Annotated in this window: 44 protein-coding genes; 27 read left to right on the top strand and 17 right to left on the bottom strand. The window is 69.8% G+C overall.

The window, feature by feature from the left end; genetic code table 11:
* The 8 genes from BKH32_RS05015 to BKH32_RS04980 all read left to right on the top strand — a co-directional run.
* On the top strand, positions 1–208 hold a 208-nt coding region (locus BKH32_RS05015; protein ID WP_256690931.1), incomplete at its 5' end, for an LGFP repeat-containing protein.
* A gap of 110 nt (positions 209–318) precedes the next feature.
* Positions 319–2,379, top strand: a complete 2,061-nt coding sequence (locus BKH32_RS05010; RefSeq protein WP_075248921.1) for a rhamnan synthesis F family protein — start codon at positions 319–321, stop codon at positions 2,377–2,379.
* 64 nt (positions 2,380–2,443) lie between these two features.
* A complete protein-coding gene (locus BKH32_RS05005) occupies positions 2,444–3,286 on the top strand; it encodes an NAD-dependent epimerase/dehydratase family protein (protein ID WP_075248920.1) in 843 nt (280 codons plus the stop codon).
* Between the two features lie 81 nt (positions 3,287–3,367).
* The gene (locus BKH32_RS05000; protein ID WP_075248919.1) at positions 3,368–5,251 is read left to right on the top strand and encodes a rhamnan synthesis F family protein; all 1,884 of its coding nucleotides are present in this window, start codon (positions 3,368–3,370) and stop codon (positions 5,249–5,251) included.
* An 18-nt stretch (positions 5,252–5,269) separates the two neighbouring features.
* Positions 5,270–6,364, top strand: a complete 1,095-nt coding sequence (locus BKH32_RS04995) for an acyltransferase family protein (RefSeq protein WP_075248918.1) — start codon at positions 5,270–5,272, stop codon at positions 6,362–6,364.
* A gap of 145 nt (positions 6,365–6,509) precedes the next feature.
* Positions 6,510–7,604 carry an NAD-dependent epimerase/dehydratase family protein gene (locus tag BKH32_RS04990; RefSeq protein ID WP_075248917.1) on the top strand — a complete coding sequence of 365 codons (1,095 nt, stop codon included), beginning with the start codon at positions 6,510–6,512 and terminating at the stop codon, positions 7,602–7,604.
* A gap of 4 nt (positions 7,605–7,608) precedes the next feature.
* A complete protein-coding gene (locus BKH32_RS04985; RefSeq protein ID WP_075248916.1) occupies positions 7,609–8,475 on the top strand; it encodes an ABC transporter permease in 867 nt (288 codons plus the stop codon).
* Positions 8,476–8,483: 8 nt separating this feature from the next.
* Positions 8,484–9,737 (top strand): ABC transporter ATP-binding protein, encoded by a 1,254-nt coding sequence (locus tag BKH32_RS04980; protein WP_075248915.1) that lies wholly within the window; start codon positions 8,484–8,486, stop codon positions 9,735–9,737.
* Between the two features lie 21 nt (positions 9,738–9,758).
* Here BKH32_RS04980 and BKH32_RS04975 read toward each other — a convergent pair whose 3' ends face one another.
* The 3 genes from BKH32_RS04975 to BKH32_RS04965 form a co-directional block, all read right to left on the bottom strand.
* Positions 9,759–10,814, bottom strand: a complete 1,056-nt coding sequence (locus BKH32_RS04975; protein WP_075248914.1) for a glycosyltransferase family 2 protein — start codon at positions 10,812–10,814, stop codon at positions 9,759–9,761.
* A 138-nt stretch (positions 10,815–10,952) separates the two neighbouring features.
* Positions 10,953–11,963, bottom strand: coding sequence for a glycosyltransferase family 2 protein (locus tag BKH32_RS04970; protein ID WP_075248913.1), 1,011 nt, complete (start codon positions 11,961–11,963; stop codon positions 10,953–10,955).
* Positions 11,960–13,072: a glycosyltransferase family 4 protein gene (locus BKH32_RS04965; RefSeq protein WP_075248912.1), complete on the bottom strand. Its 1,113-nt coding sequence runs from the start codon at positions 13,070–13,072 to the stop codon at positions 11,960–11,962. The genes BKH32_RS04970 and BKH32_RS04965 overlap by 4 nt, the downstream gene beginning before the upstream one ends.
* Before the next feature lie 167 nt (positions 13,073–13,239).
* Between BKH32_RS04965 and BKH32_RS04960 the strand changes: the two genes are divergently transcribed.
* The 3 genes from BKH32_RS04960 to BKH32_RS04950 all read left to right on the top strand — a co-directional run bounded on the left by BKH32_RS04960 (position 13,240) and on the right by BKH32_RS04950 (position 17,205).
* Complete coding sequence (locus tag BKH32_RS04960) at positions 13,240–14,361, top strand: glycosyltransferase family 4 protein (RefSeq protein WP_075248911.1); 1,122 nt, start codon at positions 13,240–13,242, stop codon at positions 14,359–14,361.
* A gap of 123 nt (positions 14,362–14,484) precedes the next feature.
* Entirely contained in the window at positions 14,485–15,414 is a 930-nt protein-coding gene (locus BKH32_RS04955) for an SDR family oxidoreductase (RefSeq protein ID WP_075248910.1), read from the top strand.
* Between the two features lie 54 nt (positions 15,415–15,468).
* Positions 15,469–17,205: a DUF2142 domain-containing protein gene (locus tag BKH32_RS04950; RefSeq protein WP_430383786.1), complete on the top strand. Its 1,737-nt coding sequence runs from the start codon at positions 15,469–15,471 to the stop codon at positions 17,203–17,205.
* Positions 17,206–17,344: 139 nt separating this feature from the next.
* Here BKH32_RS04950 and rfbA read toward each other — a convergent pair whose 3' ends face one another.
* Positions 17,345–18,217 (bottom strand): glucose-1-phosphate thymidylyltransferase RfbA, encoded by an 873-nt coding sequence (rfbA, locus tag BKH32_RS04945; RefSeq protein ID WP_075248908.1) that lies wholly within the window; start codon positions 18,215–18,217, stop codon positions 17,345–17,347.
* Between the two features lie 204 nt (positions 18,218–18,421).
* Here rfbA and BKH32_RS04940 point away from each other — a divergent pair, with 204 nt between their 5' ends.
* The 3 genes from BKH32_RS04940 (at position 18,422) to manA (ending at position 21,848) form a co-directional block, all read left to right on the top strand.
* Positions 18,422–19,003: a dTDP-4-dehydrorhamnose 3,5-epimerase family protein gene (locus BKH32_RS04940; protein ID WP_075248907.1), complete on the top strand. Its 582-nt coding sequence runs from the start codon at positions 18,422–18,424 to the stop codon at positions 19,001–19,003.
* Positions 19,004–19,336: 333 nt separating this feature from the next.
* Entirely contained in the window at positions 19,337–20,671 is a 1,335-nt protein-coding gene (locus tag BKH32_RS04935) for a glycosyltransferase 87 family protein (protein ID WP_075248906.1), read from the top strand.
* Complete coding sequence (manA, locus tag BKH32_RS04930) at positions 20,658–21,848, top strand: mannose-6-phosphate isomerase, class I (protein WP_075248905.1); 1,191 nt, start codon at positions 20,658–20,660, stop codon at positions 21,846–21,848. The genes BKH32_RS04935 and manA overlap by 14 nt, the downstream gene beginning before the upstream one ends.
* 33 nt (positions 21,849–21,881) lie before the next feature.
* Here the strand turns inward: manA and BKH32_RS04925 are convergent, their stop codons facing one another.
* Entirely contained in the window at positions 21,882–22,673 is a 792-nt protein-coding gene (locus BKH32_RS04925) for a TIGR03089 family protein (protein ID WP_075248904.1), read from the bottom strand.
* A 327-nt stretch (positions 22,674–23,000) separates the two neighbouring features.
* Here BKH32_RS04925 and BKH32_RS04920 point away from each other — a divergent pair, with 327 nt between their 5' ends.
* The 3 genes from BKH32_RS04920 to BKH32_RS04910 are packed head-to-tail and all read left to right on the top strand — an operon-like array spanning position 23,001 to position 28,989.
* Positions 23,001–23,321 carry a WhiB family transcriptional regulator gene (locus BKH32_RS04920; RefSeq protein WP_003787027.1) on the top strand — a complete coding sequence of 107 codons (321 nt, stop codon included), beginning with the start codon at positions 23,001–23,003 and terminating at the stop codon, positions 23,319–23,321.
* Positions 23,318–27,289 carry a glycosyltransferase gene (locus BKH32_RS04915; protein ID WP_075248903.1) on the top strand — a complete coding sequence of 1,324 codons (3,972 nt, stop codon included), beginning with the start codon at positions 23,318–23,320 and terminating at the stop codon, positions 27,287–27,289. The genes BKH32_RS04920 and BKH32_RS04915 overlap by 4 nt, the downstream gene beginning before the upstream one ends.
* On the top strand, positions 27,286–28,989 hold the full coding sequence (locus BKH32_RS04910; protein WP_075248902.1) for a DUF5719 family protein: 1,704 nt from the start codon (positions 27,286–27,288) through the stop codon (positions 28,987–28,989). The genes BKH32_RS04915 and BKH32_RS04910 overlap by 4 nt, the downstream gene beginning before the upstream one ends.
* Before the next feature lie 112 nt (positions 28,990–29,101).
* On the opposite strand, the gene BKH32_RS14315 is transcribed toward BKH32_RS04910, so the two are convergent.
* Positions 29,102–29,578: a metallopeptidase family protein gene (locus tag BKH32_RS14315; RefSeq protein WP_081376697.1), complete on the bottom strand. Its 477-nt coding sequence runs from the start codon at positions 29,576–29,578 to the stop codon at positions 29,102–29,104.
* A gap of 60 nt (positions 29,579–29,638) precedes the next feature.
* On the opposite strand from BKH32_RS14315, the gene BKH32_RS04900 reads away from it, so the two are divergent.
* Together BKH32_RS04900 and BKH32_RS04895 are read left to right on the top strand one after the other, a co-directional pair.
* Positions 29,639–30,073 carry a DUF3499 domain-containing protein gene (locus tag BKH32_RS04900; RefSeq protein ID WP_075248901.1) on the top strand — a complete coding sequence of 145 codons (435 nt, stop codon included), beginning with the start codon at positions 29,639–29,641 and terminating at the stop codon, positions 30,071–30,073.
* The gene (locus BKH32_RS04895; RefSeq protein WP_075248900.1) at positions 30,070–30,306 is read left to right on the top strand and encodes a Trm112 family protein; all 237 of its coding nucleotides are present in this window, start codon (positions 30,070–30,072) and stop codon (positions 30,304–30,306) included. The genes BKH32_RS04900 and BKH32_RS04895 overlap by 4 nt, the downstream gene beginning before the upstream one ends.
* A 58-nt stretch (positions 30,307–30,364) precedes the next feature.
* Here BKH32_RS04895 and BKH32_RS04890 read toward each other — a convergent pair whose 3' ends face one another.
* Complete coding sequence (locus BKH32_RS04890) at positions 30,365–31,246, bottom strand: RDD family protein (protein WP_075248899.1); 882 nt, start codon at positions 31,244–31,246, stop codon at positions 30,365–30,367.
* Positions 31,247–31,260: 14 nt separating this feature from the next.
* On the opposite strand from BKH32_RS04890, the gene BKH32_RS04885 reads away from it, so the two are divergent.
* Entirely contained in the window at positions 31,261–32,256 is a 996-nt protein-coding gene (locus BKH32_RS04885) for a stage II sporulation protein M (protein WP_075248898.1), read from the top strand.
* A gap of 23 nt (positions 32,257–32,279) precedes the next feature.
* On the opposite strand, the gene BKH32_RS04880 is transcribed toward BKH32_RS04885, so the two are convergent.
* The 5 genes from BKH32_RS04880 to BKH32_RS04860 form a co-directional block, all read right to left on the bottom strand.
* Positions 32,280–33,572 carry a DUF58 domain-containing protein gene (locus tag BKH32_RS04880; RefSeq protein WP_075248897.1) on the bottom strand — a complete coding sequence of 431 codons (1,293 nt, stop codon included), beginning with the start codon at positions 33,570–33,572 and terminating at the stop codon, positions 32,280–32,282.
* Between the two features lie 65 nt (positions 33,573–33,637).
* Positions 33,638–34,741: an AAA family ATPase gene (locus BKH32_RS04875; RefSeq protein ID WP_143222711.1), complete on the bottom strand. Its 1,104-nt coding sequence runs from the start codon at positions 34,739–34,741 to the stop codon at positions 33,638–33,640.
* Positions 34,738–35,949, bottom strand: a complete 1,212-nt coding sequence (locus BKH32_RS04870; RefSeq protein WP_075248896.1) for a DUF4350 domain-containing protein — start codon at positions 35,947–35,949, stop codon at positions 34,738–34,740. The genes BKH32_RS04875 and BKH32_RS04870 overlap by 4 nt, the downstream gene beginning before the upstream one ends.
* Positions 35,946–36,632 (bottom strand): DUF4129 domain-containing protein, encoded by a 687-nt coding sequence (locus BKH32_RS04865; RefSeq protein WP_075248895.1) that lies wholly within the window; start codon positions 36,630–36,632, stop codon positions 35,946–35,948. Before BKH32_RS04865 ends, BKH32_RS04870 begins: the two co-directional genes overlap by 4 nt.
* A gap of 7 nt (positions 36,633–36,639) precedes the next feature.
* Complete coding sequence (locus BKH32_RS04860) at positions 36,640–37,950, bottom strand: hypothetical protein (protein WP_075248894.1); 1,311 nt, start codon at positions 37,948–37,950, stop codon at positions 36,640–36,642.
* A 270-nt stretch (positions 37,951–38,220) separates the two neighbouring features.
* On the opposite strand from BKH32_RS04860, the gene mtrA reads away from it, so the two are divergent.
* The 3 genes from mtrA to BKH32_RS04845 are packed head-to-tail and all read left to right on the top strand — an operon-like array spanning position 38,221 to position 42,603.
* Positions 38,221–38,901 carry an MtrAB system response regulator MtrA gene (gene mtrA / locus BKH32_RS04855; protein ID WP_003786992.1) on the top strand — a complete coding sequence of 227 codons (681 nt, stop codon included), beginning with the start codon at positions 38,221–38,223 and terminating at the stop codon, positions 38,899–38,901.
* Positions 38,902–38,935: 34 nt separating this feature from the next.
* On the top strand, positions 38,936–40,819 hold the full coding sequence (mtrB, locus tag BKH32_RS04850) for an MtrAB system histidine kinase MtrB (protein WP_075248893.1): 1,884 nt from the start codon (positions 38,936–38,938) through the stop codon (positions 40,817–40,819).
* Entirely contained in the window at positions 40,816–42,603 is a 1,788-nt protein-coding gene (locus BKH32_RS04845) for a GerMN domain-containing protein (protein ID WP_075248922.1), read from the top strand. The genes mtrB and BKH32_RS04845 overlap by 4 nt, the downstream gene beginning before the upstream one ends.
* A 113-nt stretch (positions 42,604–42,716) precedes the next feature.
* Here BKH32_RS04845 and hpf read toward each other — a convergent pair whose 3' ends face one another.
* Both hpf and BKH32_RS04835 read right to left on the bottom strand, forming a co-directional pair.
* Positions 42,717–43,367, bottom strand: coding sequence for a ribosome hibernation-promoting factor, HPF/YfiA family (gene hpf / locus BKH32_RS04840; protein WP_075248892.1), 651 nt, complete (start codon positions 43,365–43,367; stop codon positions 42,717–42,719).
* 215 nt (positions 43,368–43,582) lie between these two features.
* Positions 43,583–44,506: a ComF family protein gene (locus BKH32_RS04835; protein WP_075248891.1), complete on the bottom strand. Its 924-nt coding sequence runs from the start codon at positions 44,504–44,506 to the stop codon at positions 43,583–43,585.
* 308 nt (positions 44,507–44,814) lie between these two features.
* Here BKH32_RS04835 and secA point away from each other — a divergent pair, with 308 nt between their 5' ends.
* A complete protein-coding gene (gene secA, locus BKH32_RS04830; RefSeq protein WP_075248890.1) occupies positions 44,815–47,649 on the top strand; it encodes a preprotein translocase subunit SecA in 2,835 nt (944 codons plus the stop codon).
* 71 nt (positions 47,650–47,720) lie between these two features.
* Here secA and BKH32_RS04825 read toward each other — a convergent pair whose 3' ends face one another.
* Together BKH32_RS04825 and BKH32_RS04820 are read right to left on the bottom strand one after the other, a co-directional pair.
* Positions 47,721–48,236 carry an Rv3235 family protein gene (locus BKH32_RS04825; RefSeq protein ID WP_075248889.1) on the bottom strand — a complete coding sequence of 172 codons (516 nt, stop codon included), beginning with the start codon at positions 48,234–48,236 and terminating at the stop codon, positions 47,721–47,723.
* A 109-nt stretch (positions 48,237–48,345) separates the two neighbouring features.
* A complete protein-coding gene (locus BKH32_RS04820) occupies positions 48,346–49,191 on the bottom strand; it encodes a LysM peptidoglycan-binding domain-containing protein (protein ID WP_075248888.1) in 846 nt (281 codons plus the stop codon).
* 180 nt (positions 49,192–49,371) lie between these two features.
* On the opposite strand from BKH32_RS04820, the gene BKH32_RS04815 reads away from it, so the two are divergent.
* Entirely contained in the window at positions 49,372–49,920 is a 549-nt protein-coding gene (locus BKH32_RS04815; protein WP_075248887.1) for a Fis family transcriptional regulator, read from the top strand.
* A 20-nt stretch (positions 49,921–49,940) separates the two neighbouring features.
* Here BKH32_RS04815 and BKH32_RS04810 read toward each other — a convergent pair whose 3' ends face one another.
* Complete coding sequence (locus tag BKH32_RS04810) at positions 49,941–50,165, bottom strand: helix-turn-helix domain-containing protein (protein ID WP_075248886.1); 225 nt, start codon at positions 50,163–50,165, stop codon at positions 49,941–49,943.
* Between the two features lie 203 nt (positions 50,166–50,368).
* Here BKH32_RS04810 and BKH32_RS04805 point away from each other — a divergent pair, with 203 nt between their 5' ends.
* Both BKH32_RS04805 and BKH32_RS04800 read left to right on the top strand, forming a co-directional pair.
* Positions 50,369–51,049, top strand: coding sequence for a hypothetical protein (locus BKH32_RS04805; protein WP_075248885.1), 681 nt, complete (start codon positions 50,369–50,371; stop codon positions 51,047–51,049).
* Positions 51,046–52,950: AAA family ATPase (locus tag BKH32_RS04800; protein WP_075248884.1), on the top strand; the 1,905-nt coding region annotated here is incomplete at its 3' end. The genes BKH32_RS04805 and BKH32_RS04800, both read left to right, overlap by 4 nt.

The raw sequence follows: 52,950 nt of genomic DNA, 5'->3' as shown, positions 1-52,950 counted from the left end.
GGGAGGTGTTGCCTACTGGCATTCCGGGGGCAAGGCCAGCTTCCTGCGTGGTGCGATTCTGACGGCGTGGACCGCTGCCGGTGGGGAGCGCTCCAAGGCCGGGCTGCCCGTCGGTTATGAGAGCCGTCAAGCAGATGGAACCGTGACCCAGGCCTTCGAGAAGGGACGGATATCCGTATCTCCCACAGGCAGGGTGACGGTTCGCTGAGACCGGATCGAGGAGCGCGGCGGGGCGATCAGGACTGCATGAGACACTGGCCGCCTCGCTGCTTCTCATCAACCGCCTTCGTCGACCAGCCTGCCGGGAAGGGACGCCACATGAACCGAGGAATCGTCTACTTCCACTTCGATTCCCATCAACGGGTCCGTGACTACGTCGTCCACGCCCTGGCCTCCCTGCGCCCCCATGCGGCGCACATCCTGGTGGTCTCCAACTCTCCCATCGATGATGCCGACCGGGCTCGGCTGGAGGCATCCTGCGACGAGATCCTTGAGCGCCCCAACGAGGGACTCGACGTCGGCGCCTACCGGGCCGGGCTGGAGCACCTCGGCTGGGACCGGCTCGCCGACGTCGACGAGCTCATCCTGACCAACCACACCTACTACGCGCCGCTATGCCCCTGGGCGGAGGTCCTCACCCGCGCCGAGGGCTGGGGCGACATCTCGTTCTGGGGCATGACTGAGCACGGCGTCATGCGCCCCCACCCCTTCCTCGCCAGGCGCGAGCTGCCCCGCCACCTCCAGTCCCACTGGATCGCGGTGCGCCGTCGGCTCCTGGAGGACCCGGCCTTCCGGGAGTACTGGGAGCAGATGCCGCCGGTCTCCTCCTACCGCGACTCCATCCAGTGGCACGAGTCGCGCTTCACCGACCACTTCACCGGGATCGGCCACACCTGGCGGGTCGCCTTCCCCGTGGACCGCTACCACTCGGACAACCCGGCCATCGAGGAGGCCCCGGCGCTGCTGGCCGACGGCTGCCCCCTGCTCAAGCGCCGGGCGTTCTTCCACGATCCCCTTCACCAGGACCGGCAGGCCGTTGTCGGCGGGGATCTGCTGGAGGCCGCAGCGCAGGCGGGCTACAGCGAGGACCTCATTCTGTCCGACGTCGTCCATACCGCGGCCGCCCGTGACCTCATCGTCAACGCAGGGCTCACCGAGGTCGTGACCGAGTCCACCCCCCGGTCCGCGGAACCCGGCCCCGATACGAGCTCTCCCGCGCAACAGCCCGCGGGCTGCGCCATCGTCCACGTCCCGGCAGCGGGGGAGGGCATCGAGCGCGCCGAGGCCGATGGGCTTGCTTCGCGCCTGGCGAGCCTGCCGGCGCACTGGCGGGTGGTGGTCACCTCGCCCGAACCGCTGGATGCCGCTGACCTGGAGCGCATCACCGGTCGTCGCCCAGCGGGTGAGGACGGGGCAGCGGGGGAGGCGGCTGTCTCCTTCCGCGTGGTGCGTGGCCTCGACCCGCGCGGAACCATCGCCTTCCTCACCGAGTGCGACGACCTCTGGGATCCCGGGCGCCCCGCAGGCTCGGACGGCGACGGCGTCCGCGACGGCAGTGGTGGCGCAGTGGACCTCGTCCTGAGAATCACGGCGGGGCCCCTGAACGGTCCCGCCCCGGGGGCTGACGACATCGCCCGCCGCCAGGTCCTCGACTGCCTGCTGGACTCGCCGGGACACGTGGCCGGCCTCATCGACCTCTTCGAGTCTCACCCCAGCCTCGGGCTGGCCATGCCCGCCGCCTGTCACATCGGCCAGCCGCACGACGGGCCCCAGTGGGACGGCCTGGCCGGAGCGGCCCAGGCCCTGTCCAGGCGGCTCGGCCTGACGGCGGCCCTGGACCCGATCGCTCCGGCAACACCGGTCGGCGGCATGTTCCTGGCCCGCCCCGAGGCGCTGCGCACACTGAGCGAAGGCGCCAAGGAGCTCGTGCGGCTGACCGAGCAGGCAGCGGCAGGTCCCGAGCAGTCGGCCGAGCGCCTCAAGCGCGCCCGCGCCGCCGAGGTGCTCGAGCTGCTGACCGTCTACGCGGCCATGTCCAGTGGCTTCCACCCCCGCGAGGTGCTCACCCCCACGTGGGCCGGGCGGCTCTACGGCACCCTGGCCTACAAGCAGCGGGCCCTCACCGCGGACCTGCCGGCCTACACCGATGAGCAGGTCAGGTTCCTGCAGGCCCGGTTCGGGCCCCGAGCCGGGCTGGGGCCGCGGGTGCGCTCCTACGTCGATGCCCATCACCCTGAGATGGCAGGAGCCCTCAAACCCGCGTACCGTTACGTCACCGGCGGGGCGAAGGGTGTCACCGACGGCGTCAAGGGAGCGGTGAGATCCCTCGGCGGGCGTCTGCGCCCCCGGCGATCCACCCGGCCCATCTCCGACACGTGACGGGAACTGGCCCTTCCACCCCTCCGTCTCATCGCGAGATCTCCACCTGTTAGGATTCCGGTCTATGGCACAGACAGTTCTCGTCACTGGAGCCGGCGGCTACATCGGCCGCCACGTCGTCACCGCACTGCTGGAGCGGGGCCTGACTGTCAAGGCCCTGGACCTGCGGCTCGACGACGTCGACGAGCGGGCCCAGAAGGTTCGCCTGGATCTCTTCTCCGGGGACACGGACATCTACGATCAGATGGGGCGCCCCGACGTCGTCCTGCACATGGCCTGGCGCGACGGTTTCAAGCACGCCTCCCACGCCCACCTGGACGACCTGGCCAAGCACTTCCACCTGATCGAGAACCTCTACGCCGGTGGCCTGCCCCAGCTCGCCGTCATGGGCACCATGCACGAGGTCGGCTACTGGGAGGGAGCCATCGATGAGAACTCGCCCTGCGCTCCCGCCTCGCTGTACGGCATCGCCAAGAACGCCCTGCGCGAGGCCACCTTCCTGTCCGCCCGGGCCCATGGCGCCGTCGCTCAGTGGATCCGTGCCTACTACATCGTCGGAGACGACAAGTTCGGCAGCTCGATCTTCTCCAAGCTCCTGGCCGCCGCCGAGGAGGGACGCACCACCTTCCCCTTCACCACCGGCAAGAACCGCTACGACTTCATCTCCGTGGACGACCTGGGTGAACAGATCGCCGCGATCGTGGACCAGACCGAGGTCGACGGCATCATCAACGCCTGCACCGGCGAACCCGTGACCCTGGCCGAGCGCGTCGAGGCCTACATCCGGGACAACGACCTGGCCATCACCCTGGAGTACGGGGCGTTCCCGGATCGGCCCTACGACTCGCCCGGTGTATGGGGCGATCCGACGAAGATCCGCCGTATCCTCGCATCAAGCGCACGCTGACGCGTTCGGGTGGATCCGTATCATCCCGTTCTATCCTCTGCCGCAGTGAGCGGCTCTGAACCACTGTCTAGAAGGGACACCATGGCAACGCTTGGCGAGGACCCGAAGCGACTCGGGATCTTCTTCTTCTTCGACGCCCAGGGCGTCGTGGACTCCTACGTGGAGACTCTGCTCGCCGATATGGTGAAGAACCTCTCCGAGCTGACCGTCGTCGTCAACGGCGAGCTGACCGCCAAGAGCTACGCCAAGCTCGGTGCCTTCACGGACAACATCATCCTGCGGGAGAACGAGGGCCTGGACGTCTGGGCCTACAAGACGGCGATGGAGAGCCACGGCTGGGACAGGCTCGCCGAGTTCGATGAGGTCGTGCTGTTCAACGCCACCATCATGGGGCCGGTCTACCCCTTCGAGGAGATGTTCACCGAGATGGCCCGTCGGAACATCGACTTCTGGGGCATCACCTGGTTCCACGAGGTCCCCTTCGACCCCTTCGGCTACGCCGAAGAGGGGTATCTTCCCCGCCACCTTCAGTCCCACTTCCACGCCTACCGCCGCTCCCTGGTCACCTCCAAGGCCTTTCAGGACTACTGGGACGAGATGCCCGAGATCAACGGCTACGAGCAGTCGGTGGGCATGCACGAGGTCCCCTTCACCCAGCGCTTCGAGCGCCTCGGTTTCACCTCCGACGTCTACGTCAACACCGAGGACATGGAGGGCTTCAACTTCAGCCCCATTCTCTTCGCCCCGGTCGAGGTCATCCGGGACAAGCGCTGCCCGATCTTCAAGCGCCGCTCCTTCTTCCGCCCCTACGACGACGTCCTGCGCCAGTCCGTGGGCCAGCCCAGCGCCGAGCTCTACGCCTACCTGCGTGACCACACGGACTTCGATGTGAACCTCATCTGGGACAACGCCCTGCGCTCCATGAACATGGCGGACCTGGTGAAGAACCTCCAGCTCACCTATGTCCTGCCCACGCAGACCGTCACCCGCGAGCCCAAGCAGCAGAGGGTCGCTCTCATCGCGCACCTGTACTACATGGATCTGGTTGAGCCGACGCTGGAGTACATCCGCAACATGCCCGAGGGCATCGACATCTTCCTGAGCACCTCGAGCCCGGAGAAGGTCGAGCAGGTCAAGGCCGCCTGCCAGGGGCTTCCCTTCAACATCGAGGTGCGCCTCGTGGAGAACCGGGGACGCGACGTCGGCCCCTTCCTGGTGGGGTGGAAGGACGTCGTCCAGAACTACGACGTCGTGTGCTACACCCACGACAAGAAGGTCACCCAGCTCTCCCCGTACTCGGTGGGTGACGGCTTCGCCTACAAGTGCTTCGAGAACCTGCTGCCGACGCGAGACTTCGTCAAGAACGTCATCGCCACCTTCGAGGCCGAGCCGCGCCTGGGCCTGCTGACTCCCACGCCGCCCAACCACGCCGACTACTTCCCGGTCTACACCTTGGGCTGGGGCCCGAACTTCGACCGTACCAAGGCGCTCCTGCACGAGCTGGGGATCCAGGTCCCCCTCGACCCTGACAAGGAACCCGTCGCGCCGCTGGGCTCCATGTTCTGGTTCCGTCCCAAGGCCCTCAAGCCGCTGTTCGACCACGACTGGCAGTGGGAGGAGTTCCCGCCCGAGCCCTGCGGCATCGACGGCACCATCATGCACGCCATCGAGCGCGCTCACGGCTACGTGGCCCAGGGGGCCGGTTACTACTGCGGCTGGCTCTTCTCCGACTCCTTCGCCCGCATTGAGCTGACGAACCTGTCCTTCTACGTGCGTGACCTCACCTCCGCCATCGCTGACCGCTGGGGCAGGGCCACGGAGACACAGATGGTGGAGATGATCCAGTCCCCGCCGACGACCCGGCAATGGCTCAAGGGACGGCTGAATCGATGGGTTCCGGCGTCCGTCCAACCGGTCCTCAAGGGGCCGGCCAGACGCGCCTACCATAAACTGCGAGGAGCCTAGTATCCGGGTGGTGCTGCGATGCCGGACATGACCACGAAACCGGCACAACATACGAGGACAAGGACCAGGGTCTTCTACCTGGACCTCACCAGGGCGGTGGCCGCTGCGCTCATCGTCCTCACCCACTTCAACTTTCATCTCAAGGACCAGGGAGGTGGGTACGTCCTGACCTACCAGCCCTTCGGCATCTATGTGGGCGCCCTGGGCGTCTCCCTGTTCCTCATCATCTCCGGGGCGGCCCTGACCCTCACCTACCGGCGGCCGATCAATCTCAAGCGTTTCTACTGGAAGCGCTTCCGCAGCATCTACCCGATGTTCTGGACCGCCTGGGTCCTGGTAGCGCTCGCCTTCTTCCTCACCACCAACGGCAGCCTGCCCAACGCAGCGCCGGCGAAGTCCGTCATCCTCACGGTGCTGGGTATCGACGGGCTCGCCCAGGCCTTCTACTTCCGCACGATGTATCTGCTGGGTGAGTGGTTCCTCGGCTTCATTCTCGTGTACTACCTCGTCTTCCCGCTGCTGCTGTGGGCCATTGACCGCTTTCCGGTCATCACCGGAGCCGTGCTCCTCGTGGTCTATGCCGCCTCCGTGGTGATCATGCACCGCTACTTCCCGACCTACCCCTCCGCCGCGGTGCTGACCACGCGACTTCCCGAGCTGGCCTTCGGCAGCTATGTCGTCCTCTACGTCCGCAAGGTCCCCGGGGCCGCCGTCATTCCGGCAGCAGCGGTCCTGGCCGTCTCGGCCATGTTTCCCGAGGAGATCCCCGAAGACGTGGGTACCACCATCGTGGGGATCTCGGCCTTCCTCATCCTCGTGGTGGTCGGCCGCTACGTGGCGATTCAGCCGGTGCGGGCCCTTGTCAGCCTCATCGCCACCTACTCCTACCCGATCTTCCTCGTCCACCACGTGGTGATCGAACAGGTCCTGAGGACGATCGACGTCGCCGGCTTCAACCCCATTCAGCGCTACATGCTGCTGGCGGCCGAGTGCGTCATCATCTTCGCCCTGTCGGTGGGGCTGGTGAAGGTCACCGGTGCCGTCATCGACTTCTTCACCAAGGCGTTCCAAGGCATGACCTGGCGGCCCGAGGTCTCCGGGGCTGAGCGTTGAGAGTGGCGTGCGACCCCTCGGCGTGTCGAAGGCAACGGCACCGGCCGGCATCATCCAGCCTGGCAGCGCCGAGAATAGTGGCGAGGCCGTGACGTGCCCCGTCAGCGCCCCACCGGCCCGACTCGACTACCCAAGGGAGACCCTCGTGACCCGTACCTGCCTTGTGACAGGTGGTGCCGGATTCATCGGCTGCGCGATCTCGCGTGACCTGGCGGACGCCTTCGACCGCGTCGTGGCCCTGGACAACATGCACCCGCAGATCCACCCGTCCCAAGCGCGTCCCGCTGAGCTCGATGAGCGAGTGGAATTGCGCCGCCTGGACGTGTCCGTCGCTGAGGACTGGGACTCGATCCTGGCCACGACCGCTCCCGATGTCATCGTCCACCTGGCGGCGGAGACCGGGACCGGTCAGTCCCTCACCGAGGCCTCCCGCCACGCGAACGTCAACGTCGTCGGCACCACCCGGATGCTCGACGCCCTCGTGCGCCACGGGATCCGCCCCGACAAGATCGTCCTGGCCTCCTCCCGGGCCGTCTACGGTGAGGGGCAGTGGGTCGACGCCGAGGGACGGACCGCCTACCCCGGCCAGCGCACCCACGCGATGCTCGAGGCCGGGCAGTGGGACTTCACCGGCCTGACCCCCTCGATCCAGTCCTCCACCGCCGTCAAGGCGTCCCCGGCCAATGTCTACGCCGCCACCAAGTTCTGCCAGGAGAACCTCGTGACCTCCTGGTGCGGCTCCTTCGGAGTCACCCCGGTGCTCTACCGGCTCCAGAACGTCTACGGTCCCGGCCAGTCCCTCATCAACCCCTACACCGGCATCGTCTCCCTCTTCGCCCGCCTGGCCAAGCAGGGACAGTCCATCCCGGTCTACGAGGACGGTCAGATCGTGCGGGACTTCGTCTTCATCGACGACGTCGCCTCCGCCGTCGTGGCCGGCGTCCTGCGCTCACCCGCAACAGCCCTGCCCTACGACATCGGCCTGGGGGAGCGGACCACCATCATGCAGGTCGCTCAGGCCATCGCCGAGCACTACGGGGCGCCCGCCCCGCACGTCACCGGCCAGTTCCGCGACGGTGACGTGCGTGCCGCCTGGGCGGACACCGCCCGCGCCCGCCAGGCACTGGACTGGGAGCCCCGGGTCGGTGTCACTGAAGGCATCAACCGGCTGTGCGACTGGATCGATGCTCAGACAGAGGCTTCTTCCAACTCGTCCACTGGCACTGCGACGGAGGTGTGAATCCATGCGGCTCTCTCGGCTGCTTCGCTCGGAGGAGGCCCGACAGACGCTGGACCTCACCCTGCGTCTGACCCAGCGCTCGGTCTCCTCGGAGTTCAAGGGAACGGCGCTGGGACGCCTGTGGTCCTTCATCAACCCCCTGGCCACGATCGCCATCTTCGCCCTCATCTTCGGCGTCGTCTTCCGCGGAGGCGTGGAACCGGGTCGCAACTCCGGGATCGACTCCTTCGCGCTGTGGATCGGCATCGGGGTGCTCAGCTGGACCTTCTTCTCCAGCGGCATCATGACGTCCATGAACGCCCTCGTGAACAACGCGGGGCTGCTCACGAAGGTCTACTTCCCCCGCCAGGTCCTCATCTACTCCGCGGTGCTGTCACTGGCCGTGGACTTCGCCTTCGAGCTGCTGGTGCTCATCCTCATCGCCATGATGATGGGCGGCCCCGGGGTCCTGCTCATGATTCCGGCGCTGCTCGTCGTCACCCTGTTGGCGGGCATGTTCGCCGTCGGGCTGGGGCTCATCCTGTCCATCGCCACCGTCTACTTCCGGGATCTGGGTCACCTGTGGCAGATCTTCAACCAGATCTGGATGTACGCCTCCGGCGTCGTCTTCCCCTTGACCATGCTCAACGGGGTTCAGAACCGCCTGTTCGACGCCGGTTGGCAGATCAACGGAGCACCGATCCCCATCGCGACGATCGCTCGGCTCAACCCCGCCGAGACCTACCTCGAGGCCTTCCGATCCTGCCTGTACGACTTCGCCCTGCCATCACTGCCCGTCTCCCTGGCCTGTCTGGGGTGGGCGGTCATCATGCTCACGATGGGCCTGACCTTCTTCCGCCGGCACTCGGCAAGCATCGTTGAGGAGCTCTGATACGTCAGATGGCTGCATCACAAGGAACCTCCGCATCGCCCGCCGTGCGCATCGAGGACGTCTCCAAGCGCTTCAGGATCTACCACCACCGCAACCAGTCCCTCAAGGGCGCCATTCTGCAGCGGGGCCGTGGGGTCTACGAGGACTTCTGGGCGCTCAAGGACATCACCTTCGACATCCCCGAGGGCAAGACCTTCGGGCTCATGGGGCACAACGGCTCGGGCAAGTCCACCCTGCTCAAGTGCGTCGCCAAGATCCTGGCTCCGAACTCCGGATCCATCACCGCACGCGGACGCATGGCCGCCATGCTGGAGGTCGGATCCGGCTTCCACCCCGAGCTCTCCGGAAGGGAGAACATCTTCCTCAACGGCGCCATCCTGGGGATGAGCCGCAAGGAGATCGAGTCCAAGTTCGACAACATCGTCGACTTCTCCGGGGTCGGGGAGTTCATCGACCAGCCGGTGAAGAACTACTCCTCGGGCATGTACGTGCGCCTGGGCTTCTCCGTGTCCATCCACGTCGAGCCGGAGATCCTCCTGGTTGACGAGGTCCTGGCCGTCGGTGACATGGAGTTCCAGGAGCGGTGCATGGACAAGTTCGCAGAGTTCCGCGGGGACGGCCGCACCGTCGTCGTCGTCTCCCACGGCCTGGCCCAGATGCGCACCTTCTGCGACGAGGTCGCCTGGCTCGACCACGGTCGGCTCAAGGAGGTCGGGCCGGCCCCCGAGGTCATCGACAAGTACTCCGATATCACCCACGGAGCCAAGAAGGTCAAGGACGGGCAAGGCACCCGCTTCGGCAGCGGCGAGGCCCAGATCACGCGGATCGAGCTGCTCGACCGCAGGGGGCGTCCGGTGGGCTCCATGCGCACCGGGGACGAGGCCACCATCCGGCTGCACTACCGCTGCGAGGAGACGCTCGAGAAGCCCGTCTTCGGCTGCTCCATCGACACCCGTGAGGGCACCTTCGTCTGGGGCCTGCACGGCCTCGACGACGGCTTCCAGCCCGAGACGATCGAGCCGGGAGAAGGGGCCGTGGACGTCTCCATTCCCGCGATGATGCTGCGGCCGGGCGCCTACCTCATCTCCGGGTCCATCCAGCCCTGGCAGCTCTCCAGCGTCATCGACGCCTACCAGAAGGCCACCTCCTTCGACATCGTCCCCGGACCGCGCATGGAGTCCGGGGGCCTGGTGGCCCTGGGCGCTCACTACGAACGGATCTCCCCGCCGCGCCCCATGGTCACGGTCGCCAAGAAGGACTGAGGGCGCCGACGGGGCTGCCGCTCAGCGTCGCCCGATCCTCTTGACGTGCTGCGCCACGGTGCGGAAGAAGGGCTTGACCGTGGCCTCCAGGTGGTCGATCCTCGCCCTGGTGTCGCGGAGCTGGAGCAGGCCCTGCCGCACCGAGAGATGCAGGTCGTACATGGCCTCATGAAGTTTCGCGATCTGGGCGTCCTGCTGCTTCAGCTGCTGCTCGAGCCGGTGGTAGTACTCCGCTGAGACCAGCATGAGGCCCAAGCCGGCCGGTTCAGTCGGACCGTCCTTCGGGGAGGGGCCTGCGGCTCCGTCGCTCTCCAGGGACAGGCGCGCGTAGCGGTCCCGGATCGCGAGGTTGTCGATGCGGTGGTGGATGGCGTCGACGACGACGGAGTTGCCCATCGTCTCGTCGGTGGAGTCGCGGTGGTGCCAGTGCGCCAGGGGCTCCCCGTCGATGAAGCCCACCGGGGAGGTGGCCAGCAGCCGCAGGTTGAAGTCCCAGTCGGCCTGGGTCAGCAGGTTGCCGTCCCAGTGACCGATGCGGTCGGCCACCTCGCGGCGGATGAGCTGGGAGATCGGCGGCACGTAGTTGGCCACCATCGTGTCGATGAGGGTCCAGCTCTCCTTACCCGGGGCCAGTGCCTCTCGCTTGCGCTCAGTCAGGGCGTCGTCGGTGACGGTCTCGAAAACCAGGTCGCAGCTCACCGCCACGGCGCCGTGGCCGGGGTTCTCATCGAGATGGGCCACGCAGGCCGCCAGGAAGCCGGGTTCCCAGGAGTCGTCGTCGTCATGGATCGCGAAGAACTCGCAGGAGGAGACGGCCAGACCGTCCTCCAGGGCGGCCTCGCGGCCACGGGAGGTCTCGTTGGTGACCACCCGGGTGCGCTCCTTGAGCCACTCGGGTGCGCTCGCCAGGGCCTGGTCCACCGCTTCACTCTCGCCGGCGTCATTGACGATGACGAGCTCGAGGTCCTGGAAGGTCTGCGCTCCAACCGACTGAACCGCTCTGGTGAGCATCAGAGGACGATTCCGAGTCCGGGTCACCACGGTGACTCGCGGGGATCGTGCGGCTTGTCCAGCCATCTTCGGGGGTCCTCCTTGATCCGATGAGGGGGCACGCGGCGTGTATGGCGATACTGCCGAAGGGCTCGGGGCGTCTGACGACGTCCCGGTTACGCAACTGTAGTCGTTGGGCGCGGCCGGCGTAGTCGGTTGCCGCAATCAGCGCTTTCTCGACGGGCGTCTCGCGCGGCCCCTCGTACGTCGACGCAGCTCGCGTGGCAGGCGGGCGACCGCCTGGGCGAGTCCTGTCATCACCGGACCGCGCTGCGGTCCCCGCAGGGAGCGCACCAGCGTGCGGGCCAGTGCCCGCATCACCACCGGGGCCGGGCTGTGGGCGGCCGCCGTCACGATCCGGTTGCGGACGTTGACCCGGATGAACAACGGTGAGCCGGTGCCCGAGGAGGAGGCGTGCTCGTGGCGCGCCACCGCCTCGCGCACGTAGAGGACTCCCCAGCCGCGCTCACGCAGGCGCCAGGACAGGTCCGTGTCCTCGTAGTACATGAACAGATCCTCGCGGAAGCCGCCCAGGGCCTGCCACGCCTCACGCCGGATCGCGCAGGCGCCCCCGCACAGGCCGAAGACCTCGCTGGGGGAGTGCTCCCGCTCGGCGGGCACCAGCCAGTCCCGGTCATAGCCGTTGCCGGAGGCGTCCACCAGGTTGCCCGTGGAGTTGACCAGGACCTCCCCCTCGCCGCGGGCGGCGGCCTCGTCACCGACGCGCGTCCACCTCCCGGTACGCGGGGAGACGAGTGCGTCCTGCTGGCCGGGGGAGGCGGGCTTCCAACGGCCGGCCAGGAGGATCCGCGCCGTTGCCGCGGCCGGAGCCGTTGCGGATGGCGGAACGCTCAGGGGAGCCAGGAGCGCCTCGAGGAAGCCGGGCTCGGCCACCGCGTCATTGTTGAGCAGGACGAGGACGTCCTCCACCATGCCCCGGGCCCCGAGGTTGACGCCGGCGCCGAAGCCCCGGTTCTCGCTCGACTCGACCACCGTGAGTCCCTCTCGGCGAAGTCGCTCCGCCGAGCCGTCGCCGGAGGCGTTGTCCACGACGACGAGCCCGTCCCCGTCTCCCAGCTGCTCACGGACGGAGCGGGCCGCCCGGATCGTCAGCTCGGCCTGGCGCCAGTTGACGATGACGACGCGAGCTGAGGGACGCCTGACGGGCTGCGTCACACCGCACCCCCGATGAGGGCGTGATAGACCTCCGTGTGCGCGGCGGCGCAGGCCTCCCAGGTGAAGGTCCGGGCGCGCTCGCGGCCGGCCTCGGCCAGCTCGTCGTGCTCCGCTCCGATGGCCCGGGCGAGCAGGCCGGCGATCTCACGCGGCGAGGCGGGGTCGGCCAGCAGGCCGGCCTCCCCGCACACCTCGGCCATGCAGGTCCCGGCGCTGGTGACCACCGGGGTCCCGTAGGCCATGGCCTCCAGGACCGGCAGGCCGAAGCCCTCCCAGATGGAGGGGAAGCAGAAGGCACGGGCGCCGCTGTAGGCGGCCGCCAGCTCGTCGTCGTCGAGCCTGCCGGTGACGTGGACCCGATCACTCAGCCGGGTCAGCAGCTCGCGCTCGGCGGCGTCGTCGCCCCACCCGGCCGGACCGACGAGGACCAGGTCGAGGCCGCCGGCGTCGTCGTGCTCCTCGATGAGGAGGGCGAAGGCCCGCAGCAGCCCCAGCAGGTTCTTGCGGGGCTCGCGCGTGCCCGTCCACAGGATGTAGTCGCGCGTGAGGCCCCGGGTGGCCCGGAATCCCCCGATCTGCTCGTCGGTGACGGGGCGGGTGCGCACCCCGTGGGGGATGACGTAGAGGCGGGCGGCGTCGATGCCCGCCGCGATGCAGTCATCGGCGGTGGCCTGGGAGGGGACGACGATGGCGCTGGCCTCAGCGATGACGCGCTCCAGGGAACGGCTGAAGTAGGCGTTGCCGCGCGCGGTGAAGTGCTCGGGCGCCCGCAGGAAGGCCAGGTCGTGCACGGTGACGACCAGCGGCAGCGAGGTGGGGGGCAGCGCCCAGGTCGTGGCGTGGATGAGCTGGGCGCCGGGCAGGATGGACTCGGCCCGCGGCAGCCCCAGACGGTTCCAGGACTCGTACAGAGCGGTGCGCGGCAGGTGGGAGGAGCGCATCGGCATCGGCGGCAGACCGACCTCCCGGGGCGAGGCGGCTCCCTGGTGATGGGCGGCGATCCCGGCCACGGGCACCCGCCGGGCGCGCAGGGCCTGGGCGAGCTCGACGATGTAGGTGCCCGAGCCCCCGGGGACGGGCTGCCACAGCTGCTCCACCACCATGCCCACCCGTGGGCCGCGGGGGCGAGCCGGTGGGCGGGGGCCCTTGGTGGTGGAGGCCGCGGTGCGGGAGGCGGGGGAGGGGGAAGGGGCCGGGGAGTGCGCCGGGCGGGAAGGATCTGCGCTCATGGGCTCAGAGTACGGGGTGCCCACGCGCGGCGCGGTAGCCTGCCGTCATGAAGGTTCTTCTTGATGCGACGGCGATCCCGGCTGATCTCGGAGGCGTGGGGCGCTATGTCGACGACCTCGTGCCCGAGCTCATCGCCTCCGGCGTCAACCTGGCCATGGCCGTCCAGCAGCGGGACGTGGCGCACTTCTCCACCAAGGTGCCCCGCGCCCACCTCTTCCCGGTCTCGCAGTCCATGGAGTCGCGCGGCGCCCGGATGGCCTGGGAGCAGACGGGGCTGCCGGCCCTCATCCGCCGCATCCGCCCCGATGTGCTGCACTCGCCCCACTACACCTTCCCGGCCCTGCACCAGGTGCCCGTGGTCGTCACCCTCCACGACGCCACGTTCTTCTCCCACCCGCAGGCGCACTCGCCCTTCAAGCAGAAGTTCTTCACCAACGCCATCCGCCGGGCCGTGCACAGGGCCGACGCGCTCGTCGTGCCCTCCCAGGCCACTCGCGACGAGACCATCAAGTACGTCGGCGGCAGTCCCGAGCGCTTCCACGTCGCCTACCACGGCGTGGACACCTCCGTGTTCCACCCGGTCGACGACGCCGAGCGGGCCCACGTGGCCGCCTCCCTCGGCCTGGAGGGCAAGCGCTACATCGGTTTCCTGGGGACCCTTGAGCCCCGCAAGAACGTTCCCAACCTGGTGCGCGCCTGGAAGTCGGTCTTCCATGACTCCGACGACGCCCCGGCCCTGGTCCTGGCCGGAGGACCCGGCTGGGACGCGGACATTGAGCCCGCCCTGGCCGAGGTCCCCCCGAACCTGAACGTTCTGCGGCCCGGCTACCTGCCCCTGGAGGATCTGCCCGGGTTCCTGTCCGGATGCGAGATCCTGGCCTACCCCTCCATCGGCGAGGGCTTCGGTCTGCCGGTGCTCGAGGCCATGGCCTGCGGGGCCGCCGTCCTGACCACCCGCGAGCTGAGCCTGCCGGAGGTCGGTGGCGATGCCGTGGCCTACTGCGGATCGGATGCTCAGGCCATTGCCCGGGCTCTCGTGGTCCTGGACGCCCAGCCCGAGCGGCGTCGGGCCCTGGGGGCCGCGGCCCTCAAGCGGGCCGCCGAGTTCACCTGGAAGGCCTCCGCCCAGGCTCACGTCGAGGCCTACCGCGCCGCCATGGCACGCTGACGCCTGTCGCCCTCCGATCGACGGGCTCATTCACTGCAGCGTGCTCGTGTAGGCTTCACTGGTAGGTCACTCCTATGTAGGACTTCGGCGAGACGACGCCAGGTGGGAAGGAAAAGACGACCAGTGAACGAGACCATGCCTCTGCAGACCGAGGGGACCTCCCTCCCATGTGCCGGGCGCGACGAAGGGCAGACACGCGCTCGTGTTCTCGTCACCGGCGCCAACGGACAGCTGGGGCGTGCACTCATGGCGCTCCTGCCGCAGGCGGGGTTCGAGCCCACCGGCGTCGACCTGCCGGAGGTGGACATCTCTGACAAGGTCGCCATGACCGCCTGGGACTGGTCCAGCTACGACGTCATCATTAATGCCGCCGCCTGGACCAACGTGGACGGGGCGGAGACCCCTGAGGGCCGCCGTCTGTCCTGGCGAGCCAATACGGTGGGACCGATCAACCTGGCCCGGGCGGCCACTCAGCACGGCCTGACCCTGGTGCACATCTCCACCGAGTACACCTTCGACGGCGCCACGCCGGTTCACACCGAGGAGGAGACCCCCTCGCCGCTGGGCGTCTATGGGCAGTCCAAGGCCGCCGGGGACGCCGCCGTCAGCGTCTGCCCCCGCCACTACCTGGTGCGCACCTCCTGGGTGGTGGGCGATGGGAAGAACTTCGTCAAGACGATGCTCTCCCTGGCCGAGCGCGGCATCGCGCCGAGTGTCGTGTCCGATCAGACCGGCCGCCTCACCTTCGCCTCCGACCTGGCCGCGGGGATCCTCCATCTCATTTCCGCGAGTGCCGATTACGGCACCTACAACCTCTCCGGAGAGGGCCCGATCGTCTCTTGGGCCGATATCGCCAAGCGGGTCTACGAGCGTGCTGGACACAGCCCCGACGAGGTCACGCCCGTCACCACCGAGGAGTACTACGCCGGTCAGGAGGGGATCGCTCCGCGGCCGCTGAGCTCCGCCCTGGATCTTTCCAAGATCAAGGCCACGGGCTTCACCCCGGCTGACTCCTCGGAGCGCCTGGAGGCTTATCTTCGGGAGCTCCTGTAGGTTGAATCCGACCGGATGGCAATCCCTCGTCCCTGTTTCCCGTCGGAGATCAGCATGAGACGTGAGCTCGCAAAATACTTTCGACTGCCGACTGCAAACAACTCTGCGACCGGAGCGGCATCGCCTCGGCGACCGGCGCTGATCGGTGGGCTTCTCATATTCCTCATGCTGCTCACCGGGCTCGGGTGGGCGGTGTCCTCGCCAGTGCAGGGGTCTCCCGACGAGGACTATCACCTGGGCAGCATTTGGTGCCCGCGTCCAGCGGGCGGGTCATGCGCGATGGATACGGTCAATGGTAAGCCGGTGGTCCGTGTCCCCATCGCGGTGGCCGACGGGGTGGCGGGATGTTATATCTTCAAATCGACTCTTTCTGCGGGATGTGTTCCCGGTTATGATGACTCTGAGATGGGGTGGTCGGCGCGTTTTGACAATGATGCCTACCCGTTTGGGTACTACCACTTTCATCACCTCTTCATCGGTCAGGATGTGCAGACCTCGGTGCTGGTCATGCGCGGGGTTAATGTGCTCATCGCTGTCGCTCTCCTGGGGACAGTCGGCTTCTGTGCTCCCCAAAGACTGAAACGGCCGCTGATCGGGGCGGTCGCAGCCTCGTGGATCCCCATGGGGGTCTATTTCATCTCCTCCGTCAATCCCAGTTCATGGGCCATCTCGGGGCTGTTGGTGTACACCTCGGCACTGTACCTGGCAACCCGGCAGGAAGGGCGTTCCCGCGGCGTGCTGATGCTCTGTGCCGTGATCGGTGCCGTCATGTGCCTGACATCTCGATATGATGCGGCCTTCTTCCTTCTTGTTGTTGGCATCGCCCTGCTCTTCGGCGTGCGATGGACCCGTAGGAGATGGCCGGAGCTGTGCGTTCTTGTCGGGGCGGCTGTCGTTGGATCCGTCGTCTTCACGTCGTCGTCCCAGACGTCTAAGGTCGCTTACTTCTCCCGTGTTGCGAATTTGATGGATTCGGTCATCGGGAAATCCTTGCTGGTTCTTCTTGTTGTTGGCCTCGCCCTGATTTTCGCTGTGCGACGGGCTCGACGATGGTGGCGAGAGCTGTGTGTCGCTGCCGGAGTCATTGTCTTCGTGTTCTTCACCTTCATGTCGTCGTTGCAGGTGTCCAGAGTCTCTATCTTCTCCCGACTTCAGGAGCCGGCTCATTCCGCTGATGAGCAGTCTTTTGTTGAGAAGCTGATTATTGGGATAGAGACTGCGCCGAAGTATCTTGGTGGGTTCTGGGGGCATGCGTGGAGTCCGGGCTGGTATGATGTCCCTTTGCAGATTCGCAGCCCCCATATGTTGGCCATTATGGCTGCCGGAGCGTTTGTGGCAGTGTCTCTTCGCCGTGGCGGGTGGCGCAAGTGGGTTGCTCTGGCGGTCCTCGTGATGACGATGATTGGGCTCCCGGCGGTGTTCTACGCGAACGGCGCCATGAACCCCATCGAGGAATACCAGGCTCGGTATATCTTCCCGATGCTGGCGCCTACCTTCTTCCTCATGCTGGCCATCGATCAGGATGAAAAGGAATGGTTCACGGTCCCGCAGGCCGTCTGGGTCTTCATCTGCGGGGCTGTTTGCCAGGCGATCAGCCTGCATACGCTGCTCATGCGATATGTTCACGGGAACAGGGAGCCCTGGGAGCTCAATCTCAACAAGGGGATCGAGTGGTGGTGGAACGCACCTGTGCCACCGATGACGATCTGGTTCCTCACGACATGCGTTGCCACCGCGGCACTGGGGATCGCCGCGGCGATGCTGGTGCGTACAGCCGATAAGCAGGAGTAGCCGGCTCGCCGTCGTCCTCGTCAGGAACGAGATCGCGTTGTTGAGCCGGCGCTGAACGCTGCGGGCGGGAGACACCAGCCGGTGTCTCCCGCCCGCACGCGTTGCTGCTGCAAGGAGCCGAATGCTCCCGGTGGCCGGCTCAGGCCTGCTGGTTCTCCAGCAGGCCCAGGAGGTAGGCGCCGTAGCCGGACTTCACCAGGGGCTCGGCGCGCCGGCGCAGACCCTCGTCGTCGATGAAGCCCATGCGCCAGGCGACCTCCTCGGGGGCGCCGATGTTGAGGCCCTGACGGTGCTGGACGGTGCGGATGAAGCTGGTGGCGTCGGCCAGGGAGTCGAAGGTGCCGGTGTCGAGCCAGGCGGTGCCGCGGGGCAGGACCTCCACGGAGAGCCTGCCGGCTTCCAGGTAGGTGCGGTTGACGTCGGTGATCTCGTACTCGCCGCGGGCGGAGGGCTTGAGGTCCCTCGCGATCTCGACGACGTCGTTGTCATAGAAGTACAGGCCGGGAACGGCGTAGTTGGAGCGGGGCTGGGCCGGCTTCTCCTCGATGGAGATGGCCTTGAAGTTCTCATCGAACTCGACCACGCCGTAGGCGGTGGGGTCGGCGACCTGGTAGGCGTAGACGACGCCGCCGTCGGGGCTGGTGTGACGGCGCAGCTGGGTTCCCATGCCGGGGCCGTAGAAGATGTTGTCGCCCAGGACCAGGGCGGCGCTGTCGGAGCCGATGAAGTCGGCCCCCAGGACGAAGGCCTGGGCCAGGCCGTTGGGCTCCTGCTGAACCGTGTAGGACAGGTTGACGCCCAGCTGGGAGCCGTCGCCCAGGAGGCGGTGGAAGGAGGGGGCGTCGTGGGGGGTGGTGATGACCAGGACGTCCTGGATCCCGGCGAGCATGAGGGTGCTCAGCGGGTAGTAGATCATCGGCTTGTCGTAGACGGGGACCAGCTGCTTGGAGGTTCCCAGGGTGATCGGGTTGAGTCGCGTGCCGGAGCCTCCGGCCAGAATGATTCCTCGCATACCCCAAGCATGACCCATTCCGGCCCCGAACGGCGCCAGGATCGGGCGGATCGGGAGCTCTTCTCCGTGGTCCCCGGCACGTTCCGTCCCTGATGGCTCGGTCTGAGGGGTGTCGAACAGACCGCGCCGATAGACTCGCACGGTGGCGCCTCACTGACTCGGTGGCGCCGAGACCAAGACCTGTGCGCACAGAAGGGGCCATCAATGGGGCAGATCGAGCTGGGCAAGCCGCTCGCCATCGAGGAGACGTCGATTCCGGGATTCCTGCGGATCGACCTGACTGTTCACGGGGACAACCGCGGCTGGTTCAAGGAGAACTGGCAGAGGGAGAAGATGCTGGCCCTGGGGCTGCCGGACTTCGGGCCGGTTCAGAACAACATCTCCTTCAACAACGAGGTCGGGGTCACCCGGGGCATCCACGCCGAGCCCTGGGACAAGTTCGTCTCGGTGGCCACCGGCCGCGTCTTCGGCGCCTGGGCGGACCTGCGCGAGGGGCCCTCCTTCGGGGCCGTCTACACCTGTGAGATCGACCCGTCGGTGGCGGTGTTCGTGCCTCGGGGCGTGGGCAACGCCTATCAGACGCTGGAGCCCAATACCGCCTACACCTACCTGGTCAACGACCACTGGTCGGCCGACGCCCGGTACACCTTCCTCAACCTGGCCGATGAGACGGTGAACGTGCCCTGGCCGATCGAGCTGAGTGAGGCCATCCTCTCCGACAAGGACAAGGCGCACCCCCGTCTGGCCGACGTCACCCCCTTCCCGGCTCCGGAGACGGACGGCTAGGAGGACCTGCGTGAGGCCGGCTTGCCTTCGACGTCACCCTCACCGGTGCTCCCGCGGTCACCAGAGAGGGGGGTGCGAGCTTTTCCCGGGGCAGGTGCGCAGCAGCGAACACTGTGATGAAGAACAGAGTCACGAATTGAGGTCGGTGCGCCGCTGAGGTGGATGGGGGCGTCGATCAGTGGAATACTCCCGGTCGGCAGGGTTGGGCTCAGGGTTCTCTGGGACGTTTTCCGGAGACTGTTCAGGTTCTGCTCCGGTGTGCGGTGACCCTCAACGAGTCCTCTCTCGTCACCCGCCCCGGGTCCTTCCCGTCGGCTGGAAAGAGAACCTCATATGGATACTGCGCTACCGCGCTGGGGCACGACCAGGGCAGCCCACGCCCTCATTGTCCTGTGGTCGCTGGTGACAGTTGTCGGTGCCCTCCTCGACGCCGCTCTTCAGCCGGAGCTGCACATTGACTTCCTCGTCTATCGGGTGGGGGCGCAGCATCTCCTCCACGGTCAGCCCCTCTATGCCGAGCCGCTCGACACCGGGGTGCCCGGCTTCCTCATGTACTTCACCTACCCGCCCTTCGGGGCCGCCCTGCTCACAGGCACGGCGCTCGGCGGCCCGGTACGAGCGGCGGCCGCCCACACCGTGGCCTGCCTGGCGGCGCTCGTCATCCTCTCCTGGATCGTTATCCGCCGCTGCGGCGGTGGAGCCTGGACCGCGCTGGCCGCCGCCAACGCCCTGGCTCTGCTCATGCCTGTGGTCTCGCACCTGACATGGGGACAGGTCGGGCTCTTCCTCATCACCCTGCTGGCCGCCGACTGGCTCCCCCGCCGGACTCCCTGGCCGCGTGGCCTGCTCACCGGCATCGCCATCGCTGTCAAGCTGACCCCCGCCGTCTTCCTCCTGCTGCCGCTGTTCAGACGTGACTGGCGGGCGCTGCTCGTCTCACTGGGCAGTGCTGCCACCTGCACCGGTATCGGATTCCTCATCGCCCCCGGGGAGTCCCTGACCTTCTGGGGGTCGGCCGTATGGGACTCCACCCGAGTCGCCTCCACCTGGTGGGACACCGAGAACCAGTCGCTGCGTGGACTGCTCTCCAGAGTTCTCCCGGCTCCCTTGTCATCTGCTGTCTGGATGGTGCTGGCCATCGCCGTCGTGTATGTCATCGCTCGGCAGTCCGCGCGCCTGACTGGCCACGGCGATGACCTGCTCGCCTTCGGCATCGTCGGTCTCATCGCCCCGATGGTCTCGCCCGTGGCCTGGGTGCACCACTGGGTCTTCGCCCTTCCCCTCGTCATGACCCTTGTGTGGCGGGCCGTCGTCGGGCTCGCCTCAGGCGCGCGCAGAACCGGGTGGGATCTCGAGTGCCTGGCGGCGGTGGGCAGCGGCGTCGTCATGCTGATCGCCCCCACCCACTTCCCCGAACACCTCGTGCGCTACGGCTCCCCCCAGTGGAACCTGCTCGCGGTCCTGGCCTCCGGCGTCTACGTCTACTGGGCCACCGCCATTCTGGTCATCGTGCCCCGCCTGCCCGCCCCCGCCGCCTCCCAATCCACCCGGGCGCCACTTCCTCACATGTGGCGTCGAGTCTCATGGGGGAGAAGTATCCGAAGGACTCCCTCACGAGCTCAGCTGGGATCCGGTGCCGGTACGGTGAGGCACTATGAGACGACTTGAGCCTGCCCGACAGCAGTACTCCTGGGGGTCGACCTCCGCCATCCCCGCCCTCCTGGGCAGGGCCGACGACGGCTCCCCCTGGGCCGAGGCCTGGTACGGATCCCACCCGGCCGGTCCCGCCCAGGTCGCCGAGGGCGGCGTTCTGTCCGAGCTCATCGACGCCGAGCCCGAGCGCCTCCTGGGTGAGGACATCATCTGGCGCTTCGGGCGCCGACTGCCCTTCCTCCTCAAGCTCATCGCGCCCGAGCAGCCCCTGTCCCTCCAGGTCCACCCCAGTCAGGCCCAGGCCGCCGAGGGCTACGCCCTGGAGGACGAGGCGGGTATCGCCCTGGACCACCCCTGCCGCAACTACAAGGACACGAACCACAAGCCGGAGATGGTCCTGGCCCTCACCCGCTTCCAGGCCGTTGCCGGTTTCCGGGCCCCGCGCCGCGCCGTCGAGGTCCTCTCCGGCCTGGACAGCCCCCTGGCCCGCAGGATGCGCCGCACCCTGCGCCTCAACCCCACCCGCTACGGCATCCGGCAGGTCTTCTCCGACGTCGTCTCGGCCGCCACCCGTCCAAGCCCCCAGGAGATCGACGCCCTCGTCACCGAGATCTCCGCCAGGTTCGAGGCCGGCACGTCCCCGTCGCCGCGGGTGGACTCCAACGTCGTGAAGATGGCGGACACCTTCCCCGGGGACCCCGGCATCGCCGCCGCGCTCCTGCTCAACCCCGTCACCCTGCAGCCCGGTGAGGCGCTGTTCGTGCCCGCGGGAAGCGTGCACGCCTACATCTCCGGTCTGGGCGTGGAGGTCATGGCCTCCTCGGACAACGTGCTGCGCGCCGGACTGACCGCCAAGCACATCGACGTCCCCGAGATGCTGGCCTGCGTCGACTATGTGGCGGCGCCGCCGGTACGCCCCGCCCCCGAGTACCTCTCTCGCGCCACCCGCGCCTACTACGCGCCGGTGGATGACTTCGAGCTCATGGTCACCACCGTGGTGGCCGCCGACGGGCGCCTGCCGGTCCCCGGACGGGGACCGCGCATCCTCCTGGCCGTCGAGGGCGCCATGACACTGGTGACCCAGGCCGACTCCCAGACACTCGCCCAGGGCGAGGCCGTGTTCGTCGGTGCCGATGAACGCAGCCTGTTCGTGGAGGGGGAGGGTACCCTCGTCCAGGCCGACGTCCCCTGACCCCGGTGCTCAGCGGGGTTGAGGCCCGCCGGCTCATCCGGTGATGCCCTCCTGCCGGACAGCGGCCGCGGCGACGTCGTCACCCGCCTCGGGGGTGAGCACCACCGCCGTGCGCCCGGTGCGCCAGGCGACCAGGACCTCCTGGAGCATCTGGGCCGTGTCGGGGCTGCGCACCAGGACGGCACGCGAGGCGGAGCGCTTGTCGGCCCCCGTCGACGCGCAGGCCGCCTCGACCCGGGCCACCAGCTGGGCTCGCGTCAGGGCGGTGGGCCGATCGCCTGACGGGCCGGTGCCCGCTGGAGCGCCCGGAGCTGCAGGTGCTGCCATCTCAGTGGTGAGGTCACTGAGGCACATCAGGTCGCCGGCGGCGCTTACCGGCGTGAAGCGGTCGGGATAGTGCATGAGGTCGGCGGCGCCGTCGAGCACGAGGGCGGGCAGCTCTCCCGGCCAGCGCAGCGCCAGCGGGGCGGGCGGTACCAGCACCTGCGCCTCGGCCTCCTCGCAGAGGCTCTCCGGGGTGAAGGCCACGCTCAGCTCGGGGACGAGGCCGGCGGCACGGATCTGCTCGCTGCTCCCCAGGAGCACGCCGCGTCCCGCCACCCACGTACCGCACGCCCAGGCGACGGTCCGCCAGTGCGGAGGGAGCGCCACATGGACTCCGTCACCGGGCCCCGACTCCGATGTGACGAACCCCGCGATCTTCGCCAGCCACATGGACAGGACGTGTCCGGTCAGCTCGACTCGTTCGTCGATTCCATAACAAATGAGCCACGGTCTGTCGGCGTCGTGAGGGCCGGGGAGCAGCGGCAGCAGGGGGTCGCGCATGACTACGATTGAAGCAGATCCACCGACTTTCAGGAACTTCCCTGGTGGCGTCCAGCCGGTCGGGGCAATATGCGACCGTGCGTCAAGTGCCCTGAAATCCTCTGAAACACCGTGTGAATTTCTACTGTCAGCCAGGCGGTGGGAGCCTCTCAGGGGATTTGTAGGAAGTCAACATATGGTGGCAACCAGATGGGGTATTCCTTGATATGTCAAGGGATGATGTCAACGGTCACGAGAGGGTGAAGTTTCCCTCGCCGGCTTGACTGGCCTTGTCTCACACGCATGTAATTCTTACTGGCAAGAAGCTCGGATCGAAGGGAGGCCGGCATGTGGAACATCCTCGGCGACGGCCCACTGAAGCACCCGGAGGAGCCTGACGCGGAGGTACTGTCGCTCCTCTTCGGCGGCGGTGACGACGTCGATGAAGGTCCTCTGGCGTGGCAGGAGCGTGCTCTGTGCGCTCAGACGGACCCAGAGGCCTTCTTCCCTGAGAAGGGCGGTTCCACACGTGAGGCCAAGCGAGTCTGTGCGACTTGCGAGGTTCGTGAGGAGTGCCTCGAGTACGCTCTCGCCAACGATGAGCGCTTCGGTATCTGGGGCGGCATGTCGGAGCGCGAGCGGCGCAAGCTCAAGCGTCGCGCAGTATGACCCGCCCCGGCTCCGCACAGGGAGCCAGTCGGGTAGGAGCCCTGGCCGTCGTCGTGTCGGCCGGGGCGAGCCCGTTTCTGGCGCAGACACTGTCCGCGATCACTTCACAGACCTGCGCGCCCGACGTCGTCCTCGTCGTCGATGTCGCCTCGCGAGCCAACGGGCTGGGAGACGGGACTCCGATCGAGGAGCTCGTTGAGAGGTCGGGACTGGGCGCCGTCACCGCGGTGCGCGTCGTCAGGGCCAAGGAGGCCAAGAACTTCGGGGACGCCGTCTCCCGGGGGCTGACCGCCTACGCCGGCCTCGTCGCCGTCGGCAACCGTAGGCGCCGCAGCTTAGAGGCCGTCGACGGCGCAGAGGGCGCAGACGGTGACACCGCCTCGAGCGGGCCGCGCACCTCGGTACGGGACCTGCTGCTGTCGGGCTCCGGTCCCATCACCGGCCCCACCGGAGCCCTCTCACCGATCACCGCCTACGAGCAGCGGCTCGTGGCCCCCACCGAGGCCACCCCGGAGATGCCGGAGCACCAGGTGTGGTTCTGGCTGCTCCATGACGACTCCGCTCCTGCCGAGGACTGCCTCGAGCGGCTCCTCACCGCCGCGACCAATGCGCGCTCGGTGGGAGTCGTCGGGCCCAAGCAGGTGGGCTGGGACAATCCTGAGCTGCTCCTGGAGGTCGGGCTGCGCGCCACGGCCTCGGCCCGGCGCGCCAACGACATCGTCCCCGGAGAGGTCGACCAGGGCCAGCACGACGACCGCAGCGATGTCCTGGCCGTGGGAACCGCCGGAGCCCTTATCGACCGCGCCGTGTGGGAGGAGATCGGCGGCATCGCCCCGTGGCTCGGCCCCTTCGGTGACGGCTTGGAGCTCTCGCGCGCCGCGCGCCTGGCCGGATACCGCGTCATCGTCGAACCCACCGCCGTCATCCGCCACCGACGGGCCTCCTACCAGGGGCTTCGCCGTCCCGCGTCCGTCTCGCACTCCTCCAGCGCGCAGCCCCGCACCGATGCCGAGGTCATTGAGGTCACGCTCCCCGAGCCCGACCCGGAGAGGTCCTTCCGGGCCCGGCGCAGCGCCCAGCTCACCAACTGGGCGGCCTTCTCCACCCGGCCCATCGGCCTGCTGCTGACCTGGTTCGTCGTTCTCGGACTGATGCGTTTCGTGTGGCGCCTGGCCTCCAAGGCTCCGGCGCTGGCCCGCGACGAGCTCGGTGCGGCTCTGGCCGTGGCCGGACGTGGTCGACGGGTCAGAGCCGCCAGGCGCCGGCTCGCCCAGCACACCAAGGCGCCTGTATCCGCACTGGGGCGTCTCTACGTCACGCCGGCCGAGATCCGCGGGGTGCGCCGTGACCGCACCCGCCAGGAGCGCGAGCGTCGCGCCCGAGCGGCGGCCCCCAGCGAGCTCGAGCTGCGCGAGCTCGCCGCACTGGCCCGCAGCCGGCGCCACACCCTGAGCGCGGTCATGGTGCTGGTCCTGGCGCTGAGCACCTACGGTCTGTCCCGGCTGCTGCTCACCCGTTCCATCACCGGTGGGGCCCTGCCCCTGTTCAGCGACGACTGGCGTCAGATGTGGGACACCGCCTGGAGCACCTGGATCTCCACCGCGGACGGCTACCCGGGCGGCGTCACCCCGTTGCTGGCCATTCTGGCCGTGCCGGCGGCGCTGGGACAGCTGGTGGGGCTGGAGACCAGTGCGCTCATCAGCGCCCTGGTGCTCCTGGCCGTGCCCCTGGCGGCGCTGGGGGCCTGGTTCGCCGCGGGCACGATGACCCGGAAGGTGGCGCTGCGGGCCTGGGCGGCACTCGTATGGGCCCTGTCTCCCACTCTCCTGCTCGCCGTGGGCCAGGGGCGCCTCGGCGCTCTCCTGGTCCACCTCGTTCTTCCCTGGGCGCTGCTGGCCCTGGCCCGCGCCGTGGGCGCCGACCGGCGGGACCTCGTTCTGTCCGGGCTGGTGGGTGCCCATCTGCTCACCGACGAGGAGCGCGCCGAGCTCGACCGCTTCTCCACCGAGAAGGTCACCGACCTCGCCCACCTGGATGAGGAGGCGCAGGCCGAGTCGAAGGCCGACAACGCCAAGGACGCTGAGGACACTGCGGACGCTGAGGACTCTGCGGGCGATTCCGAGACCTCCCAGGATGGGGCTGCTGAGCAGACCCCCGCCCCGGATGACGCCCCGGACGATGGCGCTCATGACGGCGGTGAGGCCGAGGTCGACCTGCCCTCCACCGAGAAGTACGGCTACGGGTCGGCGACGGCCGCCGCAGTCGCAGGACTGCTGCTGAGCGTCGTCGTTGCGGCCGTCCCGGCCACCGCCGCCGTGCTGGCCGTCATCGTCCTGCTGCTGTCGGTGACCACACGACGCGGGTTCAAGCTCGTCCTCACCCTGGTACCCATGCTGGCCACCGCCGCCCCGGCCTGGTGGGGCGCCTGGCGCCTGGGCCGGAGCGCAGGATGGGCCGAGGGGGTCCGGCTGCTGCTGACCGACATCGGCCTGCCCGTCTCCGTACCGGCGCCCAGCAGCCTCGATCTGCTGGTCGGCTCCCCGGTGGACCTGGGCGCCCTCACGTCCTCGGGGGCCTTGAGCGCCCTGCTGCGGGTACTGCTCGCGCTGGTCCCGGCCCTCGGCGTCGTCGGTCTCTTCGTCTCCCGGCGCGTCCGGGTGGCCCGCACCGGCATCCTCCTGGCCCTGGGCGGGCTCATCCTGGCAGGGCTCAGCCTGCGCACCCCGACCGGGCTGGGGCCGGACGTCGCCGGAGGCGGCCTGGCTCCCGTCAACGGATGGTCCGGGGCCGGTCTCTCCTTGGCGCTGAGCGGCTTCCTCGCGGCGGCCCTGACTGCCGGTGAGACCATCTGGGCCCTCATCGCACAGCGGTCCCGGGGCGGCCGTCGAGCACTGGAGCGCAGGAGGCGGAAGGAGACCGACGCGACGTCCTCCACGGCCGCTGACTCCACGGTGAGGCGCAGGGGGTCGCGCCGCCTCAGGGCGGCCTTCACGACCGCGGCCTGCCTCGTCCTGCTCGCCCCGGTGGTGATCGGTGGCGTCTGGTCCTACCAGGCCCACCGCGGCAGCAACCCGCAGGTCCTGGTTCTGCACTCCACGCCCCAGCAGATCCCCCTCATCGCCGGGCAGTTCCAGGGGTCTCAGGCGGCCGGAAGAGTCCTCAGACTGACCTCGACACCTCAGGGGCTCCAAGCCACCATCTGGCGCGGGCCCGGCACCCAGGTCAGCGACGTCCTGCCCGGAGCGGTCAACGTCAAGGCGCGCACCCGCGGCGCAGCGGCACTGGCCGATCCCGGACTCAAGCCGGCCAAGAACGGCCCGGGGACCAAACGCAGCGCCTCCTCCGCCACCCAGGCCCTCGTCCTGGACGACCCGGCTGACGCCGAGCTCGCCCAGATCGTCACCCGCGCCACCGCCGGCCAGGACAAGGGGGCCGCCGACGCCCTGGCGGCCCACGGCATCGCCGTCGTCCTGCTCGACGACAAGGAGAGCGACTCCGTCACCGCCGAGGCCCGCGTGGGCCTGGCCTCGACGCCGGGACTGGAGCAGCTCGCCCAGACCGCCTCGGGCAACTCCTGGCGGGTCACGTCCTCGGCGCACCCCGACTCGGCCCGCCTGAGCCTTGTCGACGCCGGTGGTGAGGTCACCCCGGTCGCCTCCACCGGTACCGGTTCGGGAACCCGCACCCGTATCCCCGCCGGATCGGGCCCCCGTACCCTCGTCATGGTGGAGCGCTCCGACGCCGGCTGGCGCGCCACCCTCGATGGCAGGCGTCTCGAGGCCACCACGGTTCCCGCATCGGACGGCAGCTGGAAGCAGGCCTTCACCGTCGGCTCCGAGGGCGGGGAGCTGGTGATCACCCACACCCGTACGTCCACCGCCGCCGCGACCTACACGATCTGGGCCGTCTGGGCCCTGACCCTGGTGGCGGCACTGCCCCTGCGACGCGGAAAGGAGATGGCCTCATGACCCGGCCCCGTCAGGACGACGCCGACAGCCAGCAGGACTCACGGGAGAAGTCCGAGCCCCAGACCCCGCAGCACGAGTCGGCGAGCCCGGACCCGGAACTGGCCGAGGACGAGACCGACACCACTCCCACGAAGCGTCGGAGGAGCTCTGCCAGCACCAGGCGGCACCGCCGGTCGCTGGGGCGGACAGTCGCTCGCGGCGCCGGCGTCCTGACCTCGCTCGCGCTCGCCGCCGCTGTCGGAGGCGTCACCTGGTGGGGGCACGCCGCGCCGACCACGCCGACCCCGCAGCTGCAGGCCCTGAGCCTGGCCCAGCCCGGAGGCGCCACCACATACGTGTGCCCGCACGCGCCCACCAACACGTTGCGGGGCACCGACGTCGGCGCCATGGAGTCCACCACCGCCATCGTTCCGGCGAAGGGAGCCGGGACCGCCCAGTCGGCCACCTACGCGGGTCGGACCATCCCCACCGACACCGCCACCTCCACGAACACCGCCGAGGGCGGCATCCTCACCCTCGTGCCCGCGGACGGCCAGGTGGCCAACGCCGTCGGGGCGGTGACGACTCTGGTCAAGAGCGGTGACCTGCGCGGTCTCACCGCCGCCCCCTGCACCCAGCCGGCCGCCATGTCCTGGATCGTGGGCGGATCCATCGCAGCGGGCTCGTCGGCCGAGCTGCGGCTGGTCAACCCCGGCGTCACCCCCGCCACCGCGAAGGTCACCCTCTACGGTTCCATCGGCAGACTCAGCCTGCCCAGCAACGGGGAGATCACTGTGCCCGCCGGCGGCTCCTCCTCCCTGGCCCTGGAGACGAAGGGCAGCCAGGACCCGCGCATCGCCGTATCCGTCGAGGCCGACGGCGGCTCCGTGGTGCCCGCGCTCGTCACCGAGTCCCTCGACGGGGAGACCCCCGCCGGCACCGACGTCATCACCCCGGGAGCCGCCCCGGCCACCGACCTCGTGATCCCCGGCGTGGAGATCGTCGAGCCCGCCGCACAGGGCGAGGTTCCCGATGCCAAGACCGGCGCCGACTCCTCCGACACCCCGGCCGTGCGCATCGTCAACCCCGGAGCGGCCCCGGCGACCGTGTCGGTGACCATGCTCGGCAAGGACGGGGCCCGTCCACTGAGCGGGGCGCAGTCCGTGACCATCGACGCCGGCTCCGTCTTCGACATCCAGCTGGCCGGCGTGCCCGCGGGCACCTACGGCGTGCAGGTCACCTCGAGTGCGCCGGTGGGAGCCGCCGTCCGCGTGGTGCGCAGCGGTGGTGAGTACCCCGCGCGCTCCAAGGCCCTCGTCCACGACCAGGCGTGGGCGCAGGCCGCGCTGCCGGGAGCCGCGGACTCCGGCCTGCTGGCGGTGCCGCGCGCGGCCTCCCTGAGCTCGGCGGTCGCCGTGGCCAACAGCGGTGAGACCACCTCAGTCACCCTGTCCTCCCTCGACGGCTCCTGGAAGCAGGACGTCAAGGTCGTCAAGGGCGCCTCCGTCGTCGTCGAGGTGCCGGACAAGGTCGCCGCCCTCCGCCTGAGCGCGGCCGGCCAGGAGGGCTCGTCGGGGACCTCGCGCGCCGCCAGCGGCCTGGCCGCCGCCACCATCGTGACCGCGCAGGCCGGCGGAGACCTGGCCGGGACGCTCATCTCCACGGTGCCGGCTCAGCCCGACGCCACCGTTCAGGCCCAGCGTCGCATCCTGCTGGACTGACGCACGCCTCCTTCTCGTTCTTCTCACCCAACCGGGCATTCTTCGCGTAGCCGGGCGGAAAAACGGTAGGGCTTCGCGAAATCCGCCCGGCTCGAAGAAGCGCGCCGACGGTTCACAGCGCCGAACCCGGATCGATCTCCTCGGGTCGGCGTCCCAGCATGAGGGCCACCTGCTCGACGACGACACGGTGCACCAGGTCGGCCAGCTCGGCCTCGTTCGTGGCCCGGGAGGCCACCGGTCGCCGGTAGATGACCACGCGCGCCGGCAGTCCCGCGCGAGGCTCCGCGGTGAAGCCGCGTCCCAGCACGACCGAGCGCTCCCAGGGCGCCGGATCCGAGGGCGGGACCTCCTCGACGGCGAACTGGATCTGATCCACCGACGGCCAGCGTCTGGCCAGGTCCTGGGCCGCGTCCACGACGAGCTCGTCGAAGCGCTCGGCGCGGGTGCGCCAGGCCGGCAGGTTCGGCGGCAGGAGCGGACCGCGCAGCCCCCGGCCGTGACGGTCACGACGACTGCTCGGGCGCCGCCCCGGTGCAGTGGCGGATCGCGGGGGAATCCGCCCGGGCGAGAAGGGGAACAGGTCGGTCACATCGGCCAGCCTAGGCGGCGTCTGGATGACCGGCGGGCAACGGCACGGTAACCTGCGAGCGTGAGAAGAGTCCGACACTGCCGCAAGCCCGGCTGCGAGCGCCCAGCCGTGGCCACTCTGACTTCCGTCTACGCGGACTCCACCATCGTGCTGGGACCATTGGCCACCGAGGCCCAGCCCGAGGCCTATGACCTGTGCGATAAGCACGTCTCCTCCTTCACGGCCCCGAGGGGTTGGCAGATCATCCGCCTGGCCACCGAGTTCGAGCCGGCGCCACCCAGCGAGGACGACCTCCTGGCCCTGGCCGACGCCGTTCGTGAGGCCTCTCGCGCCCCGCGCCCGGTCGTCTCGCCGGCCGAGCACCGGCCCCGCCCCGGCGGGATCATGCCGGCCTCCCTGACGGCCCCGCTGCCGCCCCCGCCGGAGATCGCCGAGGACGAGATCCTGCGGCGCGGGCACCTGCGGGTCCTGCGCGGACAGAAGGGCGACGCATGAGCCGGTCGGACGACGTACCCGTGCCCGAGCGCAGTGGCGTCCTCCCCTCGGGGCTGCGGTCCGCCCTGCGCTGCCCGCTGAGCGGCGACGAGCTCGTTGACGGCGTCGACGAGGCCGGTCGCCCGACGCTGGTCTCCCGGAGCACGGGGCTGGCCTTTCCGGTGCGCGACGGCGTGCCGATCCTCCTGATTCACGAGGCATCGCGCGCTCCCGCGCCCGACCCGCGCCGATGAGGCGGCACGCCCCTGTCCCGGCCCGGATGCCCCGTTCCGGGAACGAGTACGGGGAGCCTCAGCGTCGTCGAGTCTCTTGGCCCACCTCATAGGGCGGACGGGCCATGTCTCGGAGCACATCCTCCTCCAGCCGGCGGTTGCGGCTCTCCAGCACCAGCTCACGGTTGCGCCGCTCGGTGAGGACCGCGGCGAGGAACCGTTCGGGGTGCGTGCCCGCGGGAGGCGGGGGAGAGACGTATCCCTGGACCTGAGAGGCCAGCTCCAGCCCCAGCTGGTGGCGGGAGACGGGCACGAGGGAGGAGGCGCGTTGCAGGAAGGTGCGCGCCGTCAGGCTCAGGTTGCCGGGCAGGGCTCTCAGGTCCGTGCCCGCCGCCCACTGGGCCAGCTCGGGGGGCATGAGCAGCGGTGGCGCCGTGTGGGAGCGGTGATGCTCCCGAACCACGTAGGTGCCGGCCAGCATGTCCCCGAACCTCTTCCCCCGCTTGGAGACGATGCTGGCGCACAGGGCCGGTACGGCCCAGGTGCCCCAGATCTCGACGACGGCCAGCAGCGTGCGCACCAGGCAGTGGCGCAGCCTGACGGCCCCGCCGTCGTCGCGCACCACTCGGGCCCCGGTCACCATGCGGCCCAGGCTCCGGCCTCGGCTGAGGAGCTCGACGAGCAGGGGGATGACGACCATCCAGGCCAGGGCGACCAGGGACAGCAGCGCCTGGAGGAAGGCGAGGTTCTCAGCGAGGTCCGAGCCGTCGGCGATGACCAGTCCCATCACCACGAGCACGGACAGTCCTGCCCCCAGGGCGTAGACGGTGTAGTCGATGAGCCCCGAGACCATGCGATTGGCGACCGTTGCCGGGGTGATGTCCAGGGCGACTGCCTCACCGGTGATGAGCAGCTCGGGCTCGATCATTCGCTCGGAGGATGTGGGCGATGCGGCCATCATGACAGACTCCTTGCGTGGATCTTGATGCCTTCTCCGCGGCGCACCGCGATCAGTGGGAACGTCTCGACGTGCTCGTGGGGCGCGGCCACCTCAGCGGGGCTGAGACCGATGAGCTCGTGGCTCTCTACCGCACCTGTGCCCGCCATCTGTCGCGGGTGCGCTCGGCCGCACCGGATCCCCAGCTCATCGCCGAGCTGTCCTCCCGAGTGGCCGCGGCTCGTGGCCGCCTGACCGGAACACGGGAGGTGCGGAGCCGCTCGGTGCGCCGCTTCGTTCTCCAGTCCGTGCCCGCGGCCCTGTACCGCATCCGATGGTGGACCTGCGGGGTCATGGTTGCCGAGATCGCCCTGGCGCTGGTGGTGGGGGTGTGGACCCTGCGCAGTCCTGAGGCCATGGCCGCTCTGGGCAGCCCCGAGAAGCTGGACACCTACGCCCATGAGGCCTTCGAGTCCTACTACTCCACGTACTCCGCCCCCGACTTCGCCGCTGCGGTGTGGACGAATAACGCCCGCATCGCAGCGATCTGCGTGGCCGGAGGGATCACGGGGTTCCTGCCGTTCTACACGCTGTACCAGAACGCCGTCTCCGTGGGACGGGCCGGGGCGATCATGGCCGACCACGACATGCTCGGCGTGTTCCTCTCGCTCATCTCGCCTCACGGCCTGCTGGAGCTGACCTGCATCTTCATCGCCGGCGCGGCCGGACTCAAGCTCTTCTGGACCTTGCTGGTCCCCGGCCCTCGCAGTCGCGCCGCCGCGCTGGCCGCCGAGGGGCGCGCCCTCATCACGGTGGCCGTGGGCCTGACCGCCGCCCTGGCTGTTGCTGGAATCATTGAGGCCTTCGTGACTCCGGCCCCCATCGCCTGGCCGGCCAAGATCATCATCGGAGCCGGCGCGCTGGCGCTGCTGTGGGCCTACACCCTCATCCTGGGGCGTTCCGCCGTCGTCGCAGGAGCCACGGGGGACCTCGAGGACGACGAGGCCGGCTACGTCCAGCCCGAGGCCGGCTGAGCCGGGTGCCGTCACAGTGCGCCTCATAGCCGCCCCGCCGCCTTGAGGTCCAGGTAGCGGTCGGCCAGTGCCGGAGCGAGCCCCTGGTCGGGCGCCTCCACGACCTCCACCCCACCGCGGCTCAGGCGGCGGCGCACGGCGTGCATCTCCACCAGGTCCTTCTCCGCGGAGGCGGCCACGTACACCGAGTCGGTGTCGTCCCGTGCCGCCCTGAGCTCCTCCAGCTCGGGGTCCATGGCCGAGGCGAGAACGACCGTGTGATCCCGGGCCAGAGCCGCCAGCGTCCGAATCATCGTCGCGTCCCCGGCGCTGCCGTCCAGGGCGGAGATGACCACCACCAGTGCACGCTGCGAGAGCGTGGTGCGCACCAGGGAGGCCACGAGGGCCCAGTCGAGCTCGGTCAGGCGCGGCTCCACATCGGTCAGGTGCTCGGCCAGCTCGGTCATGAGCCCCGGTCCGGCGCTGCCGCGCACCTGCGCGCGCACGGCGTCGTCCATGGCCAGGACGTCGACCCGGTCGCCGGCGCGGGAGGCCAGGGCCGCCAGCAGCAGGGTGGCCTCGATCTGGGCGTCGAGCCTGGGGGCGTCCCCCAGCCGGGCGGCGGACAGGCGGCCCGAGTCGATGATGATGAGAACCCTGCGATCGCGCTCCGGGCGCCAGGTGCGCACCAGCACCTCGCCCCGGCGGGCGGTGGAGCGCCAGTCGATGGAGCGCACGTCGTCTCCGACGACGTACTCGCGCAGGGAGTCGAACTCGGTCCCCTCCCCGCGCACCATGACGGCGCTGCGCCCATCCATCTCCCGCAGCCGGGCCAGTCGCGAGTGCAGGTGGCGACGTGAGCGGAAGGCCGGCAGGACCCGGACGGAGGCGGGAACGTCCAATGACGCCTGCCGCCCCGCGATGCCCAGAGGACCCATCACCCTGACGGTCAACGGCCCCGCCCGGCGATCCCCCCGGCGTCGGGGCGTGAGCACCGTGGAATGCCGACGGCGCTGGGCCGGTGGGAGCGTCATCGTCCCGCGCTCGTGGGTCGCCCCGGCACTGGGGGGCCAGGCATCGCGCAGCAGGAGGCGGGCCGTGCGCCGACCGGTGTTGGTGAGCGTCAGCGTCTCGGTGATCGACTCTCCCAGCCGCACTCCGTGGCTCACGGAGCGCGAGGCCCGCAGCACCGCCGGCGAGGGGGCGCAGACCACGTCGATCACGACGAGGACCATGACCACGCCGGCCCAGGCCAGCACGGTGGCCGGGCGCGGCGCGATGAGGACCAGGGCGATCCCCGCAAGCATCGCCCACACGGCGCGCATCGTCAGGAACATGCCACTCCTGTCGTGAGTCGGTCAGGTGATCGGTTCTGTGCTGTTGGCCGCCGGCGGCCGATGCCTCAGCGTGGGACCGGAACGGTTCTCAGCACGGCCTCGATGACGGACTGAGGGGTGATGCCCTCCATCTCGGCCTCGGCGTGCAGCTTGATGCGATGGCGCAGAGCCGGCAGGGCCAGCGCCTTGATGTCATCGGGAGTGACGAAGGACCTGCCGGCGAGCCATGCCCAGGCCCGTGACGTGGCCAGGAGCGCCGTGGCTCCGCGCGGCGAGACCCCCAGGGCCACCGAGGGCATGGATCGCGTGGCGCGTACGAGATCCACCGCGTAGGCCAGCACCTCCGGCGTGACTCCGACGGTGCTCACCTGGGCGCGGGCCTGAGCCAGATCCTGGACCTCGGCGACCGGCCGCAGCCCTGCCGAGGGCAGGTCTCGCGGATCGAATCCCGAGGCGTGGCGGGAGAGCACCTCGATCTCCTGGGCCCGCTCGGGCAGGGGCAGCACCAGCTTGAGCAGGAAACGGTCCAGCTGGGCCTCCGGCAGCGGGTAGGTCCCCTCGTACTCCACCGGGTTCTGGGTGGCGATCACCATGAACGGATCGGGCAGGGCCCGGGGTTCGCCGTCGATGGAGACCTGGCGCTCCTCCATGGCCTCCAGCAGTGCCGACTGCGTCTTGGGCGGGGTGCGGTTGATCTCGTCGGCCAGCAGGAGGTTGGTGAAGACGGGGCCGGCCCGGAAGGAGAACTGGGCGCTGCGGGAGTCGTAGATGAGTGAGCCGGTGACGTCCCCCGGCATGAGGTCGGGGGTGAACTGGATGCGTTTGGTCTCCACGTCCAGCGCGGTGGCCAGCGACCGCACCAGGAGGGTCTTGGCCACGCCGGGGACGCCCTCGAGCAGGACGTGCCCGCCGGCGAGCAGGGCGATGACCAGCCCGGTCACCGCGGCCTCCTGGCCGACGACGGCCTTGCCCACCTCGCTGCGCACGGCCACCAGGCGCTTGCGCGGGTCGGAGGAGGCCTCCTCGGTGGGGGATGGCGGGGAGACCCTGGTGGTGCTGCGGGTGCCTGAGGCCTCCGGCTCCTCGGGGACCCGAGGGCGGGGGGCTTCGGTGTCCGCGTCGCCTGCGACGCCCGGCTCGCGGGTGGGGTCGGTGCTGTCCGTGCTCATGTGGAGTGAACCTCGCTCTCGAGTTGGTCGAGCTGAACTGCCAAGGTGGCCAGGGCGCTGTCGCTGGAGGGCGGCGGACCGTAGAGAAGCGAGTCCACCGTGGAGGCAGCGGTGCCGGAGGCCGAGGAGACGGCGGCGATGACGTCACGGCGCGAGGTCCCGGGGGGCAGGCCCAACGCGGCACCCAGACGCAGCGCGGCGCCCGAGCGCAGGGCCTGAGCCGCCCGGGGCCGGTCCGAGCCCTGACGGTAGAGACGCCCGCGGGCCACCATGGTCTCGGTGGAGCGCACGACGACGGGCAGGTCCTCACTCACGATGCCGCCGAAGCGACGCCCCTGAACGATCGCCAGCACGCCGGCGATGACGAGGAGCTGGAAGATGAGGACCGGGAGCCAGGGCGGTGTGGAGGGGGAGTTCCACACGGAGGGGGCCTCCATGTGTTGTCCGTCCAGCCACAGCAGGCGGCTGTGGTGCCCCAGCGCGCGCACGCCCAGGGCCGCGTTCCCCTCCTGGGCCAGGTGCGCGTTGGTCACCGGTGCGGGATCGGGCAGGACACGCAGCGTGGCACCGCTGGGCAGGGAGTCCGTGGCGTAGGCGTAACGGTCCTCGCCCACCGGGAAGCAGCCGACGGCGTCGTCATCGCCCTGCAAAGACACCGAGGCGCGCGTGCCGGCCAGGCTCTGGGCGGCCTGGGCGTCGGCGTCGTCGCACTGCGGCACCAGGGTGGTGGAGGTCGTTGCGGCGGTGCCCTTGGCGGTCATGTCCGTCAGTCCCGCCAGAGCGTCACTGCCGCCCTCAGCGCCGATGACGACGACGTCTCCACCCGCCTGGGCCAGGGCCCGCCTGTCCTCGCCGCTGAGCCGGTCGGCGTTGACCACGGCGATGGTCGCGCCCTGGCGGCCGGCATCCACGGCCTCGGAGAGGCTGCCCGCCTTGCTCACGGAGACTCCCTCGTGGCGCAGTAGCTCGGCGACGGCCATGGTTCCCCAGTCCTTGGGGTTGTCGATGGCCAGAGGGGTCGTGGAGGTGACGGTCCGAGTCCACACGGTGACCAGGACGGGGACGATCATGAGGGCCACCGCGATGAAGACCGGGCGCCACCGGCGCCAGCGCCGGGACCAGTGGGGGCCCGTCACCTGGGCCTGGGACGCCTCGACCGGGGAGGGCGGGGGCGTGGAGTGCTGCGATGTCGCCGTGGAGGTGCTCATGCAGGCCTCTCCGCGGCCTGGGCGGAGGCACCGGCGAGGGCGCGTCCGGTGGGCAGCGCGACCGTGGCCATCTGATCGGCGAGCTCGCGCATCTGCTGGTCCTGGGCGCTGGTGGAGACCACTCGACCGTAGAGGACGGCGTCGAACAGGTGAGCGGCCTCGTGCAGCGGGGCAACGACCCGGTGCTCACCGAGGGCCCGGTGGGTGAGCGCGGCCGCCTCGAGGGCCGTCATGCCGGGGTACTCGTCGATGATCCCGCGTTCGTCGAGGGAACGGATGATGGCGCGGAACCGTTCGACGACGGCGGTGGCGAAGTCTGCTCGCGCGGACGCCGCGTTCGCGGCTCGGGTCAGGGTGGCGGCGTCGCGGTCGTCGGTGAGCACTGACAACGACGGCGGCGTCGCTACCCGGCGTGCCGAGGAGAACTTGGTCAGCAGGAGGATCAGCAGCGCGATACCGGCGGCGACGACGAGGACCACGATGGTCGTCGACACCCAGGAAGGAACCCCCGGGACCATGCTGCCGGCATCGAAGAGCTCCCGGATCCAGCTCCAGATCCGGTCCCACAGATCGTGATGGTCGTGGTAGATCGGGCGGGAGAGCTCCCTTCCTGCGGCGCGCCGGCCCTCGGCGGCGTCTGGGGTCGCCGGGGCCTCGATGCTGATCGTGCTGAGAAGGACCACGGCCGGCTCATACTCCGGCGGCGTGACGCAGCTCGACGTCCAGTCCCTCGGAGCGCATCCGCAGGTCGGTGTACATGAGCGCCACCACCGCGGAGTCGAAGGGCAGGATCGCGGCCTGGATGAGGCTATTGAGCAGCGTCGATGCCACCATGACCGCGATCGTGGTGCTCGGAGCGGCGTACGCGATCCCCTGCATGACGATGGACACGCCCTGGGACACTACCTGGGTGGCGAAGAAGACGATGATGAAGGAGAGCAGACGGATGCCGACGATCCGCCAGAAGTAGCCCCGCGTGAGGGTCCAGGAGCGGGAGATCCCCTCGAGGACGCCGATGTTCTCCAGGACCAGTGCCGCCGGTGCCAGGCACAGCTTGCACATCAGCGCGAAGGTCGCCAGCCCGAGCGCGGCGATCACCGCAAGGAGCACCAGGAAGGCAACGATGATGACCCCGGCGGAGTCCTCATCGGCCCCGTTGACGATGATGTTCCCCAGGAGAGCCCAGCCGATGCCGACGGCGAGCGCGACGAAGACGGCGGTGATGACGGTGAGGATGAGCTGGATGAGGAGCGTCTGACCGATGAGGGCCCACACTCGCGGTCGGGTGCGCTGCCACACGTCGCTCAGGGAGGCCTTGCGGCCCAGAATGGTGCGTGAGACGGTCACGATGAGCAGGCCGATGAGGATCGAGGTGGCCAGCATGCTCAGCACGCTGGTCACGCCGAGCTGGACGAACAGGCCCACCAACGATGACCCGATATCTTCCAGGTCGGCGTCGGAGAGCTCAACCTTTCCGGACGTCAGGTTCGGCAGGCTGAGCCGGGACAGGAACAGGGCGAGGCTGCCGGCGGACATGAGCCCCACGATGCTCATGACCACCAGCGCGGGCACGAACATCGCCTTGGGGTTGGCGCGCAGGGACTCGAAGGCGCCTCCGAGGATCTCCCCGATGGACAGCGGCCGCAGCGGAATGATCGACGGCTTGGGGGCCAGGACCGACGTGTAGCCGCCATAGCCCGGGTACCCGGGTGCACCGGGGCCCGCGGAAGCGCCGGGATACGTGGTGTAGCCGGGACCCGATGCGCCCGTGTGGCCCGGCTGGCCGACCGGTGGCGTCTGGTAGCCGCCGTAGCCGGGATACTGAGCCCCCGGTGCGGAGTCCTGCGCCGGGTAGGAGGGGGCTCCTGTGAAGGCCCCGGCGTCGGGGGCCTGCCATCCGTCCTGGTCGCCTCCGACGAAGCCCCCACCGGGGGCGGTGGGGGGCTGACGGCCCGAGTCACCGCTCGGACTGACGTCGTCGGGATGAGAATCGGTACTCATAAGCCCATGCTGTCATGCTCGGCCGTCGTCGCGCCCTCCCCCTGAAGGAGGAAATATGCCGCTGGGGCTGCGTGCTGCCCTGTGGACGTGTCCGGGCCGGGGCCCCTCGAAGATCACGGTTCGGCCGCAATATTCCTGGCTCTTGGGCGCGCTGACGCCGTTTTTTCCCGTAACTGAGGGGATTCTCGTAAATCCCTGAGGAAACTGTGGACGCCATCTCGGTGGCCTGGATGTCCCTCGGGTCCTGGGGCTCATGCCAAGATACGGGCTATGAGCACGCGCATTCTGGTCGTCGACGACGATGCATCCCTGGCCGAGATGATCGGCATCATGCTGGAGTCGGAGAGCTACACGCCCACCCTTTGTCATGACGGGGCCAAGGCCCTGGACGCCTTCCACGAGGTCAACCCCGATCTGGTCCTGCTCGACCTCATGCTTCCGGGGCTCGACGGCGTCGAGATCTGCCGGCTCATCCGATCCGAGTCCGACGTGCCGATCATCATGCTGACCGCGCGCACCGACACGCAGGACGTCGTCGCCGGTCTTGAGGCCGGTGCGGACGACTACGTGACCAAGCCCTTCAAGTCCAAGGAGCTGCTGGCCCGCGTCTCCACCCGTCTGCGCCGCACCAACCCCGGCGCGGCCGAGCACGTGCGTGCCGGGGACCTCGACATCGACGTCGCCGGTCACCAGGTCAAGCGCGGCGAGTCGGTCATCTCCCTGACGCCGCTGGAGTTCGAGCTGCTGGTGACCCTGGCCCGCTCGCCGTGGAAGGTCTTCACCCGCGAGGAGCTCCTCAGCCAGGTGTGGGGCTACCAGCACCCGGCTGACACCCGTCTGGTCAATGTCCACGTTCAGCGCCTGCGGGCCAAGATCGAGAAGGACCCCGAGCGTCCCTCGATCGTGGTGACGGTGCGCGGTGTCGGCTACAGGGTCGGCGAATCCGCGTGAGCGACGGCGCATCGGGCGCCATACAATGAACCCGATGCGTAATTCAGTGGGCACGTCGATGGGGTCATCGGTGGGCACCGCGGATGAGGGTCTTGTCCGGCGTCTGCCTCTGCCGGGGCTGCTGCGCCGCAGCCTGGAGGTGCGCATGGTGTGCACCGCCACCGTCATCGGTCTGCTTCTCATCGTGCTGCTGCTGACCTTCGTGACCGACCGGATCCGGTCCGAGGTGTTCGCCGATCAGCGTGACGTCATCCTCGCCGACGCCGCGCTGCGCGCCAGCGTCGCCCAGGCCGAGTTCGACTCGACCACGGCAGTCACCGTTGATGAGGTCTCGGCCACGGCGGAGCGGCAGGTCAACGGCGCCAAGAACTCGATCTCCTCCTCCGGAGGGGTCGGGGTTCTCATGCTGCGCAACGAGGAGGAGACCTCGACGACGGTCGTCAACGACCTGGAGACCGACACCCGCCTGCGCTCCCTCATCACCAGTGAGATGTCCCGGGCCCTTGATGAGGGCGGGGCGCGCGCCCAGTACTGGCAGTCGGTGGCGGTTCCCAACGATGAGGGGGGCACGGATCCGGGGCTCATCGTGGGGACCCGGGTGAGCCTGCCCCTGGCGGGGGAGTACGACCTCTACCTCGTCTACAGCCTGGCCAGTGAGCAGCGCATCGTCTCCCTGGCCTCGCGCAACATCACCATTGGGGGGCTGGGCTTCCTGGCCATCCTCATCGTCGTGGTGTGGGCCTTCACCAGATGGGTGCTCAGCCCCGTGCGGCACACCGCCCGGGCCGCCGAGCGTCTGGCCTCCGGGCTGCTGGCCGAGCGGTTGAGCATTGAGGGGGAGGATGAGATATCCACCCTGGCCAGGTCCTTCAACCACATGGCGACCTCACTGGAGGACCAGATCGAGCGCCTGGAGTCCCTGTCCAAGGTGCAGCGCCTCTTCGTCTCCGACGTCTCCCACGAGCTGCGCACCCCGCTGGCCTCGATCCGCCTGGCCACGGAGCAGATCCAGGACGCGCGCGAGGAGATCTCCGATCCCTTCGCCCTGCGCAGCATCCAGGTCCTGTCGAGCTCCGTGGACCGCTTCGAGACCATGCTCACCGACCTGCTGGACATCTCCCGCATCGACTCCGGAAACGTCAAGCTCCGGTTGGAGAGGATCGACCTCGCCCAGGTGGTCGACACCGTCATTGAGACCACCCAGTTCCACTTCGACGCCACCGGCACCGAGCTGCGCCTCCACCTCCCCGAGGAGCCGGCCACCGCGGAGATCGATGTCACCAGGGTCGAGCGCATCATCCGCAACCTTGTGGTCAACGCGCTCGAGCACGGCGAGGGCAAGCCGCTGGACGTCACCGTCGCCGTGGACGACGACGCGGTCGCGGTGCGGGTGCGCGACCACGGGATCGGCATGAGCCCTGACGTGGTCACCAAGGTCTTCGACCGCTTCTACCGGGCCGACCCCTCGCGCAAACGCAGCCTGGGAGGGACCGGCCTGGGACTGTCCATCGCCATGGAGGACGCCCGTCTGCACGGCGGTCGCCTCTCGGCCTGGGGATGGCCGGCCGACGGCTCCTCCTTCCTGCTGGTCCTGCCCCGCACCCAGGGGACTGACGGCGGTCCCGGCCGGCTGACTGGCCCCGGGCCGCTCGAGCTCGTCCCGCAGGACGCGCCCGCCGTGGCCCGCGCCGGCATCCCCATTGACGAGGAGTCCCCCTTCTCCCCGGTCGGGCCCCTGGGGCCCGCGCCCGCCACGCGCCGGGCACGCCAGAGCGTCGTCCTGGGCGACATCCCCCTGGCCGGGGAGAGCCATGACGCGGTCACCGAGGACGTCGGCCGGGTCGTCGTCGTCCTTCCCGGTCAGGAGCCCGCCACCCGCACACCTGAGGAGACTGAGGAAGAGGGGTGGCGCCGATGACGCAGCCGACGAACCGCAACGCGCTCACCGAGGGGCGCGCGTCCTGCGAGCCCACTGAGCCCGTCGAGTCCATCGAGGCCTCCCGGACGGCTCCGGCCAGACTGTCGCGACGCGGCGCGCTGGGACTGATCTCGGCCACGGCCGCAGGCGTGCTGGCCGGCTGCACGACGCTTCCGAGCTCCAGCGGCGTCACCCGCTCCGGGGTGGCCGCCTCCGACACCAACGCCCTCATCGAGACCGCGCCCGGACCGGGCGAGGGGGACTCGGCCGAGGACATCGTCAACGGCTTCCTGCGCGCCACCATCGCAGGGTTCTCCGACGACTTCGCCACCGCCAAGCAGTTCCTCAGCGATCACGCCGTCGCGCAGTGGAAGCCCCTGGAGACGGTGAGTGCCTACAGCGGGTCGACCGAGCCACAGGTCTCGGTGGCGGCCAACGGCTCCTTCACGGTGACCTCCGGGCAGGTGGGGGTCCTCAACTCCCTGGGCGTCTTCACCCCCGCCCCGGAGGGGAGCACCTATGCCGGCGAGTTCTCCCTGGCCACCAACTCCACCGGCCAGTGGCGCATCGTCGGTCTGCCCCAGGGCATCCTGCTGCCCTTCTCCCGACTCATGCAGAACTTCGCGGTCAGCTCCCTGGCCTTCCTGTCCCGTGACCGCTCCAGGTTCGTCCCCGAGCTGCGGTGGTACCCGCGCAGCTCGCAGACAGACTCCCTCGTCTCCGGGCTGCTGGCCGGGCCCTCGGACTGGCTTGCGAAGGGGGCCACCAACCTCATCCCACGCAACGCCGAGCGGGCGGGGCGGGGGGTCGTCGTCGAGGCGGGCACCGCCACCGTCCACCTGAGCGCGGACTCCGACCCCGCCTCGGAGGACGCCCGTCGGCTCATGGTGGCCCAGATCGAGCAGAGCCTCGTTCAGATCAGCGGTATCGACCACGTACGAGTGCTCGCCGGCACCGTCGACCTCGGCGCCCCCGCCCAGCTGACACCGATGGCCCCCGAGGTCGGAGCCATCGTGGGCATGTCGGAGGGCTCGGTCGTGCGCGGCACGGGGGCCAGGCGCATCACCTTGGCGACCGACCGGGTCCTGGGGACCAGTGAGGCCCGCAGCCCGAGCCTGGGGGCGGACGGGTCCGTCTATGCGTTGTCGGCCTCCAGCCTGCTGCGCCTGCCCCGGGGGCAGGCGTCCGCCAGCGTCATCCTCTCGGTGGGGGATGCCTCCGCGGGCGCCGGTGGACTGGGGGCGCCGATGGGCGACCGGCACGGCTGGGCCTGGTTGCTGGCCGAGGGTCGTCTGACCGCCGTCAACGGCTCGGGGCAGCGCGCCACCCTGGAGTCGTCCTGGCTGCAGGATGGCGCGGTCACGGCCTTCGACCTGTCCGTGGAGTCCGAGCGGATCGCCGTGCGGCGAACCGACGGACGGGTCGCCGTCGCCATCATCATCAGGGACCAGGACGGTCGTCCCACCGGGCTGGGGCCGGCCCTGGAGGTGCCCCACGCCAGTGAGAAGGGCATGCGCGGACTGTCCTGGTGCGCCCCCAATGCCGTGTGCGTTCTGGCCTCTGCCGGCACCGAGGGCGGAGGCGTGCCGGAGGTGCGTCTCGTTCAGGTCGGCGGGGCGGTCAACACGCTGGTCGGGGTGCGCGGGGCCCGCTCCGTCATCTCCGACCGCTCCGAGGAGTCCCTCCTCATCATTGATGAGAGCGGGCAGACCTGGCAGCGTCGCGGGGCGATGTGGCGGGTGCTCACCTCCGAGGTCAGCGATCCCTCCTTCCCCCTGCCCTGATCCGCGCCCGCCCCGACGACGCCCCGACACACAGTTCCGGGTGCCCCCGGTCGGTCAGGACCACGGAGCACCCGGATATCTGGACGGGCCCCGCGCCGCGGGGCCGGATGGGGCTACAGCACCTGGGCGTCCAGGCGGATGACGCCGTAGGTCCACCCGTGACGGTGGTAGACGGCGCAGGGCTGCTTGGAGGACTTCTCGATGAACAGGTAGAAGGGGTGCCCCACCAGCTCCATCTGGTAAAGGGCCTCGTCAACGGTCATCGGCTTGGCCTCGTGCAGCTTCTGACGCACGATCACCGGGGAGTCGCCGAGCTGCGCCTCAACGGCGACACCAGTCTCGGTGGGTGCGGAGGGGGAGTCCTCGATCGGCGCGTCACCGGTCTCGGGAACGAGGGGCTCCTCCACGCCGGGTGCTGCCTGGAGGTCCTCATTCGGTACGGCCACGGTGTGGCGGCGGTGGTGGTCCTTCTTGCGATCCCTGGCCCGACGAAGGCGCTCGGTCAGCTTGCCCATGGCGATATCAAAAGCGGCGAAGCGGTCCGAGGAGGAGGCCTCCGCCCGGATGATCGGGCCCTTGGAGACGACGGTGATCTCCACTCTCTCGGCGGTGTCGGCCTGGCGCGGGTTGCGCTCGTGGGTGACCTCCACCTCGACGCGCTGGACACGGGGGTCGAACTGCTCAACCTTGACGGCCTTGTCCTCGACGTAGTCGCGCAGGCGAGAACTGATCTCGGCGTTACGACCGACGACGGTGATATCCATGGTGGAACCTCTTTCTGGGCTCGTGGGCCGGCCCTGACGGGCCGTGTGCGACAAGTACCCGCCACGTCTCACGGCGGGTTCGGACTGGTGTCATCACCTCCTGATCACCTCGTGAGGGCCCTCAGGCACCGAGGCGGGGACCCGGCCGACTGTCCTTGTCGGCGTCGGGAACCGCCTGTGCGTTGTGCCACATAAGGTACACCATGCGGGGCTGTTCACGCCTCCCTTTCGTGCGCGCCACGCCCAGAGGAAGCCTCCTGATCGCCGCAGGCGGACAAGGCGGAGGCTCCCGGATCAATATGGCGACGAGTACCGCGGTCTCCGCTGCCCGCCGGGGAGGGGCCGACCGGTACCGCGGTACGCGCATGCGCCGGGGGCGGGGCGGCGCTCAGCGCCAGGGCCCCCAGGACCCGCCCGCCGCCCGCCCGCAGGGCCCGGGCGCAGGCGCCCAGAGTGGCCCCGGTGGTCACGACGTCGTCAACCAGGAGGATCGGCAGGCCGGTGACGGCGGCCAGCAGGCGCGGAGCCGCGGATCGGTTGCCCCGCCGCTGACGGGCGGATCGACCCGCCTGATGCGCCCCGCCGCCCCGACGGCGCAGCAGGTCCGTGCTCAGGACGAGCGCTGCGGGCCGCCGCCCGGCCCACTGCTCGCAGATCCCCCGGGTGACGGCGTCGGCCAGGCGGGCCGCCACCAGCCGGCCGCGCAGGCGGCGCACGATCCCGGAGGGAGCCGGGACCACGAGCAGTGCCCGCACGTCCCACGGCGGGCTCTCCCAGATCTCCTCCGGCGGGTGCGTCAGCGCCCACCAGCGCCCCAGGCGCCGACCGGATCGGGCCATCACCTCCGACAGGTCCTCCCGGGCACCGTTCTTCCACCCCAGCACCATGGCGCGCACCGGGCCGGTGTAGGACGCCAGGGCCCAGATGTCCAGGTCCCCGGCGGCGTCGGCGTGCTCCACGGCGAAGGGACCGGCCTCGAGCAGCTCTCGGCACCGCGGGCACAGCGCCGTCTCCCAGCGCCCGCAGCCCGCACAGCTCGTCGGCAGCCCCAGGGACAGGCCCGGTGAGAAATGCCCAGGCAGGCCCAGCGGCGGGCGCCGTGCGGCGGGGCGTCGGGTCTCGCGGTGGTGGTGGGCCATGCCCTCACTGTGGCGCAGGCGGATCCTTCCCGCCCCTGCGGGCGCTCGCGGTCCACACGGCGACGGGACAGTCGCCGTCGCCGTCTCCTGTGGCCCCGTGCTCCACCTGTGTCCTCGGTGGGAAGAATCTCGGTGCTGGAAAGGCCGCCGCCCAGCGAGGTCCACTAGAGTACGGAGGCAGGTAGCCGGTGAGACCTGAGCCGATACCGAGCCGATCCTGCGCCGATGTCGAGTCGGCCGGCTCGGTTGATACGGCCTGCGTCTCATCGTCGCTCTTCGCAATCTGACGTCCCAAGGGAGAATGCAGCGTGTCGATCGTGGACCGGATCCTTCGCATTGGCGAGGGCCGCACCTTGAAGAAGCTTGATGTCATCGCCGACCAGGTGGAGGCTCTCGCCGACGAGTACAGCGACCTCTCCGACGCCGAGCTGCGCGAGATGACCGATGATCTCAAGGAGCGCTACCAGGACGGCGGGGAGAGCCTCGACGACCTGCTTCCCGAGGCCTTCGCCACGGTGGTGGAGGCGGCCGACCGCGTCCTGGGCATGCGCCCCTACCACGTCCAGATCATGGGCGGGGCGGCCCTCCACCGCGGCAACATCGCCGAGATGAAGACCGGTGAGGGCAAGACCCTCGTGGCCACGATGCCCTCCTACCTGCGGGCCCTGACCGGCAAGGGCGTCCACGTCGTGACCGTCAACGACTACCTCGCCGAGTACCAGTCCGACCTCATGGGGCGCGTCCACCGCTTCCTGGGGCTGACCACCGGCTGCATCCTCGTGGGCCAGACTCCCGCCGAGCGCCGCGAGCAGTACGCCTGCGACATCACCTACGGCACCAACAACGAGTTCGGCTTCGACTACCTGCGCGACAACATGGCCCAGCGTCCCGAGGACCTGGTCCAGCGCGGTCACGCCTTCGTCATCGTCGACGAGGTCGACTCCATCCTCATCGACGAGGCCCGCACCCCGCTCATCATCTCCGGTCCGGCCAGCGGGGACGTCAACAAGTGGTACAAGGAGTTCGCCACGATCTCCGAGCGCCTGCGCGCGGGCAAGGACTACGAGGTCGACGAGAAGAAGCGCACCGTGGGCGTGCTCTCCGCCGGCATCGAGCGGGTGGAGGACTACCTCGGGGTGGACAACCTCTACGAGTCGGAGAACACCCCCCTGATCGGCTTCCTCAACAACGCCATCAAGGCCAAGGAGCTCTTCCACCGGGACAAGGACTACATCGTGCGCGACGGCGAGGTCCTCATCGTCGACGAGCACACCGGCCGCGTCCTGCCCGGCCGCCGCTACAACGAGGGCATGCACCAGGCCATCGAGGCCAAGGAGCGCGTGGAGATCAAGGCCGAGAACCAGACCCTGGCCACCATCACCCTCCAGAACTACTTCCGCCTCTACCCCGAGGGCTCGCGCTCGGGCATGACCGGTACCGCCGAGACCGAGGCCGCCGAGTTCGCCGGCACCTACAAGATCGGCGTCGTCCCGATCCCCACCAACAAGCCCATGATCCGTGAGGACCAGCCCGACCTCGTCTACACCACCGTCGAGGCCAAGCTCGACGCCGTCGTCGACGACATCGCCGAGCGTCACGAGCTCGGCCAGCCGGTCCTGGTGGGCACCACCAGCGTGGAGAAGTCGGAGATCCTCTCCGAGCGTCTGCGCGAGCAGGGCATCCCTCACGAGGTCCTCAACGCCAAGCAGCACGCCCGCGAGGCCGCCGTCGTGGCCATGGCCGGCCGCAAGGGCGCCGTCACCGTGGCCACCAACATGGCCGGACGTGGAACCGACATCATGCTGGGCGGCAACGCCGAGCACATCGCGGTCACCGCCCTCAAGGAGGCCGGCCTGGACCCCGAGGAGAACGCCGAGGAGTACGAGAAGGCCTGGCCGCAGGCCCTTGCGGCCGCTAAGGAGGCCTGCCGGGCCGAGCACGACGAGGTCGTCGAGCTCGGCGGCCTCTACGTGCTGGGCACCGAGCGCCACGAGTCGCGACGCATCGACAACCAGCTGCGCGGCCGCTCCGGCCGTCAGGGGGACCCGGGCGAGTCCCGCTTCTACCTGTCCATGGAGGACGACCTCATGCGCATGTTCGCCTCCGGGCTCGCCCAGCGCATCATGTCCTCGGGCGCCTACCCCGACGACGTCCCCCTGGAGTCCAAGATGGTCACCCGTGGCATCGCCGGAGCCCAGCGTCAGGTGGAGTCGCGCAACTACGAGATCCGCAAGAACGTCCTCAAGTACGACGACGTCATGACCGAGCAGCGCGAGAAGGTCTACTCCGAGCGCCGCCGCGTCCTGGACGGCGAGGACCTCGAGCCTCAGATCGAGGCCTTCCGGGCCCAGGCCGTCACCTCCATCGTCGAGGCCGGCACGGCCGAGGGACGCCCCGACGAGTGGGACCTGGACGCCCTGTGGAGCGAGCTCGGCAGCCTCTACCCGGTGGGCCTGACCCAGGACGAGGTCGTCGAGGCGCTGGGCGGCAAGGACGCACTGACCTCGGAGCGTCTCATCGAGGAGCTCAGTGAGGATGTCGCCGTGGCCTACGAGGACGCCGAGGCCCGCATCGAGGCCAACGCCCTGGCCCATGTCCAGCTCGGCGAGGAGCCCATGCGCACCCTGGAGCGCCGTATCCTGCTGGCCGTGGTGGACAAGCGTTGGCGGGAGCACCTCTACGAGATGGACTACCTCAAGGAGGGCATCGGTCTGCGGGCGATGGCCCAGCGCGACCCGCTCGTGGAGTACGCCAACGAGGGTGCCCGCATGTTCCGGGCGATGATGGAGGGGATCCGGGAGGAGACCGTCGAGCAGATCTTCGCCAACGTCACCCGCTTCGACGCCGCCGCCCAGCGCGCCGCCGAGGACGGCACCGTCGAGGCGGCCCAGGCGGTCGCCAAGGCCAACGCCACCGCTGCGGCTGGTATCCGCGTGGGCCAGGCTGACGGCCGGGGACGCGGCACGGTTCTGGGGGACACCGGGCAGGCGTCCATGGAGCAGCGGGTCACGTACTCCGGCCCCAGCGAGTCCGGTGAGGAGGAGACCTCAGGGACCCCTTCGCGCAGGGCCTCCGGGTCCGGCGCCAACTCGGGCGGCAACCGGGCCGAGCGCCGTCGCTCCAAGAAGAAGCGCCGGCACTGAGGCTCAGCGAGAGCCGACACGACTGTCGATGATCCCGTCGGGACCCGGCGACCAACCCGGTTCCGACGGGATCACGCCATCTCCAGGCCGGTGAGGATCCAGCGCTCGCGCAGCAGCTCCAGGCGTGCTGCAGCGGCCCGGACCCGGTTTCCCTCCTCCAGCAGGACGGTGGCCTCGCAGGCCCCCGACATGGTCAGCTCGGTGCGCACGCTGCGGATGCGTGGCCGTCGCGGGCTCGTCTGGCGTCCCAGGATCCGGGCGGCCAGGCCCGCCCGGCGGGCGAGGGCCTCGAACAGGGAGGGGCTGGTCCAACGGACCAGGTGATCCACGGGGCGCAGCCCGGCCAGGACCTCGCTGGCGGCAGTCACCACGATCGCGGCCGTGCGTGAGGCGTCGGCTCCGGCGGCGGGCCGTCTTGTCAGGGAGGCTTCCCGTGTGACGGATCCGGAGTCGTTCACGGGCTTGGAGGGCTTCTGCGGAACCGCACGAGTCGGCGTCGGGTGACTCGGTGCGGGGCGGCTACGACGTTGAGCGCCGGTCTTGCGGCGTGCGGGGCGGATGGCTTGGGCGGTAGCGGTCGCGGTCATGGTGGGCTCCTGACAGTGGGCGGGCGCTCGGTGGGCACGGAGTAGGAGGCGGGTCGGGGGCGGCATTGGAGTCCGGCGGTGGAGTCCGGCGGTGCTGGTACGTGGCGGTTCATCGTGAGGGCGCCTGACCTCCTGTCGTTGTGCCCGGTGCGGGCAGGGGGTCCGGGACACTCAGGACCGTGCCGGGTTGGATCAAGGACGGGTCGGCGCCGATCACCTCGGAGTTGGCGCGATACAGGGCCGGCCAGGCCTGCGCGATCCGCGCGGGGCCGGAGTCGGCGGGCAGAAGGCGGGCGGTGATCGACCACAGGCTCTCGCCGGGTGCGACGGTATGGGTGGGCCTCGACGGGGGCGGGGAACCGGGGTCGGTGGAGGGCTGCGCCGCCTGGCTGCTCGGCGGAGCCGAGTCCGCCGACCGGTGTGCGCTGTCCGAGTCGTTGGAACCGGTCGAAGCGCTCGAAGGGGGCTGCTCGGGCAGCGGCGACGGCGTCGAGGACTGCGACGGTGGTGAGGCTGGCGCCGAGCTGGTGGGTCGCCATCCCAGATCGTCCCCGCCGCCGGTGTCCTGGGCGGCCAGCGCGGGCGCCGAGGACAGGGAGACGAGCAGTGCGGAGGCGGTGATGCGTCTGACCGCAGGAGCTCCCCAGGTCGCGAGGATTCTGGCGGCCAGCGCGGAGATGCCGCCTGGACGGAGGGGATCGGGCCCGTTCGCTGCGGGAAGCGCCATGAGGGCCAGGAGGGCTGAGACCACGTGCCACAAGGCCCCCAGGGTCCCGCATGCGCAGGTTCCGGCGACGACGGCGTCCGACAGCTCACTCAGCCCCCAGGACTGCGGTGGGAGCTTCGCGAGCTGCTCCGCGGCGCCGTGGGCCGTGCGTCCCAGAAGGATCAGCACAGCCCCTGATGCTCCGGTCAGGAGCGCCAGCCGTTGACGAGCTCCCATGTCACCCTCCATCGTCGATGGTGTCGTTTGATAATGTTAGGTGTACTCCTATGGTGTGATGATGTCAATAGTGACGGTGTGACATGCTGAGGCCCGGGGGTGTGGTACTGGAGGGCGCTGATGGTGGCGGAGCGCGACCTGAGTTGCCTCGGAGTGCTTTCCTCGGCGGGCGGACTGTGGTGAGGTGGGCCCATGGACTGGGACGCGATGATTGCCGACCTGGAGAGCAGCTTCGATGCTGAGCGCCGTGCGGACCTGGTGGCGCAGAGCGCCGAGCTCGCGGAGGCCGAGCATGCCTCCATCGAGGTCGTTGACCGTCTGCGAGGCTCGGTGGGGAGGCTCATCCACCTGCGCACTCGCAGCGGTGTCCCCGTTGACGGCGTGGTGTGCCGGGTGGAGCCCTCCTACGTCCTCATCGATGAGGGGGAGGGGCTGCAGGCCGTTGTCCCGGTGGGTGCGGTGGCCACCGCGATGTCGCTGGCCGGCCCGGCGCCCCGGGATGGTCGACGCAGACCCACGCTGACGGCTCTGATGCGTGAGGTCGCCCGGCGGGGAGCGCGGGTGCGTCTAGTGGTGGGCTCCGGAGAAGTGGTGGGGCGGCTGGTCCGGGTGGGTGCGGACCATGTCGATGTCGCCGTCGACCCTGAGGGAGGGAGCCGCTCGCGTCGCGCTCCCGGGGTGGGCGGCGCAGGGGTCGTCAGCGTCATGACCGCTGCCATCGAGGTGCTGCGCAGTCGCTGACGGCGGCTGGTGGGCGGGGGTCAGGGCTCCTCGTCCTCGTTCCAGCCCGCCGCGACCATGGCCCTGGTTGAGGCGAGCTGGCGCTGGATGTAGTCCTCCAGGGCCTGGTCCTCGATGCGCCAGAGCTTGCGGGCGCCGACTTGAATGGCGGGTAGGTCGCCGGTGCGGATGAGGGCGCGCACGGCCTGGGCGGACAGCTGCAGCTGCTCGGCGACGTCGGCGATGGTCAGGAATCGTGTGCTCATACCACGATGATCCCACTGCCGGATCCTCTCCACAATTCTTAAAGACGCTTGTGGATAACCTTGGGGTACTATTTTATCCCAACGATGATTACAGGAGATCAAGGAGGATTCCCGTGATGTCATCCCGCCGCAGCCGGTCCCTGACGAGTCTTGAGCAGCCCCGCGGTGGTCGCTGGCGCCGTCCTGCGTGGAAGGATCCACGTATGGCCGGGGGAGTGGTCCTGGTGGCCGCGGCCGTGGCCCTGGGGGCCTGGGCGGTCGATGCGGCCGCTGACACCACTCGCGTCTACGTGCTCTCCCAGGACGTCGCTCCCGGGACGGACCTGACTGCCGACGGCGTCCTCACAGTGGTCGAGGCCCACCCCGGCACCGATGCCTATGTCGAGGCCGGGCACCTGCCGGACGGCGCCGTGGCCACGCGCTCCATGCGCAAGGGGGAGCTGTTGGCCACGGCGGCCGTCAACAGCGGCCAGGAGCAGGCCCTGCGGCCAGTGGTCCTCAATGTCGCCTCCAACCTGCCGGCCTCAACCAAGGTCGGTGACTACGTCGATCTGTGGATCGTGCCCAAGGAGAGCGTTGCGGGCAGGCCCGCGGCCCAGGCCCCCGCCACCGCGCAGGCCGGACAGGGCGGACAGGCCGCTCAGAGCGGTCCCAGCAGCCAGCCGGGACAGGCCGAGGGATCTGGGGCCCGCCGCGTGGCCACAGGGCTGGTGATCGCCTCGGTCGGGGAGACCGGCAAGGGGCTGATCTCCGGACCCGGCACCGGGGTGGAGGTCAAGGTCCCCGAAGCCTCCCTCGCCGCCGTTCTCAGCGCCGTCGGGCAGGAGGGCGCGCTCGTCCTGGTGCCCACGGGCCAGGAAGCACCCGCGGAGAAGACCTCGTGAGCGCCCCGGGGGCCGGAGTCCTCCTAGCCCTCAGCGGCGACGACGCCGACATCCTGCGGGCGCTGAGCCAGGCGGGAAGCGGGCTGTGCGTCGTCCGCCGATGCGCCGACCTGCCCGAGCTGCTCTCAGCGGGGATGGCCGGCTTGGCGAGCTTCGCCCTGCTGGACACCGGCTTCGACGAGATCGACCGCACCGTCCTGGATCGACTCGCGCGCGCAGGCCTGAGCGGGCTGCTCCTGGTGGAGGCTCGCGAGGAGGAACGCTGGCGCAGCGCGGGATGGCCGGTTCTCAGACGCGATGCGGAGCCCGGCCGCATCTGCTCGACGCTGCAGGACCTCGTGCGTCGCGCAGCGCCCTCCGACGGAGGCTCCACCGCGGCGGGACCGGTCCGCGGCGGTGCAGGAGGCGCCGTCCCGCAGGCCGTGACCGGGCCGGCGGCCGCGAGCACCGACTGGCTGAGCGCCGCCACCCCCGCTTCGACGGACTCGAAGGCGGCCGCTCAGGAGACCGCCTGGCTCGAAGAGCTGTGGCGCCAGTCGCCCGGATCCCCAGAGGGCGGAACGGCGCCGTCACAGGTGCCCCCGACCTCTCACGACGCGGGAGCCGGGGAGGGGGCGGGGCAGAGTCTGCGAAGCGGCCGGGGACCGGCTGGAACCAACGTGCCAGAGCCTGCGTTCCCGGTTGTCATGAGTCGGGCGGATGAGGAGCCTGACGGGAGGATCGTCCTGGTGTGGGGGCCTCATGGCGCTCCCGGACGCTCGACGGTCTCCGCCTCCCTCGCCCACGGCCTGGCCGCCTGTGACGGTGCGATCCTCGTGGACGCCGACGTCGAGGCTCCCAGCCTCGTCCAGCTCCTCGGCATGCCGGAGGACTCCTCGGCCCTGGCCGGAGCGGCCCGCCTGGCCACCCATGGCCGCCTTGACGCCGAGAGCTTTCGACGAATCCTGGCGCCGGTGGGCGGCGGGCTCTTCCTCCTGGGCGGCCTGGGGAGGTCGGGGCGCTGGCGCGAGCTGCCGCCGGCCTCGATGACCGAGGTGTGGGCGCAGTGCCGTCGGGCCGCGGCCTGGACCGTCGTCGACGTCGCCGGTGGACCCGCCGATGATGATGTCGACGACTTCACCCTCGAGCCCGGGCGCGGGGCCGTGACCGCCGACCTGGTGTCGCACGCCGACGTGATTCTGGTCGTCGGCGGGGCCGATCCCGTCGGGGTGCGCCGTCTGCTCCAGCTCCTCGATGAGATGGGGGCCTCCATGAACCCCGTCGGTCGGGTCGAGGTCGTCGTCAACCGGGTGCGGGCCTCGGCCGCAGGACCCTCTCCCCAGCTGGCTCTGCGAGAGGCGCTGGCGCGTTTCGGCGGGCTGGAGGACATTGTGCTCCTGCCCGACGACGCGGCGACGGCCGATGCCTGCCTGCTCCAGGGGTGCACCGTCCTGGAGCAGGCGCCCTCCAGCGCCCTGGGCAAGGCCCTCAGGGCGCTGGTCGACCGGATCGATCCGCGGGCGGCTGCTGCCCGCAAGATCCGCTCCCCGCATCGTTCCCTGCTGCGGCGCTCGAAGAGGCGTGGCGGGCGCCGGGAACACAGGGACTCCGCGGCTCAGGCCACAACCGCTAGAAGCAGGAGCCGCTCGAGCGCACGCAGCACAGGTGCGAGGCGCCGCCGCAGAAGTGGGGACGGGGGACAGGCGGCCGGTGAACGAGCGCCGGCTCCCCAGGCGCCCAACGGGCTCACCCAGGCCCCGCCGCAGTCCCCTCCGGGCCTGCCGCCATCGATCCGGCCGGTGAACCAGGTGGCGAACCAGCCGCAGGGGCCGGCCCCCGGCTCGCCGCACTGGCCCTCGGCGGCGCCGTGGCCCGGCGCGGGGGCGGCGCCGGGCACAGGAGCGCCCCCAGGGGTGGCGCAA

This window comes from Actinomyces oris (assembly GCF_001929375.1).
Taxonomy (GTDB): domain Bacteria; phylum Actinomycetota; class Actinomycetes; order Actinomycetales; family Actinomycetaceae; genus Actinomyces; species Actinomyces oris_B.
Note: the sequence above shows the minus strand (reverse complement) of the source record. Positions and strands in the feature narration are given on the sequence as shown.

Excerpts from the sequence above, each read along its gene's own strand:
- BKH32_RS05000 (WP_075248919.1), top strand. The coding sequence starts at position 3,368 with ATGGCAACGCTTGGCGAGGACCCGAAGCGACTCGGGATCTTCTTCTTC.
- BKH32_RS04870 (WP_075248896.1), bottom strand. The coding sequence starts at position 35,949 with ATGAGCACCTCCACGGCGACATCGCAGCACTCCACGCCCCCGCCCTCC.
- BKH32_RS04980 (WP_075248915.1), top strand. The coding sequence starts at position 8,484 with ATGGCTGCATCACAAGGAACCTCCGCATCGCCCGCCGTGCGCATCGAG.
- BKH32_RS04935 (WP_075248906.1), top strand. The coding sequence starts at position 19,337 with ATGGATACTGCGCTACCGCGCTGGGGCACGACCAGGGCAGCCCACGCC.
- BKH32_RS04875 (WP_143222711.1), bottom strand. The coding sequence starts at position 34,741 with ATGAGCACGGACAGCACCGACCCCACCCGCGAGCCGGGCGTCGCAGGC.
- BKH32_RS04910 (WP_075248902.1), top strand. The coding sequence starts at position 27,286 with ATGACCCGGCCCCGTCAGGACGACGCCGACAGCCAGCAGGACTCACGG.
- BKH32_RS04995 (WP_075248918.1), top strand. The coding sequence starts at position 5,270 with ATGCCGGACATGACCACGAAACCGGCACAACATACGAGGACAAGGACC.
- mtrA (WP_003786992.1), top strand. The coding sequence starts at position 38,221 with ATGAGCACGCGCATTCTGGTCGTCGACGACGATGCATCCCTGGCCGAG.
- BKH32_RS04985 (WP_075248916.1), top strand. The coding sequence starts at position 7,609 with ATGCGGCTCTCTCGGCTGCTTCGCTCGGAGGAGGCCCGACAGACGCTG.
- manA (WP_075248905.1), top strand. The coding sequence starts at position 20,658 with ATGAGACGACTTGAGCCTGCCCGACAGCAGTACTCCTGGGGGTCGACC.
- BKH32_RS04925 (WP_075248904.1), bottom strand. The coding sequence starts at position 22,673 with ATGCGCGACCCCCTGCTGCCGCTGCTCCCCGGCCCTCACGACGCCGAC.
- BKH32_RS04960 (WP_075248911.1), top strand. The coding sequence starts at position 13,240 with ATGAAGGTTCTTCTTGATGCGACGGCGATCCCGGCTGATCTCGGAGGC.
- BKH32_RS04825 (WP_075248889.1), bottom strand. The coding sequence starts at position 48,236 with ATGACCGCGACCGCTACCGCCCAAGCCATCCGCCCCGCACGCCGCAAG.
- BKH32_RS04845 (WP_075248922.1), top strand. The coding sequence starts at position 40,816 with ATGACGCAGCCGACGAACCGCAACGCGCTCACCGAGGGGCGCGCGTCC.
- BKH32_RS04940 (WP_075248907.1), top strand. The coding sequence starts at position 18,422 with ATGGGGCAGATCGAGCTGGGCAAGCCGCTCGCCATCGAGGAGACGTCG.
- BKH32_RS04810 (WP_075248886.1), bottom strand. The coding sequence starts at position 50,165 with ATGAGCACACGATTCCTGACCATCGCCGACGTCGCCGAGCAGCTGCAG.
- hpf (WP_075248892.1), bottom strand. The coding sequence starts at position 43,367 with ATGGATATCACCGTCGTCGGTCGTAACGCCGAGATCAGTTCTCGCCTG.
- BKH32_RS04880 (WP_075248897.1), bottom strand. The coding sequence starts at position 33,572 with ATGTTCCTGACGATGCGCGCCGTGTGGGCGATGCTTGCGGGGATCGCC.
- BKH32_RS04805 (WP_075248885.1), top strand. The coding sequence starts at position 50,369 with ATGGCCGGGGGAGTGGTCCTGGTGGCCGCGGCCGTGGCCCTGGGGGCC.
- BKH32_RS04820 (WP_075248888.1), bottom strand. The coding sequence starts at position 49,191 with ATGGAGGGTGACATGGGAGCTCGTCAACGGCTGGCGCTCCTGACCGGA.
- BKH32_RS05010 (WP_075248921.1), top strand. The coding sequence starts at position 319 with ATGAACCGAGGAATCGTCTACTTCCACTTCGATTCCCATCAACGGGTC.
- BKH32_RS04860 (WP_075248894.1), bottom strand. The coding sequence starts at position 37,950 with ATGAGTACCGATTCTCATCCCGACGACGTCAGTCCGAGCGGTGACTCG.
- BKH32_RS04975 (WP_075248914.1), bottom strand. The coding sequence starts at position 10,814 with ATGGCTGGACAAGCCGCACGATCCCCGCGAGTCACCGTGGTGACCCGG.
- BKH32_RS05005 (WP_075248920.1), top strand. The coding sequence starts at position 2,444 with ATGGCACAGACAGTTCTCGTCACTGGAGCCGGCGGCTACATCGGCCGC.
- BKH32_RS04950 (WP_430383786.1), top strand. The coding sequence starts at position 15,469 with ATGAGACGTGAGCTCGCAAAATACTTTCGACTGCCGACTGCAAACAAC.
- BKH32_RS04895 (WP_075248900.1), top strand. The coding sequence starts at position 30,070 with ATGAGCCGGTCGGACGACGTACCCGTGCCCGAGCGCAGTGGCGTCCTC.
- rfbA (WP_075248908.1), bottom strand. The coding sequence starts at position 18,217 with ATGCGAGGAATCATTCTGGCCGGAGGCTCCGGCACGCGACTCAACCCG.
- BKH32_RS04915 (WP_075248903.1), top strand. The coding sequence starts at position 23,318 with ATGACCCGCCCCGGCTCCGCACAGGGAGCCAGTCGGGTAGGAGCCCTG.
- BKH32_RS04815 (WP_075248887.1), top strand. The coding sequence starts at position 49,372 with ATGGACTGGGACGCGATGATTGCCGACCTGGAGAGCAGCTTCGATGCT.
- BKH32_RS04835 (WP_075248891.1), bottom strand. The coding sequence starts at position 44,506 with ATGGCCCACCACCACCGCGAGACCCGACGCCCCGCCGCACGGCGCCCG.
- mtrB (WP_075248893.1), top strand. The coding sequence starts at position 38,936 with ATGCGTAATTCAGTGGGCACGTCGATGGGGTCATCGGTGGGCACCGCG.
- BKH32_RS04890 (WP_075248899.1), bottom strand. The coding sequence starts at position 31,246 with ATGATGGCCGCATCGCCCACATCCTCCGAGCGAATGATCGAGCCCGAG.
- BKH32_RS04920 (WP_003787027.1), top strand. The coding sequence starts at position 23,001 with ATGTGGAACATCCTCGGCGACGGCCCACTGAAGCACCCGGAGGAGCCT.